The 57,671-nt window shown below is 59.1% G+C and carries 50 protein-coding genes and 3 pseudogenes (2 of these 53 only partly in view); 21 read left to right on the top strand and 32 right to left on the bottom strand.

Annotation, left to right across the window (positions count from 1 at the left end):
• Positions 1 to 900 (bottom strand): annotated as a pseudogene (locus tag SBC1_RS23440) (fibronectin type III domain-containing protein); it reaches 785 nt to the left of the window's first position.
• Between the two features lie 281 nt (positions 901 to 1,181).
• Between SBC1_RS23440 and SBC1_RS23435 the strand changes: the two are divergent.
• Complete coding sequence (locus SBC1_RS23435) at positions 1,182 to 4,670, top strand: response regulator (protein WP_165095240.1); 3,489 nt, start codon at positions 1,182 to 1,184, stop codon at positions 4,668 to 4,670.
• 261 nt (positions 4,671 to 4,931) lie between these two features.
• A complete protein-coding gene (locus SBC1_RS23430; protein WP_165095243.1) occupies positions 4,932 to 5,753 on the top strand; it encodes a S9 family peptidase in 822 nt (273 codons plus the stop codon).
• Between the two features lie 56 nt (positions 5,754 to 5,809).
• Here SBC1_RS23430 and SBC1_RS23425 read toward each other — a convergent pair whose 3' ends face one another.
• The 4 genes from SBC1_RS23425 to SBC1_RS23410 form a co-directional block, all read right to left on the bottom strand.
• A complete protein-coding gene (locus SBC1_RS23425) occupies positions 5,810 to 6,019 on the bottom strand; it encodes a hypothetical protein (protein ID WP_165095247.1) in 210 nt (69 codons plus the stop codon).
• 188 nt (positions 6,020 to 6,207) lie between these two features.
• The gene (locus tag SBC1_RS23420) at positions 6,208 to 7,104 is read right to left on the bottom strand and encodes a patatin-like phospholipase family protein (RefSeq protein WP_165095250.1); all 897 of its coding nucleotides are present in this window, start codon (positions 7,102 to 7,104) and stop codon (positions 6,208 to 6,210) included.
• A 167-nt stretch (positions 7,105 to 7,271) separates the two neighbouring features.
• The gene (locus SBC1_RS23415; RefSeq protein ID WP_165095254.1) at positions 7,272 to 7,565 is read right to left on the bottom strand and encodes a hypothetical protein; all 294 of its coding nucleotides are present in this window, start codon (positions 7,563 to 7,565) and stop codon (positions 7,272 to 7,274) included.
• A gap of 162 nt (positions 7,566 to 7,727) precedes the next feature.
• Complete coding sequence (locus SBC1_RS23410) at positions 7,728 to 7,976, bottom strand: DUF4148 domain-containing protein (RefSeq protein ID WP_165095257.1); 249 nt, start codon at positions 7,974 to 7,976, stop codon at positions 7,728 to 7,730.
• A 692-nt stretch (positions 7,977 to 8,668) separates the two neighbouring features.
• Between SBC1_RS23410 and SBC1_RS23405 the strand changes: the two genes are divergently transcribed.
• Positions 8,669 to 8,878 carry a hypothetical protein gene (locus SBC1_RS23405; RefSeq protein WP_158937921.1) on the top strand — a complete coding sequence of 70 codons (210 nt, stop codon included), beginning with the start codon at positions 8,669 to 8,671 and terminating at the stop codon, positions 8,876 to 8,878.
• Between the two features lie 136 nt (positions 8,879 to 9,014).
• Here SBC1_RS23405 and SBC1_RS40460 read toward each other — a convergent pair whose 3' ends face one another.
• The 6 genes from SBC1_RS40460 to SBC1_RS23375 form a co-directional block, all read right to left on the bottom strand.
• Entirely contained in the window at positions 9,015 to 10,613 is a 1,599-nt protein-coding gene (locus tag SBC1_RS40460; protein WP_165095261.1) for a methyl-accepting chemotaxis protein, read from the bottom strand.
• Between the two features lie 213 nt (positions 10,614 to 10,826).
• Positions 10,827 to 11,678 carry a carbohydrate ABC transporter permease gene (locus SBC1_RS23395; protein ID WP_165095264.1) on the bottom strand — a complete coding sequence of 284 codons (852 nt, stop codon included), beginning with the start codon at positions 11,676 to 11,678 and terminating at the stop codon, positions 10,827 to 10,829.
• 14 nt (positions 11,679 to 11,692) lie between these two features.
• Positions 11,693 to 12,601, bottom strand: coding sequence for a carbohydrate ABC transporter permease (locus SBC1_RS23390; RefSeq protein WP_165095269.1), 909 nt, complete (start codon positions 12,599 to 12,601; stop codon positions 11,693 to 11,695).
• 70 nt (positions 12,602 to 12,671) lie between these two features.
• On the bottom strand, positions 12,672 to 13,916 hold the full coding sequence (locus tag SBC1_RS23385; protein WP_165095273.1) for an ABC transporter substrate-binding protein: 1,245 nt from the start codon (positions 13,914 to 13,916) through the stop codon (positions 12,672 to 12,674).
• Positions 13,917 to 13,951: 35 nt separating this feature from the next.
• Positions 13,952 to 15,892, bottom strand: coding sequence for a beta-galactosidase (locus tag SBC1_RS23380; RefSeq protein ID WP_165095277.1), 1,941 nt, complete (start codon positions 15,890 to 15,892; stop codon positions 13,952 to 13,954).
• Between the two features lie 11 nt (positions 15,893 to 15,903).
• Entirely contained in the window at positions 15,904 to 17,046 is a 1,143-nt protein-coding gene (locus SBC1_RS23375; protein ID WP_165095281.1) for an ABC transporter ATP-binding protein, read from the bottom strand.
• Between the two features lie 290 nt (positions 17,047 to 17,336).
• Here SBC1_RS23375 and SBC1_RS23370 point away from each other — a divergent pair, with 290 nt between their 5' ends.
• Positions 17,337 to 18,353, top strand: a complete 1,017-nt coding sequence (locus SBC1_RS23370) for a LacI family DNA-binding transcriptional regulator (RefSeq protein WP_165095285.1) — start codon at positions 17,337 to 17,339, stop codon at positions 18,351 to 18,353.
• Positions 18,354 to 18,371: 18 nt separating this feature from the next.
• On the opposite strand, the gene SBC1_RS23365 is transcribed toward SBC1_RS23370, so the two are convergent.
• Positions 18,372 to 19,757: an NAD(P)/FAD-dependent oxidoreductase gene (locus tag SBC1_RS23365; protein ID WP_165095289.1), complete on the bottom strand. Its 1,386-nt coding sequence runs from the start codon at positions 19,755 to 19,757 to the stop codon at positions 18,372 to 18,374.
• A gap of 320 nt (positions 19,758 to 20,077) precedes the next feature.
• Here SBC1_RS23365 and SBC1_RS23360 point away from each other — a divergent pair, with 320 nt between their 5' ends.
• Positions 20,078 to 20,995, top strand: coding sequence for an AraC family transcriptional regulator (locus SBC1_RS23360; protein ID WP_165095292.1), 918 nt, complete (start codon positions 20,078 to 20,080; stop codon positions 20,993 to 20,995).
• A gap of 26 nt (positions 20,996 to 21,021) precedes the next feature.
• Here the strand turns inward: SBC1_RS23360 and SBC1_RS40015 are convergent.
• Positions 21,022 to 21,144 (bottom strand): annotated as a pseudogene (locus SBC1_RS40015) (DOPA 4,5-dioxygenase family protein); the annotation flags it as partial.
• Here SBC1_RS40015 and tssI point away from each other — a divergent pair.
• The 8 genes and pseudogenes from tssI to SBC1_RS23320 form a co-directional block, all read left to right on the top strand.
• Positions 21,143 to 22,078 (top strand): annotated as a pseudogene (tssI, locus tag SBC1_RS23355) (type VI secretion system tip protein TssI/VgrG); the annotation flags it as partial. The pseudogenes SBC1_RS40015 and tssI overlap by 2 nt on opposite strands.
• A 133-nt stretch (positions 22,079 to 22,211) precedes the next feature.
• Complete coding sequence (locus SBC1_RS23350) at positions 22,212 to 22,703, top strand: hypothetical protein (RefSeq protein ID WP_165095302.1); 492 nt, start codon at positions 22,212 to 22,214, stop codon at positions 22,701 to 22,703.
• A complete protein-coding gene (locus SBC1_RS23345; protein ID WP_241202216.1) occupies positions 22,696 to 23,604 on the top strand; it encodes an ankyrin repeat domain-containing protein in 909 nt (302 codons plus the stop codon). Before SBC1_RS23350 ends, SBC1_RS23345 begins: the two co-directional genes overlap by 8 nt.
• Positions 23,605 to 23,616: 12 nt before the next feature.
• A complete protein-coding gene (locus SBC1_RS23340; protein ID WP_206366101.1) occupies positions 23,617 to 24,009 on the top strand; it encodes a hypothetical protein in 393 nt (130 codons plus the stop codon).
• Positions 24,010 to 24,109: 100 nt separating this feature from the next.
• A complete protein-coding gene (locus SBC1_RS23335; protein ID WP_165095305.1) occupies positions 24,110 to 24,907 on the top strand; it encodes an ankyrin repeat domain-containing protein in 798 nt (265 codons plus the stop codon).
• A 370-nt stretch (positions 24,908 to 25,277) separates the two neighbouring features.
• A complete protein-coding gene (locus SBC1_RS23330) occupies positions 25,278 to 26,186 on the top strand; it encodes an ankyrin repeat domain-containing protein (RefSeq protein WP_241202217.1) in 909 nt (302 codons plus the stop codon).
• 12 nt (positions 26,187 to 26,198) lie between these two features.
• A complete protein-coding gene (locus SBC1_RS23325; protein WP_165095308.1) occupies positions 26,199 to 27,272 on the top strand; it encodes a polymorphic toxin type 15 domain-containing protein in 1,074 nt (357 codons plus the stop codon).
• Positions 27,269 to 27,913, top strand: a complete 645-nt coding sequence (locus tag SBC1_RS23320) for a GAD-like domain-containing protein (protein ID WP_165095311.1) — start codon at positions 27,269 to 27,271, stop codon at positions 27,911 to 27,913. The genes SBC1_RS23325 and SBC1_RS23320 overlap by 4 nt, the downstream gene beginning before the upstream one ends.
• A gap of 92 nt (positions 27,914 to 28,005) precedes the next feature.
• Here SBC1_RS23320 and tssM read toward each other — a convergent pair whose 3' ends face one another.
• The 6 genes from tssM to SBC1_RS23290 all read right to left on the bottom strand — a co-directional run bounded on the left by tssM (position 28,006) and on the right by SBC1_RS23290 (position 38,238).
• Complete coding sequence (gene tssM / locus SBC1_RS23315; protein WP_165095316.1) at positions 28,006 to 32,205, bottom strand: type VI secretion system membrane subunit TssM; 4,200 nt, start codon at positions 32,203 to 32,205, stop codon at positions 28,006 to 28,008.
• Between the two features lie 37 nt (positions 32,206 to 32,242).
• Positions 32,243 to 33,448, bottom strand: a complete 1,206-nt coding sequence (gene tssL, locus SBC1_RS23310) for a type VI secretion system protein TssL, long form (protein WP_241202218.1) — start codon at positions 33,446 to 33,448, stop codon at positions 32,243 to 32,245.
• Between the two features lie 119 nt (positions 33,449 to 33,567).
• A complete protein-coding gene (locus tag SBC1_RS23305; RefSeq protein ID WP_165095323.1) occupies positions 33,568 to 34,050 on the bottom strand; it encodes a contractile injection system protein, VgrG/Pvc8 family in 483 nt (160 codons plus the stop codon).
• 382 nt (positions 34,051 to 34,432) lie between these two features.
• A complete protein-coding gene (locus SBC1_RS23300; protein WP_241202253.1) occupies positions 34,433 to 35,443 on the bottom strand; it encodes an IS30 family transposase in 1,011 nt (336 codons plus the stop codon).
• Positions 35,444 to 35,585: 142 nt separating this feature from the next.
• Positions 35,586 to 36,002 carry a hypothetical protein gene (locus SBC1_RS23295; protein WP_165095329.1) on the bottom strand — a complete coding sequence of 139 codons (417 nt, stop codon included), beginning with the start codon at positions 36,000 to 36,002 and terminating at the stop codon, positions 35,586 to 35,588.
• 724 nt (positions 36,003 to 36,726) lie between these two features.
• On the bottom strand, positions 36,727 to 38,238 hold the full coding sequence (locus tag SBC1_RS23290; protein ID WP_165095332.1) for a CoA-acylating methylmalonate-semialdehyde dehydrogenase: 1,512 nt from the start codon (positions 38,236 to 38,238) through the stop codon (positions 36,727 to 36,729).
• Positions 38,239 to 38,346: 108 nt separating this feature from the next.
• On the opposite strand from SBC1_RS23290, the gene SBC1_RS23285 reads away from it, so the two are divergent.
• Positions 38,347 to 39,288, top strand: a complete 942-nt coding sequence (locus tag SBC1_RS23285; RefSeq protein WP_165101301.1) for a LysR family transcriptional regulator — start codon at positions 38,347 to 38,349, stop codon at positions 39,286 to 39,288.
• Between the two features lie 45 nt (positions 39,289 to 39,333).
• On the opposite strand, the gene SBC1_RS23280 is transcribed toward SBC1_RS23285, so the two are convergent.
• Positions 39,334 to 39,843: an Rrf2 family transcriptional regulator gene (locus SBC1_RS23280; RefSeq protein WP_165095335.1), complete on the bottom strand. Its 510-nt coding sequence runs from the start codon at positions 39,841 to 39,843 to the stop codon at positions 39,334 to 39,336.
• Positions 39,844 to 40,056: 213 nt separating this feature from the next.
• Here SBC1_RS23280 and SBC1_RS23275 point away from each other — a divergent pair, with 213 nt between their 5' ends.
• Positions 40,057 to 41,277, top strand: a complete 1,221-nt coding sequence (locus SBC1_RS23275) for an NAD(P)/FAD-dependent oxidoreductase (protein WP_165095338.1) — start codon at positions 40,057 to 40,059, stop codon at positions 41,275 to 41,277.
• Here the strand turns inward: SBC1_RS23275 and SBC1_RS23270 are convergent.
• Both SBC1_RS23270 and SBC1_RS23265 read right to left on the bottom strand, forming a co-directional pair.
• A complete protein-coding gene (locus SBC1_RS23270; RefSeq protein ID WP_165095343.1) occupies positions 41,274 to 42,488 on the bottom strand; it encodes a diaminopropionate ammonia-lyase in 1,215 nt (404 codons plus the stop codon). The genes SBC1_RS23275 and SBC1_RS23270 overlap by 4 nt on opposite strands.
• Complete coding sequence (locus SBC1_RS23265) at positions 42,488 to 43,702, bottom strand: M20 aminoacylase family protein (protein ID WP_165095346.1); 1,215 nt, start codon at positions 43,700 to 43,702, stop codon at positions 42,488 to 42,490. Before SBC1_RS23265 ends, SBC1_RS23270 begins: the two co-directional genes overlap by 1 nt.
• A gap of 164 nt (positions 43,703 to 43,866) precedes the next feature.
• Between SBC1_RS23265 and SBC1_RS23260 the strand changes: the two genes are divergently transcribed.
• The gene (locus tag SBC1_RS23260) at positions 43,867 to 44,358 is read left to right on the top strand and encodes an Lrp/AsnC family transcriptional regulator (protein WP_165095349.1); all 492 of its coding nucleotides are present in this window, start codon (positions 43,867 to 43,869) and stop codon (positions 44,356 to 44,358) included.
• Positions 44,359 to 44,423: 65 nt separating this feature from the next.
• Here SBC1_RS23260 and SBC1_RS23255 read toward each other — a convergent pair whose 3' ends face one another.
• A complete protein-coding gene (locus SBC1_RS23255; RefSeq protein ID WP_165095354.1) occupies positions 44,424 to 45,602 on the bottom strand; it encodes a pyridoxal phosphate-dependent aminotransferase in 1,179 nt (392 codons plus the stop codon).
• A 110-nt stretch (positions 45,603 to 45,712) separates the two neighbouring features.
• On the bottom strand, positions 45,713 to 46,648 hold the full coding sequence (locus SBC1_RS23250; RefSeq protein WP_165095357.1) for a LysR family transcriptional regulator: 936 nt from the start codon (positions 46,646 to 46,648) through the stop codon (positions 45,713 to 45,715).
• A gap of 77 nt (positions 46,649 to 46,725) precedes the next feature.
• Between SBC1_RS23250 and SBC1_RS23245 the strand changes: the two genes are divergently transcribed.
• Both SBC1_RS23245 and SBC1_RS23240 read left to right on the top strand, forming a co-directional pair.
• A complete protein-coding gene (locus SBC1_RS23245) occupies positions 46,726 to 47,397 on the top strand; it encodes an HAD-IA family hydrolase (RefSeq protein WP_165095360.1) in 672 nt (223 codons plus the stop codon).
• Positions 47,394 to 48,533, top strand: a complete 1,140-nt coding sequence (locus tag SBC1_RS23240) for a DSD1 family PLP-dependent enzyme (protein ID WP_165095363.1) — start codon at positions 47,394 to 47,396, stop codon at positions 48,531 to 48,533. Before SBC1_RS23245 ends, SBC1_RS23240 begins: the two co-directional genes overlap by 4 nt.
• A 30-nt stretch (positions 48,534 to 48,563) precedes the next feature.
• On the opposite strand, the gene SBC1_RS23235 is transcribed toward SBC1_RS23240, so the two are convergent.
• The 4 genes from SBC1_RS23235 to SBC1_RS23220 all read right to left on the bottom strand — a co-directional run bounded on the left by SBC1_RS23235 (position 48,564) and on the right by SBC1_RS23220 (position 51,990).
• The gene (locus SBC1_RS23235; RefSeq protein ID WP_370469652.1) at positions 48,564 to 49,232 is read right to left on the bottom strand and encodes a YceI family protein; all 669 of its coding nucleotides are present in this window, start codon (positions 49,230 to 49,232) and stop codon (positions 48,564 to 48,566) included.
• A 55-nt stretch (positions 49,233 to 49,287) separates the two neighbouring features.
• A complete protein-coding gene (locus SBC1_RS23230) occupies positions 49,288 to 49,791 on the bottom strand; it encodes a DUF3455 domain-containing protein (protein WP_165095366.1) in 504 nt (167 codons plus the stop codon).
• A 104-nt stretch (positions 49,792 to 49,895) separates the two neighbouring features.
• Positions 49,896 to 50,663: a superoxide dismutase gene (locus SBC1_RS23225; protein ID WP_165095369.1), complete on the bottom strand. Its 768-nt coding sequence runs from the start codon at positions 50,661 to 50,663 to the stop codon at positions 49,896 to 49,898.
• Between the two features lie 310 nt (positions 50,664 to 50,973).
• The gene (locus SBC1_RS23220) at positions 50,974 to 51,990 is read right to left on the bottom strand and encodes a 1-aminocyclopropane-1-carboxylate deaminase (RefSeq protein WP_165095373.1); all 1,017 of its coding nucleotides are present in this window, start codon (positions 51,988 to 51,990) and stop codon (positions 50,974 to 50,976) included.
• Positions 51,991 to 52,150: 160 nt separating this feature from the next.
• Between SBC1_RS23220 and SBC1_RS23215 the strand changes: the two genes are divergently transcribed.
• A complete protein-coding gene (locus SBC1_RS23215) occupies positions 52,151 to 52,660 on the top strand; it encodes an Lrp/AsnC family transcriptional regulator (RefSeq protein WP_165095377.1) in 510 nt (169 codons plus the stop codon).
• Positions 52,661 to 52,852: 192 nt separating this feature from the next.
• Positions 52,853 to 53,173, top strand: a complete 321-nt coding sequence (locus SBC1_RS23210; protein ID WP_031359973.1) for a pyrimidine/purine nucleoside phosphorylase — start codon at positions 52,853 to 52,855, stop codon at positions 53,171 to 53,173.
• A gap of 142 nt (positions 53,174 to 53,315) precedes the next feature.
• Here SBC1_RS23210 and SBC1_RS23205 read toward each other — a convergent pair whose 3' ends face one another.
• From SBC1_RS23205 to SBC1_RS23195, 3 genes are all read right to left on the bottom strand, one after another.
• A complete protein-coding gene (locus SBC1_RS23205) occupies positions 53,316 to 53,672 on the bottom strand; it encodes a hypothetical protein (protein WP_165095381.1) in 357 nt (118 codons plus the stop codon).
• Positions 53,673 to 53,953: 281 nt separating this feature from the next.
• Positions 53,954 to 54,778 (bottom strand): carboxylesterase, encoded by an 825-nt coding sequence (locus tag SBC1_RS23200; protein ID WP_165101307.1) that lies wholly within the window; start codon positions 54,776 to 54,778, stop codon positions 53,954 to 53,956.
• Positions 54,779 to 54,845: 67 nt separating this feature from the next.
• Positions 54,846 to 55,577, bottom strand: a complete 732-nt coding sequence (locus SBC1_RS23195) for a DUF4118 domain-containing protein (protein WP_165095384.1) — start codon at positions 55,575 to 55,577, stop codon at positions 54,846 to 54,848.
• 280 nt (positions 55,578 to 55,857) lie between these two features.
• On the opposite strand from SBC1_RS23195, the gene SBC1_RS23190 reads away from it, so the two are divergent.
• Positions 55,858 to 56,175 carry a DUF4148 domain-containing protein gene (locus tag SBC1_RS23190; RefSeq protein ID WP_165095388.1) on the top strand — a complete coding sequence of 106 codons (318 nt, stop codon included), beginning with the start codon at positions 55,858 to 55,860 and terminating at the stop codon, positions 56,173 to 56,175.
• 87 nt (positions 56,176 to 56,262) lie between these two features.
• Here SBC1_RS23190 and SBC1_RS23185 read toward each other — a convergent pair whose 3' ends face one another.
• Positions 56,263 to 57,671 carry the end of an efflux RND transporter permease subunit gene (locus SBC1_RS23185; RefSeq protein WP_165095391.1) on the bottom strand. Its footprint extends 1,648 nt past the window's final position, so the window shows 1,409 of its 3,057 coding nt (coding positions 1,649–3,057); the start codon falls outside the window, past its right edge — the gene reads right to left on this strand; the stop codon is at positions 56,263 to 56,265.

The raw sequence follows: 57,671 nt of genomic DNA, 5'->3' as shown, positions 1-57,671 counted from the left end.
GCTCGGACCCGCTACGAAAGCGGCCGCGTCCTGGTAGACCACGTCGTCCGCATCGAGCGAGACGAACAGCACGGAACTCACACGAAAGCTATACCAGCGACCGGGAAAACGCGTGCCGTTCTCCGGCAGCGTATAGCGCGCCAGATACGAGTCAAGTCCCTGCCCCCCGTTGTTGAATTCCAGTTCATGATTGCCCGGGCAAGGCATCCAGGGGCGATTGGCCGCCGAGGTCTGCGCGTTGTTGCCGAAGTCGCGCCAAACCTCGGGCTGATGCTCCGGGTTCAGGTTGGCATAGCAAAGATCGCCGTTGAGCAAGTGAAATAGCGGCTGGAACCGCTCCACTGCCTGCACGGCGAAGCGGCTCTGCAGCGACGAGAGCGCCCAGCCGGTATTCGGCGTGGCGAGGTCGCCATAGCTGGTCCAGCGAAACGGGGCCCGGCCGTACGGGGCAGTCTGGAAATTCGCCGTGAAGGGGTGGGCCGCATTGCTGTCGTTGTCGGCGGTGACTTCGTACTCGTAGTTGACCGCGGGTTTCAGGCCACGAAGGCGCGCGTGATACGTGCAGACAATCTCGCCGTTGAGTCCATCGGTATAAGTGCGTTGAACGCCATGCACGGTCGCTCTCGCCTCGCCGGCACGGCCAAAGCGCACTCGCGGATTGACCGCCGGGGCGAGCGAGGCCCACGAGATCACCACCTCGGCCGAAGGCTCCCTGCCCCAGGTCAGGTGGATCTGCTCAGGCGTGCCGTCCGGGCTCGCCGCAGCCGCCCGGCTGGCCGAAGCCAGACCGCCTGCGGCCGTTGCCAGTCCGGAAGCACCAGCAAGCTTGAGGAAACCACGCCGCGAAAACATCGCGCCCTGCTCGGCCGGCGAAAGATCATCGCTGTTCTTGTTCGACATATCTGGTGTTCTACTCCTTAAGAGGATAAACCAGCGCAAGGCACTCACGGCGGCTCAGAAAGCAGACCGGCTCGAAGAGCGTAATTATTGGCAGACGTGTTTACCGGGCCATGACATGGTCGCTGTAATTCGTCTTCGGTGTGAACTCTGTATTATCCCGCCAGCGATTGACCTGCATGTCCGCGCAGATGCGCACCACTGACCGTGGTGTCGGGACATCCCGCTTACGCTCATCATTCGGTCGAACCGCGCTTTTTGCGCATTAAATAACAGGGATACAAATGCCCGAGCATACAGCTGTCGACCAGCTTGGCTTTCGCCGCATAATTCGTCGCAACATAGCGTTGCCGATTGGCGCAGGCTTGACCACCGCCGCGGTGTTCGTCGCCCTTTTGTTCTATCTGTTGTCGGCCATGGACTGGCTAGACCATTCCGAGCGCGTAGTCGCCGACAGCAATGACCTGATCAAGATCGCAGTCGACCGCGAGTCCGGCATGCGGGGCTTCCTGATCACCGGCGACGATTCCTATCTCGCGCCTTATGAGCTCGGTCGCGCCAGTTTCACCGCGAAGCTGGCCACGCTGACCGATCTCGTCAGCGACAACACGCCGCAAATCGAGCGCCTGAAGCATATCGGCGCGCTGGAGGCGCAGTGGGACGGGATTGCTGAACAGCTCATCACCCTGCGGCGCACGAACCAGGATTTTCAAAGCGTCATGCGCACCGGCAAGGGGAAGCTCGAGTTCGACGACATGCGCCGTGAGTTCAACACCTTCATGGACGTCGAGCTGAACTTGCGCTGGGAACGGACGGCGACGGTCAGGCGCGTCACCATCATCGCAGTGGCGCTCTTCCTCGGCATCAGCCTTTCGCTTAGCTTTCTGCTCGCCGTGCTCGGCCGACGCGAGTTGACGAACCTGTCGGCGACTTACGACCGCGCGCTGCGGGCGCAGACCGAACACACTCAAACCCTGCAACAGCAAGCGTGGCTGCGCACCGGGCAAAGTCTGCTGGCGGAAAACGCTGCCGGACAACAGACCCTGCCGCAGCTCAGCCGTGCGATGCTCGAATTTCTCGCCCAGTACCTCGGTGTGGTGGTGGGAGCGCTGTATGTCCGCGATGAAACCGGGACGTTACGGCGGACCGCCGCCTACGGTTTCAGCCGCGAAAACGAAGAGCACCCGCAATCGTTCGAAGGCACTGAGACGCTGGTCGGACAAGCTGCCGCAGAGGGTCGGCTGATCGAAGTCGACAACATCCCGGACAACTATCTCAAGGTCACGTCGGGACTCGGAACCACCGCGCCGAAGAGCGTAGTCATGGCACCGATCGAGAACGGCGGTACGGTCAACGGCGTCGTGGAACTCGGGTTCATGAAGCCGGTATCTGCGCGGGACATCGAGTTCCTGAAGCTGATAGCAGGCAATATGGGAGCGGCGATTGAAGCGGCGCTGTATCGCCAGCGGCTTCAGGACACGCTCGAGGAAACGCAACGCCTCAACGAGGAAATGCAGCTTCAACAAGAAGAACTGCGCACCGCGAACGAGGAACTCGAAGAGCAGACCGCTGCGCTCGAAGAATCGCAAGTGGATCTCGGCAATCAGAAAACAGAACTCGAATCGATCAACGAGCAGCTCACTTTCCAGGCCCTGGCACTCGATCAAAAGAACGAGGAACTCAGCTATGCTCAAGCAGAACTGGAACAGCGCGCCGACGATCTGCAGCGTGCCAGCCAGTACAAGTCAGAATTCCTGGCAAACATGTCGCACGAGTTGCGCACGCCGCTTAATAGTTCGCTGATTCTTGCCAAACTGCTGTCGGAAAACCAGGGCGGAAATCTAAGCGCCGAGCAAGTCAAGTTCGCCAATACGATCTATTCAGCCGGCAACGATCTGCTCAACCTGATCAACGACATCCTCGACATCTCCAAGGTCGAAGCCGGCAAGCTAGAACTCGCGCCGGAAGATGTATCGATGCGCCGCCTGGTTGAATCGTTGAAGCGGACCTTCGAGCCGCTCGCGACCCAAAAGCAATTGAAATTCGTCGTTCATATGGCGTCGGATGTGCCGGCATCGATATTCACCGACTCACGGCGCCTGGAACAGATACTCAAGAACCTGCTGTCGAATGCAGTGAAGTTCACGGACGCGGGGACCATCGAACTCGCCTTGGGTCTCGATAGCGGCAATCGGGTGCGCTTTGCCGTAACAGACTCGGGTATCGGCATTGCACCGGAACACCAGCAGACGATTTTCGAAGCATTCCGTCAAGCCGATGGAACCACCAGCCGGCGCTATGGCGGCACGGGCCTCGGTCTGTCGATCTCACGCAATCTGGCAACGCTGCTTGGCGGCGCGATCCGCGTCAGCAGCACGCTCGGCGCGGGAAGCACGTTCGAGCTGATGCTGCCCACACACTGGACGGGTGCAAGCGAGCCGATTGGAAACGTCTCGGTATTGCGCAAACCGTTACGCGCACCGTTGTCGACTCCGGCCATCGTTGCACCGGCTCAGCCGCTGGCCTCCCGGACGCAAGACGTGGCAGCGTATGACGACGATCGCGCGAACTGGACGCCAGGCCGCCGGTCAGTGCTGGTGATTGAAGACGACCTGTCATTTGCGGGAATTCTGTTCCAGCTTGCGCATGAAATGCAGTACGGCTGCCTGGTCGCACAAACCGCCGCTGAAGCGCTGCAACTTGCCGCGCAGTACTTGCCCGATGCCATTCTCCTCGACATCGGCTTGCCGGACCGGTCAGGCCTCGCGCTGTTGCAGCAGTTGAAAGACGGCCCGCTCACCCGGCACATTCCTGTGCATGTCGTGTCGGCTGTTGATAGCAGCGAGGCCGCGCTGCATCTCGGCGCAATCGGCTATGCAATCAAGCCGACCACGCGCGAGCAACTGAAGGACATCTTCCACAAGCTGGAGGATAAATTCACGCAGAAGGTCAAGCGCGTGCTGCTGGTGGAAGACGACGCACGCCAGCGCGAAAGCATCGTGCAACTCATTGGGGACGGCGATATCGACATCACCGCGGTCGAGCTTGGTGAACAGGCGCTGGCGCTGCTGCGAACGACGATCTTCGACTGCATGATCATCGACCTGAAGCTGCCCGACATGCAGGGCGGCGAGTTGCTGCGGAAGATGTCGAGCGAGAGCATGTGCTCTTTCCCGCCGGTGATCGTTTATACCGGCCGCAACCTGACGCATGCGGAAGAAGCCGAGCTGCTGAAATATTCACGCTCGATCATCATCAAGGGCGCGCGCTCGCCTGAGCGGTTGCTGGATGAAGTAACCCTGTTCCTGCACAAGGTCGAGGCGAACCTGTCGTATGAACGACAAACCATGCTGAAGGCGGTGCGTAGCCGGGATCGTGCCTTCGAGGGGCGGCGCATCCTGCTGGTCGACGACGATATCCGCAACGTCTTCTCGTTAAGCAGCGCGCTCGAACATAAGGGCATGACAGTGGAAATCGCACGCAACGGGTTCGAAGCAATCACCCAGCTGAACGAAACGCCGGACATCGACCTGGTGCTGATGGACGTGATGATGCCCGGCATGGACGGACTCGAGGCCACGCGCCGGATTCGTACCGACCCTCGCTTCGCGAGCCTGCCGATCATCGCGATCACAGCGAAAGCGATGAAGGACGATCAGGAACAGACTCGTCTAGCGGGGATGACGGACTATCTCGCCAAGCCGATCGATCTTGACAGGCTCTATTCGCTGTTGCGGGTGTGGCTGCCGAGCCTCGAACGTATGCGAGGCTGAGGTGCTTGCGTAAGGGACGGGGCATCTATTGTTTTTATTGTGTCCCGGGCGCCTCCGGGTCCGTCTTGCGGGTTGGCCCCTCCGCAGTTGCATCCACGGCCGCGAGCGCGGCGTATATCGCTTCATGCCAGCGCAATCTGGCGCGTAATTTCTCAAGTCAGTGTCGAAGCTGGCTAGCGCCGCTTCATGATACGAATTTACCGTCAACTCATACTCGCGTTGCTTACCGTGCTCCTTTCGTCACGGACGATCGCTGAGCCAATGCGACTTCAGGATTACCTTGCCTTAGCAGGTCCCCCTCCTGACGCGCGTATTGCGTATGGCGCGGCACAGTCGCAATTTGTCGAGCTGTTCCGGCCGACCGGCGCGGGTCCCTACCCCGTGGTCGTATTAATTCACGGTGGATGCTGGGCGCACAAATATGGTGGTCTCACCCAGGTTGCCGCAATGGGCCGCACCTTGGCGAACGAAGGGATCGCCGTGTGGAGCATTGAATACCGAGGCGTGGATGAAGACGGCGGTGGTTTTCCCGGTACCTATGAGGACATCGCGGCCGCGTTGAACAAGCTAAGGGATCAGTCGGCCGCGCTTGATGTCGACTTGACTCGTCTTGTGGCCGTCGGTCATTCGGCAGGCGCACAACTCGCGCAGTGGGCGGCAGCCCGGCAGCGTATCAGCCCGGCAAGTCCTCTCTACACCGCAACACCATTGCCCGTTCCAGCCGTCATAGGCCTGGGCACCTTACCCGATTTGCACGACAGCCGATCTATAGAACGCGCGTGCGGACTCGCCCCCGTTGCGCTTACCGGTACGCCGCAACCCGGCCGGCAAGACGTGCTGGCCGATACGTCCCCCGCCGCAATGCTGCCATCTGAAGCACGCACCGTGCTGATCAACGGTGAGCTGGACACGGTCGCACCGCCTGATCTCGCAGCGCGCTATGCCCTCCTGGCACGTCGCGCGGGCAACGACGTGCAGACAATCGTTATTCCCGATGCAAGTCACTACGACGAAATGTCGACGACGTCGCCGGTGTGGCCAGTGCTACACGCCGAAATACTAAAGGCGCTCAACATCCGATAGCCGTCAGCCGATGCCAGCGCAAACGGAGTAAGGTTTCAGTCCGCAAAAGCGAGTTGTCACGCTTTCGCGTGCGGCGCGAGAGCGCGTCGCGCCCTCGCCAGCAATCGTTCACGGCCAAGGTCCGAAGCCTGGATCTGCGAAAACAGTTGTTCCGCATATCCCAGCTCTCGAAAGCGCTTCAACAGGGCCGCAGGCACCGTAGCATCGCCATTTATTGCTAGCTCAAGAAGCCAGTTAAGCTCGAACTCAGTGAGGTCGTTGCACATTGCTTACTCCCTAGCCGGGCAAAACTTGGCAAAGCACGACCTATCAGCAGTCGCGAGCGGATCTCTCGAGAAGTCAGTGTTTAATTCAAACGCCTCGAACGCCAGAAGATGACATTAGACGAGATACGTAGGACGGTAACGTTCAGATGCAGTGCGGCTGTCGATTTAATATCGCCGCTTTCCATTGGCTAAACCGCCTCGGCATGCGCGTGCTCGTGCAGTTGAGCCGGGATGACCACGCGTTCGAGGCCACCGTCGCTTAGCCACGCACGCGTTTGCACGGCAGCACGCTCGATCAGGCGATCGCACTGCGTATAGTCGTAAGGCGATACATCGAGCGGACACAAGGGTGGTACAACAAAGATCTCCACACGCGACGAATAGAACGCCAGATCACGCACAAGCTGCCGCGCGATGATAAGCGTCAACGCATGAATGGCCTGCGCGATCGCGTTGGCCGGCGGTTTCTGCAGCGCACAGGCGAAACCAGCCGGCAGCACGATGATGCGTGTCGCGCCGAGTCCGACGGCTACCGAGACCGGCGTATTGTTGGCTACGCCGCCATCGACGAGATCGACTCCGTTAACGCGTATTGGCGGAAACACGCCAGGAATTGCGGCGCTCGCAAGGACGGCATCGACCACCGGGCCTGACGAGAGGATGACCTCGTCGCCGCTCAGCATGTTGGTCGCGACAACGTGAAGCGGTATGGTCGCTTGCTCCACTCGCTCATAGGGCAAATTGTTTTCCAGCAGGAAGCGCAGCGCTGTCGCCTCGACGAGGTGAGAACGCCGACTCAGCATCATCTCGAACAGCGCAAACATGCTGAGTGGCATGATGTCCCGTCGTCTGATGCGACACCAAAGCGATTCAAGCTTGGCGACGCCATCGGCATTGGGCCGGCCGGCAAAATACGCCGCGTTGATGGCGCCCGCCGACGCGCCAATCACGCAATCCGGACGCACGCCCCGGTCGAGCAACTCGCGCAGCATGCCGACCTCGATCGCACCGAGGCTGCCGCCACCCGCGAATACGAAGGCGGTCAACCCCGATGAAACGGATAGAGGGGGATGATCAAAGGACATGTCTGCCGCTCCTGCGTGGCAATACCACATGCGATGTTCATGGATCGCCGACAGGCAACCCGGCCAATCAGCGTCGCCCCCGGCGTTGGGGTTACCGAAGCTGCCTCGTGCCGGGACACTGATATATTGCGCCCGAAGCGGCCTCGGTAAACCATTCCTCGACAGGGCTAGTGGCCCTTGAACAGCTCCAGCAGCTGGTTCTGCATCTGCATCATTTCGTGCTCGTGCTTCATTTCCATTTGAGCCATGGCTTCCTTGTGGTCCATCTCCATTTGCATCATTTTCTGCTGAATGGTGATGGCCTGAGTCCGTTGTTCGGGCGTCAGCTTCTCCATCATCATTTGATAGTCCTGTGGCATCAGATACATACCGGCGTGCCCAATTCCCTGAGCATGCGCGAGGCCTGTCGCCAGCGACAGCGGAAGCACTGCGCACAGGATGATTTTCCGAATCGTTTTCATCAGATCTCCAGTTTCATGTTGATAATACAAATATAAGGATGCCTACACAATTGACCTTCATTGATTCAATTTCAAACTGGTGTCATTCATACTGCTGGCCAGTCCTCGCGACCTCCCCTTCGTCTTGTAGTGATTGACCTGTTGCCGCGCCCCGCCCGTCGTTTAATGCCGCGTGAAATTCGGTGTTCCGCCCGGTCCATACGGATCGGGGTTGCCGAAACGTGAGATGGTGCCGTCCATGCGAGCGTGGGCCAATTCTGCACGCACTTGCTCGCGTGTTTTCGGACCTTGATTCGATGTCGCCGCCATTGCGTTTCCGTCCACAGGTTGCACGGATTGCGCGCTCGCCAGCGTCGACACACCAAGCGCCGCCACGGCCATGATCGTCATTAACTTGTTCAGTTTCATCATTGCTCTCCAAAAGGGTCATTTATCGACCGTTGACTTGCCGACGTGCCTGCCGGTCCAGGGGACGCTTGAGTACAGACGTTTCATAGGGTATTTCGCCCAATTGCCAGCAAGGGTTACAGTCCGCCCAAAAAGATGTGTAGTTAGACGTCGTGCGCTTGCGCGCGTTGTTGGCACTCGCGCCATTTCGCGGACGCACAACATTGCGGCCACCGTTGATAAAGTCATCGCCTTTCAGCTCAGCATTCGCTTAATCAGGTAGCTGTAGAAATTGCGCACGACACACATTTGCGCAAATACAAGGCGCATCGCCTGGACCTGGAGTGAACGATCGGACGGCGATAAGCAGGCAACTGAAAGCCCCCGTGCGCTGACGCCGGCGAGCTGATCTGGACGGCTGTAGCGCGCGTTGGCGCTGAACTGAAGAACGACCGCGAAGGCCCATAACAAGAATTTACAGTGTCGCGGTTCGCGGGGTGATATTGTCTTTGACGATGGCGGGCAGACGGCCGTCATCAACGTAAGACATGTCCCTCGTTGCCGTGCACTCCAAATGGGCGTAGGCGTCGACGAGGCTGAAAGAGGAAGAAGTGTCGCCGGTGGGAGATGCCGCTGAAGGTTCCACCCGCGACGTCCTTTGATATGCGTGAACGTGAAATACAGCGCGTTCACGTTCAATATATACGGTGATCGATATGGGATTTCTGGATGAGGTAGGTAAGGTTGCAGGCGCAATCGCGGCAGTGGAAGCAACGGACAAGGTCGATCCGGATGCTTCAATCCTGACGAAAGGGATTGCGGCCGTGGCCGGCTTTAAAGGCGCTGGCGCTCTTGAGTCGCTGGTAGAAAAGAAAGAGGACGAAGCCAGTCCGGATGACGCGGACAGTGCCGGAACACAGGCCTGATTTCCGGTCACGCCAGTCCAGCCGCTGTGAAAGGGGCAGGACTGGCGCCTGGCGTTCACTCGCCGCGCTGCGTCAAGCGGCGCTCAACATCGTGGCCGCCAATTCTTGCCGGCACTGGGCATGCCACGTGTACGCCTTAAAGCCGAAACACCTCCACAGCCTCGCTTAACGTTCTCGCCTGACTCTTGAGGGACTGTGCCGCGGCGGCGGCTTCCTCGACGAGCGCCGCGTTTTGCTGCGTGCTCTGGTCCATGGTTGCGACCGCCAGATTGACCTGCTCGATCCCCTTGCTTTGTTCGCCTGCCGCAGCGGATATCTCCGTCACGATCTGGCAGACGCGTTCGACCGCGCTCACCACACTGCCGATGGTCGTCCCTGCGCTTTCCACGAGCGTCGATCCAGCGTCGATATGCGCACTCGAATCCTGAATGAGCATCTTGATCTCCTGAGCTGCCGATGCGCTGCGCTGCGCGAGACTGCGTACCTCACCGGCCACGACCGCAAAACCCCGGCCCTGTTCGCCGGCACGCGCCGCTTCGACTGCCGCGTTGAGCGCCAGGATGTTCGTCTGGAAAGCGATGCCGTCAATCACACTTGTGATCTCCGAAATTTTCTTCGAATGAGCGGCAATGCCTTGCATCGTGGTCACTACATTGCTGACGACTGCGCCTCCCTTGACCGCCATTTCCGATGCTTGTGTCGCCATCTCTCTCGCTTGCCGGGCGCTCTCGAAGCTCGCTTTCGCTGTCGCCGTGATTTGCTCCATGCTGCTTGCCGTGGTTTCCAGCGACACCGCCTGTTGCTCAGTTCGAATGGAAAGGTCATTGTTGCCGCTGGCGATTTCCGTTGCGCCAACGTTGATCGATTCGGTGCTGGCGCGCACAGTCGTCACGGTCTCGACCAGCGATTGCTGCATCTGCTCGAGCGCGCGCAATAGCGCGCCCATCTCGTTGTCGCGGCCGATATCGACGGGATTCGTCAGGTCGCCCGCAGCGATCCGCTGAAACTGGCGAATCGCTCGCGCGACCGGTTTGACGATTGCGTTGAGCAATGCATGACGAGCAAATGTACCGATGACCACCGACGCGAACGCCGCCGCGGCGAGAAGCCAGAGCATCATGTGGAAGCGGTCTTGAGCGCTGGTATAGCGTGCCTTCTGGCGCTCGGTGAGAACCCGTTCCAGTGCAGCCACTTGCGCGCCGAAGGTATTAGCCAGCGCTTCCGTTTCAGCGCCCTGCAGCGACTTGTAGGCCGAGAAATCACTTTTACCGAGTGCGTCGAAAGAGGCTTCGAGACCGTCATGCAGATACTTCTGGCGCGCGGCGACAAAGCGACCGCGTAGGGCCGTTTCGGTATCGTCCGCCGATGCGGTTGCAAGGTATGCGCGCACTTCCTCGTCCGATTGACGCAGGTCGCTATGTGCACCTTCAAGCAACGCCGGCTGAACATCGCCTAGTCCATAGAGCGCTGCAAAGCTGCCCAGCGCGAGACGTGCATGCATCACGTGTTCATAGCTACTTTTGATTTGAAGAAGCGAGCGCGTGTCTTCCGTGTACATCTTTTCAATCGCGGCGTTACTGGTTTGAAGCGCGACGCCAGCCAATGCGCTGACCGCAATCAACAGCGCGGCAAAAACCGCCAAGACAAGCGTGATGCTGGTACGCAAGCTGATGTGACTAAATAGGCTTGCATATCCCGAAAGTTGGGATACGGTGGGTGCTTTTGATATTTTCATCCGATTGTCTCCGACTGGTCGTGTACCTTCTATCGAAGGTATATCGGCGGGTCGGAGGCAGGACTGGAGGGGTCTTTGATTAATAAATCAAAGCTGCCCAATTAGCGGGATTTAGCTTGATTTATGGGTCTTTCTTTAGCACCCGAATAGCCTTCAAGGACAGACTATGTCGTTGTCCAGATCGAAAATCGGTTATACGAATAGCCGATGCCCCTAACCCTTCGTTGCCCCAAACGTCAGCCCGGCAACGAAGTGCCGCTGCATCGCGAAGAACATCATGACCGACGGCAACGCGGCCAGTATCGATCCCGCCGAGACCAGGTTCCACGACGTCACCCACTGGCCCTTGAGCGCGGCAACGCCCACGGTAATGGGTGCAGCTTCGTCTCCCGTGGTGAGGCACAACGCCCAGAAATAGTCGTTCCATACGAACGTAAAGACCAGGATTGCCAATGCGGCTAGCGCCGGACGAATCAATGGCAAGACGATGCGAAAGAACACGGTCCACTCATTCGCGCCTTCAATGCGCGCGGCTTCGACCAATTCGAACGGCAACTGCTTGATGAAATTGCGCAGGAACAACGCGCAAAAACCGGTCTGAAACGAAACGTGAAACAGGATCAGCGCGCCGACAGTATTAAAGATGCCCATCTGCAACGACAGGTCTCGCACCGGGATCATCAGGATCTGGATAGGCACAAAGTTTCCCGCGACAAACGTGGCGAACAACGTGGTGTTACCCCGAAACGAATAGATCGCCAATGCAAAACCGGCCATGGAAGCCAGCACGATAGAGCCGACTACGGCCGGTACCGTAATCAGCACGCTGTTCCACAAGTAATGGAGCATAGGTGAAGTCGTCAGCGCATCGCTATAGTTGGCGATCAGCGAAAAGTGCCGTGGCCAACCCCAGTAATTGCCTTCGACGAGTTCATCGGAGGAACGAATGGACGTCACCATCACTGCTATCAGCGGCAGCAACCAGATCACGAGCGCGACCGGTAACGACAACTTGTAAAGCGCCCGGTTGACGGGCTTCCACTTGGCGACAGGCATTGGAAACATGGCGAGCTCCTGGCTTATTGCTCGGTGCGCAACATTCGGCGCAAGTGATAAACGATGTACACCATCATGATCGCGAACAGCACCACGGCGATCGCTGCGGAATAGCCGATGCGGTAATACTTGATCGCTTGGTCGTACATGTAATAAGCGAGCACGGTCGAGCTTTCGAACGGACCGCCGCCACTCATGACGGAGATCAGGTCGAAGCTGCGCAATGCACCGATGATAGTCACAACAATCGCCATGAAGGTAGTTGGACGAAGCTGCGGCAGGACGACGTGCCAAAGCATGGTCCAGCCCTTCGCGCCTTCCATGCGGGCGGCTTCTATCTGCTCGGAATTAAGCGATGTCAGTCCGGTCAGGTACAGGATCATGCAGTAGGCAGTCTGGGGCCAAAGCGCGGCGAAGATGATCCCGAAGGTCACGTAATGCGGATCTCCCAGCACCGGCACGCCGTGTCCGAGAATCAACTTCAGCAAGCCGAAGGTCGGGTCGTAGAACCAGCTGAACATCAAGCCGACCACCACGCCGGACAACACGAACGGCGCGAAGAACAGCGACTTCACCATGCGAATGCCTCTTACCGCCTGGTTCAGGTACAACGCGACGGCGAGACCCATCGGGGGGGCCAGCAAGAACAGGATCAGCCACAAGACATTGTTCTTCAGCGCGGTATAGAAGGTGGGCGCGTGGAAGAGTTCGACGTAGTTATCGAAGCCTATGAAGGTCTTCTCCGTCATCCCGTCCCAGTTGTAAAAGCTGAGCCGAAGGCTGGAGAAGATCGGCCAGATCACGTAGATCGCGACCATGATGCAGGCCGGCGCGAGGAACAGGAACGCCGCCAGCCGCTGCTGGCGTGCAGTGGCCGACATCCTTCTGCGGCGCTTTGTTTTTATCGCCGGAACGCTGAGGGTTTCGGACATGACGTGCTCTCCTGATCCTTGTGCTCATTACCAGGGCGGCGCGCGATGGTCGCAAGCCGCCCTCGTCACACTACTTCTTGTAGATACGCTTGCGTGTAGCTTCGAGCTGCGCCAGGATCGAGTCCAGCTGGGTCGGATCGGACACGAACTGCTGCATGCCCTTCATGCCTTCGTCAGCCATCTCCTTCGTCATGTCGCGGTCGTAGAACTGAGCAATGCCACCCTTCGTCTGCGAGAGGATCTGGAAGCCGATCTTCGAAATGGGATCATCCGGTTCCGGCGACTTGCTGTTGGCCGGCAACGACCCCAATCCCTTCGCCAGTTGCGCGCTGATATCCGGCGTTTCCGCGAAGGCCAGGAACGTGTGTGCGTCCGCCTTGTTCTTCGCCTTCGACGGAATATGCAACGACTCCACCGGACCATCTTCAGCTGTCGGCACATTGCTGTCGATGATCGGGAACTGGAAGAAGCCCATCTGCGGCTTGATGTTCTCCGGGAATCCGCCGGTAATGAACGTGCCCATCAGCATCATGGCCGCCTTGCCCTGGAACAAGAACGGCTGCACTGCATCAAGGTCGTAGGACAGCGAGTTGTCGATGAACACCTTGTCGTCGATCAAGCCCTTCCACGTTGTATAAACCTTCTTCACGCGCGGGTCCGTGTAGGCGATGTCGCCCGCCATCAGCTTCTGATGAAACGCGTTGCCGTTGATGCGCAGGTCGAGGTAATCGAACCAGCCGGCAAGTGTCCACGCATCCCGTCCTGCCACTGCAACCGGCGCAATGCCCGCGGCTTTCAGTTTCTTGCAGTCTTCCAGGAATTCAGGCCATGTCTTCGGCTCCGCGGTAATGCCCACCTTCTGGAACAGGTCCTTCCGGTAGAACATGCCCCACGCGTAATACACGGTCGGTGCCGAATATTGCTTGCCGTTGTACGTGGATGATTCTTTCGTCGACGCGTACATCGCGTTCCAGCCGTTCTTGTTCCAGTCAGGCGTCAGGTCTTCGAACAGGCCGCGCTTCGCGTAGTACGCCATGCGCTCGCCGTTGTGCCAGTTGACAATATCGGGCGCGACGGTTGTGAGCCAGCCGGGCAATTGCACCTTGTAGGCTTCTTCATCGACGAAGGTCACCTTCACGTCAATATCCGGATGCGCTTTCTTAAAGGCATCGAAGGTCTGTTGCCAGACCGCGCGCTGGCTTGCCCCTTTGAACGCGATATTCGCGGTCAAGGTCCCCGCCTGCGCAATGCTGGTCGTGGCCAAAACGACGGCCAGCGCCGCACCGGTCAGTCCGTGGCGAATCAAGGTTTTCATGCGTGTCTCCTCATCGATGAGTGTTGTCTGCTTAGCTATGCTCTATAAATTGCGACGCCCTGCGGTTCTACTTCCTCCTGCCCCACTATGAAGCTGGCGGCCGCCGGAATCTTGTACGGCGTCGCGTTGTAGTTGAAGACGTAAGTCAAGCCACCGCGTCGGCTGATCCGTATGCCGTCGGGCAGTGGTGCGGCTTCGATACCGGCTGCTTTCGCCACGTTCAGGAAGATGTCCTGTGTCAGCGTTTCATCGAAGAGACTGGCGAGATAGAGTACGGAACCGCTGCGTACGATAGCAGGGTGCCCATCGGCGAACGTCGCTTCAATCTGCGCACCATCGCTCGTCTCGATGAAGTCGCGCCAGTGCCGCGCCTCACCGCGTTGGTCCACTTTTTCGGTCACGTTCGGCCGCATTGATTCAACGCGCCACACGCGGATGGGGATCAGTTTGGCGATGTCCTCGCCCGGCGGCAACGCCGCGGGAATCGTCAGGTTGACCGTCTTCGACCCCGTACGCGGTCCAAGCACCACTTGTGCACGGCTTGCCGCGAGCCTGTCGGCAAAATCGGCGGGTACCACCGGCAGCGGCGGCACGACGATCATCTTGTATCCATCCAGCGGAGCATCCACCGGAATCACATCGACATCCAGCCCAAGGCTGCGCAATGCACTGTAGTACTCGAACGCAAAACGCGGATAGTGAAAATCAGCACCTTGCGGATGAATCTCGAACAACCATTTTGCTTCGTAATCCCAAACAAGCGCGACTTTGGTGGATACCTTAGATTCACCATCTGCCTCCAGCACCTGCTCAATTTCTTTCGCCACGACCGACGCTTCCGCGCCGCCCATATCGAGCCGGTTATCCGGCGTGTTCAAACCCGCGTGCATCTGTTCCTGTGCGAACGGCGCCTGCCGCCAGCGAAAATACGATACGCATCCAGCGCCATGCGCAAACGCTTCCCAACTCCAGAGACGCACCATGCCCGGCAGCGGCGCGGGATTCCAATGCGCCCAGTTCACCGGACCCGGCTGCTGCTCCATGACCCAGAACGGCAACTTCGACATACCGCGATACACATCGTGATTAAACGATGCGAAGTCGGGATGACCCGTACGCAGCCACTTCGACTTGATCGATGGATCAAACCACTGCTCCTCCAGCGCGCCGAGCGGATAACTGTCCCATGTCGCGATATCCAGGTCGGCCGCGACCTTGTAGTGATCGAACTCGGTGAATAGCTGCATGAAGTTGTGCGCGACTGGCCGCTGCGGCGAATGCGCGCGAATGATCTCGGTCTGCATGCGGTTGTAGCGCACGACTTCATCCGAGGCGAAACGGCGGTAGTCCAGGCGATGCGTCGGATGGGCTTCCGTCACGGTGCCAACGGGCAGGTCGATTTCGTCGAAGCTACGGAACTCCATGCTCCAGAAGACCGTGCCCCACGCAGTATTAAGCGCGTCGATGGTGCCATAGCGATGCTCCAGCCATCCTCGAAAACGCTGCAACGCGGCGGGCGAATAGCTGACCACGGTGTTATGGCAGCCAAACTCATTGTCTGTTTGCCAGAACGCGACGGCGGGATGTTTGCCATAACGCTCGGCCACAGCCGTGCAAATCTTCTGCGATGCCTCGAAGTACGAAGGCGATGAAAAATCGTAATGGCGGCGCGAGCCGAACGCACGCGGGCGGCCATCGGCGCCAATAGGCAGGATGTCTGGATGACGATCGATCAGCCACTTCGGCGGTGTCGCGGTCGGTGTGCACATGACGACCTTCAGGCCCGCGTTAGCGAGCACATCGATTGCGCGATCCAGCCAGTCCCAGTTGTATTCGCCTGGCGACGGTTCGATCCGGCTCCACGCGAACTCCGCAATCCGGACGCGGTCAATACCCAGCGCCTTCATGCGCGCCGCATCGTCTTTCCACATCGATTCGGGCCAGTGTTCCGGGTAATAGCAGACTCCAAGACGCATACGGTGCGCTCCTACGCAAATTGTTGAATGGCAGCCGATGTGACGGCGAAACCGTCCTCGGTAAACAGATGACAGGACGCAGGCGGTACGTTAAAGGCCACGCTCTCGCCTTGCCGTGGTGTCTTGTCGCCCGGCGCCTTGGCTATAAGCACCGCGCCACCCGGTTGATCGAGATGCAGATAACTGTGCTCGCCGAGTTGCTCGACCAGCGACACGGTGCGGCTGATTTGCTGAGTCGATCCATCGTTTGCGGCCGGCTCAAGATGCTCGGGACGAATGCCCAGCGTGACGGCCTGATCGGGCCGCAAGGCCTCACCGTTAGCGTGAACCTGCACTCGCTCGTTCGTTCCATCAAGGACGATCGACACGCTTTCCGCGCTGCCCAATACCACTCGCGCGGGCAGGAAGTTCATTCTCGGCGAGCCGATAAACCCCGCGACAAAGCGGCTCCTCGGCCGGTGATATAACTCGAGCGGTGCACCCACCTGCGCAATGCTGCCGTACTTGGTCGTGTCCGCGCCGGCATGCAGCAGGACAATCTTGTCCGCGAGCGTCATGGCTTCAATCTGGTCGTGAGTCACGTAGACAACACTGGCGGTATTGAACTGCTTATGCAGACGCGCGATCTCGACCCGCGTTTGACCGCGCAAGGTTGCGTCGAGATTGGAGAGCGGTTCGTCGAAGAGAAACACGCTCGGACTCCGAACGATTGCCCGGCCGATCGCCACACGTTGCCGTTGGCCACCGGACAACTCCTTCGGCCTGCGTTCGAGCAACGCTTCGAGTTGGAGCACGCGCGCGGCCTCCTTCACTTTCTGGTCGATCACGTCCTTAGGTGTCTTCGCGAGCGTCAGGCCGAACGCCATGTTCTGATAGACGGTCATGTGCGGAAAGAGCGCGTAGCTCTGGAACACCATCGCGACGCCGCGCTGGGCAGCTGGCACTTCGTTGACGAGTTTGCCGTCGATATACAGGTCGCCGTCCGTGATGTCTTCCAGACCCGCGATCATGCGCAGCAAGGTGGATTTACCACATCCGGAAGGGCCGAGGAATACGCAGAATTCGTGCTCGCCGATCTCCAGATCGACATCGCGAATCACGAGTGCGTGATCGCCGTACGCTTTTTGAACCGATCGTAACGAGATGCTCGCCATGCCAACGTCTCCGTGTTTTACCGGGGAGACAACGATAGGTTAAGCGCTTAACCTTCTGCCTGTGAAAAACGATCCGCGTTCGGGATCGCTTCGACTGGCTGTCTCCGTCCTATGTTTTTTAACTGCCTTGGGTCTCAAATCTAGCGGTGCCAGCCGATTTATACAAATGCCGGGAAGCCATCCCAAAATATGGACAGTCACAGACATAGTTGGACGAAGGCACCACCCTAGCGACAGTTCACCGAACTTAGCCGATGTTGAACCCGCGTTAACCCTTGCTTCGAGATTCGATGACTACTTTAGCCGAGGTCGCCTTACGCGCCGGAGTCACGTCGGCGACTGTTTCCAATGTGCTGCGCAATCGCGGCAAGGTGGGCGCCGCGACACGCCAGCGGGTACTCGATGCGGTGGAGGCGCTGGGCTACCGGCCGCACTTGACAGCGCGGGCTCTGGCGGAAGGCAGCGCACCGACCCTTGCGCTGATGGTGACCAGTATCGCGAACCCGTTTTATCCGGAGTTCGCGCTGGCGGCAGAACGGGCTGCACGCAAGAACGGGCGTTTTTTGATCGTATGCAATACTAACGAAGATCCAGTGATCAGCCGCGCGTACCTGGACCAGATTGCGGGAACCTTGTCGGAAGGCGTGCTGGTGATGAACTCCCGAATCGCGTTCGACGATCTCCACACCACACGCGCACGCGGCACGCCGGTCGTGTTGTGCATGTGGGAACGCCCGGAGGTCTCGCCGGGATTGCCTTGTGTAGCGGTCGATTTCTTTGCAGCGGGTGCACTGGCCGCGCAGCATCTTCTGGACCTCGGACATACGCGGATTGGCGCAATCATCGGGAGTCAGCCGGACGGTGTGCAGGCAGCGCGATACGCCGGCTTTTGTCACACACTGAAGGCTGCGGGCGTGGCGCATCCGGCGCAGGAGGCACGTTTTACCCGTGACGCCGTCCAGGGAGGCTACGAGGCCGCGTGCGAATTGCTGACGGAACACGACGACCTGACCGCCATCTTCGCGACCAACGACTTACCTGCGTTAGGCGCGATGCATGCGGCCGCGGATCGGGGCATGCGCATTCCCGACGACTTGTCAGTGATTGGGATTACTGATATTCAACTGGCACGCGAATCGCGACCGGGGTTATCGACGGTCGCGGTCCCTACCGATGCCGCCGCTGCCATGGCCGTGGAGTTGTTGGAGGCGTTGATCGAAAGCGGTGGCCACTGCGAGACACCCATGCGCGTAGCGCCCCCGCCCGTGCTGGTGCAAAGAGCATCGACGGGACGGGTGCGTGGTTGAAGCGTTATTGAAGCGCTATCACGCTCTCTCGGGGATCTTCGCGAACAGCATGTTCAGCCCTTCCGCGATGGTCGGATGCGAGAGAATCGCGTCCCGGATAGCGGTGTACGGGAGATTGCCGAGCATCGCCATCTGCACCGTCGCGACCACTTCGCCCGCGTTCGAACCGAGCATTGTGAAGCCGAGGATGCGATCCGTTTGCGTATCCACAATCGCTTTCATGAAGCCGTGCGTGTCGCCGGTCGTGCGGGCGCGGGGAACAGACGCCATCGGCAGCTTCGCCACGCGGACAGCGATGCCTTGCCGTTGCGCATCGCTTTCGTTGATACCCACGCGCCCAAGCTCCGGTTCAATAAACATGGCGTACGGAATGACGCGATCGCGCGTGGTTAGGTTGCCGCCAGCAAGCTGCGACTTGAGCACGCGATAGTCATCGAACGACGCATGCGTGAACATGGGTGTTCCAGCCACTTCACCGATCGCCCACGTGTTCGGCGCGGACGTCGCCAGGCGCTCATCTACTTTAATAAACCCGCGTTCATCCAGCGCTACGCCCGCCACATCTAGTCCGATGCCTGCCGTACGCGGCACCCTGCCCGTCGCCACCAGCAGGTGCGTGCCGGTTACGCGCGTGCCGTCGCTGAGCTCAATAGTCACGGATTGCCCTGAGCGTCCGCTGACCTGCAAGGGCTTGACCGACACCCTCACGTCGATTCCTTCGCTCGCCAAGATCGATTCGATGGCATCTGTAACGTCAGCGTCCTCGCGCATGGCGACGCGCGGCGCCTCTTGCACGACAGTTACGTTGCTGCCCAGACGCCGAAACGCCTGCGCCATTTCCAGGCCAATGTAACCACCGCCGATCACGATCAGATGTTCCGGCAGCGAGTCGAGTTCGAGTGCGTCAACGTGCGTCATGGGTGCGGCGTCGCGCAAGCCGGGAACATCTGGAATTGCGGCGAACGTTCCCGTGTTGATAAACACATGAACGCCCTCGACCACGCGTTCGCGCCCGTCGTTCATCGCCACCTGAATGCGGCGCGGTCCCACAAAGCGTCCGCTGCCGAGGATCAGGTCGAAGCCAGACGCTTCGAACGCTTTTGCGTTGATATCGACCATACCGTCCACCACCTCGCGCACGCGGCGGTGAACTTGCGTCATGTCGACCTTGGCGTCGCGAGTGCCGCCCTTCAATATGTCTGCGGATTGCACGGCGTGCATCATGCGCGCGGTTTGAATCAGCGCCTTGCTTGGAATACATGCCACGTTGATACACGAGCCACCGATCATTCCCTCCTCGACTACCGCCACGCGCTTGCCTGATTTGGCGAGTTCCATCGCCAGCGTCTTGCCGCCCTTTCCGCCCCCCAGAAACACATATTCGAATTGCTCGACCGTCGACATTTTCAGCTCCCTTTCAAAGGTTTGCGCATAGCCTAACCGAGCCCTGTGGGGGGATCCGCGCCATGCCGAGAGAGCGGGTTTGCTTCGATACAACCCTGCCCCCGCCATGACGTAAATGTAGACGCCGGAGCGCCGAACCGCCATGCCGGACCGGCTTGAATGGATGCGCGTTCGTCTCATTGCCCGGGCTTAATTGCAAACGAATTGCTTACTGGTGATCACGCACGCGCAAGCTCAGGCCGATGATTGCGGGTTGCGTTCTCCGGTAAGATCACTACGCCGCCTTTCATTCCTTGCCACTTGCGCTTCTCAACTCAACCATGGATGCACTCGACCGACTGATCCAGCTATCCCGCCTGCAAGGCGTGCTCGACCTGCGCTGCCTTCTCAGCGGGCAGTGGGAACTGGACCATCCGGCCGCCCCGCCGAGCGAAGCGGTGTACCACGTGGTGCTCGCCGGGTGCTGTCTCCTCAAATTCCGCGGGAAGGCCGACGTGCTGCTGGAAACCGGCGATATTGTCATGTTGCCGCGCGGCAACGCCCACGTGTTGCAGGGACTGGAATCGGCTAACGGCAGCGAACACGCTGAGATGCTGAGCCGCGATAACGGCGTGGTGACGATCCGCACGAATTGCGGACCAAATGCGGCGAGCCTCGATTTGTTATGCGGCCGCTTTAACTACGCGGCGAATGCTTTGCTTATCGACGTGCTGCCGGACCTCGTGAAAATGTCCTTTGCCCGCGCCGATGTCCCCGATCTCACGCGCATGGTCGGCATGATGCGCAAGGAGGCGAGCGAGGCCGCACCGGGCGCGTATTCCATTGTGTCGGCGCTTTCCACTGCACTGTTTACCCTGTTGCTGCGGGCGCATCTTGAACAGCAACCATCCACCACCGATGTACTCGCGCTGCTCGCGCATCCGCGGCTTGGGACATCGGTCATTGCCATGCTGGAACGGCCCGCTGAACGATGGACGATCGAGATGCTGGCGCAGCAATCCGCGATGTCACGCGCCACCTACATGCGCACGTTCAGCGCGCTCACCGAAGACTCACCGATGACCCTGCTCACGCGCATTCGCATGCAGCTTGCGGGAACCTTGCTGACGCGTACATCGAAGAGCATTGCCGAGATTGCAGACAATGTTGGTTACCAGTCGGAATCGGCGTTCAGCAAGAAGTTTAAAGACACGTATGGGGTGGGGCCAGGCGGGTTCAGGCAAGCGCGGGGTTCGTGAGTCTGGCGGACCGCTTTACGCTTTAATCAGGCCATGAAGTTGTCGAGCACCAGCTTGTGCGAGTTGCCGATCCACACTGCCGCGTCCCGATGGTCGCGCAACGGATCGCCGGTATTGGGATGGAGGAAAACGTCCAGCGCGCCGTGGTTACGTATGGAGGAACTACGTGCTCAAGGCGAGCGGGCATCGGGTAGCGGTAATGTGCGCGACGTGGTGTGCGGCACGACATTCACGCTCGCTGGTTATCCACAGGATCATGCGAATCAGGAATACCTGGTGCTCAGCGCCCAGTTCTCGGCAACCGAAACCAGTGAAACGAGTGGTTTAGGCGAATACCAGATCAGCACCTCGTTTGTCGTGCAGCCGGCGACCACGGTGTTCCGGTCGCCGCGCACGGTGCTCAAGCCGCGCACCAGGGGGCCACAGCCTGCGGTGGTAACAGGGCCGCAAGGCAGCGAGCTGTGGACGGACCAGTACGGGCGGGTGAAGCTGAAGTTTCTCTGGGACCGCTCGCCGGTACGCGACCAGAATTCCTCGTGCTGGGTACGAGTGTCGTATGCGTGGGCGGGCAACAACTACGGTGGGATCAATATTCCTCGGGTGGGCAGCGAGGTGATCGTCGATTTCGAGAACGGTGATCCGGACCGGCCGATCGTGATAGGACGCGTCTACAACGCACTGAACATGCCGCCGTGGTCGCTGCCGGGCAATGCGACCCAAAGCGGCACGCTGTCGAGATCGACCAAGGGTGGCGGCTACGGCACGGCCAACGCGATCCGCTTCGAGGATAAGAAGGGGCACGAGGAGGTCTGGATTCATGCCGAAAAGGACATGCGCACCGAGGTCGAGAATGACGCTTTGGTTCATGTTGGGCACAACCGAGGCGAGGTGATTGACGGGATGCAGGTCATGCAGGTTGGCAAAACGTTTCAGCTCACCGCGGGCGATCGCATTTCAATGCGAACCGGTCTGTCAGAGATGGTCATGGAGAGTAACGGAGACATCACGATCAACGGCGTGAACATCAATATTTTGGGTAGCAGTTCCGTGCGGGTGGACGGCAAGATCATCGACTTGAACTAGGGGCCGGTTACATGGAATTTCGGAACCTTACGCCCCTTGATGCGATCGCGTTTAAGGCAGTCGATGGAGCAAAAAACGAGTTCAACGTCGTAACACTCAAGGCGGCTTCGGCCAGGACATTTCCCCGAACGTCGTGTTTCAAGGCACTAACCCATTAAGCGAGTCAGATTGGCTCAACAATATTCAGCAGGGAAAGAATGATCCGTCCGAGTACTATCAGAGGGCCGTCAAGATCGGTCAGAAGCTGAGGTCAGCAAACGGAGACGTCACGATAGTCGGGCATTCGCTTGGTGGGGGCCTGGGGTCTGCAGCATCGACTGAGAGCGGGCTGCCAGCAACGACATTTAATGCGGCAGGTTTGAACGTCAGCACTGTTGCTCGTTACGGTGGCACACCTGTGGCATCTGATATACAAGCCTTCCACGTAGACGGCGAAGTTCTGACGTCCGTGCAACAAAGCGCTTTTCTAAAGGGCAAAATGCCCGCCGCAATTGGTACCCCGTACAGGCTGCCCGGGCGCGGTAACACGTTGAGTCGGCATAGCATGAGTCAAGTGATCGATGGCATCGAAGCGCAGAAGCAACAGGACAACGCGACGCTGGAAGGTGCACTAAACAATGGGTGAGAACCAATTAACTAGCCACAATACATGGTCTGCGTTGCGTTTCGTCCCAGCTATGTTGGCGCTCGCACTCGCTTTGGCCCTTACTTTGACGGGATGCAAGATGGTAGACAAATTCGCGTGGCGCTATTTCAGCGGGCAGTTTCTAACGGCCGCGGAGGCGATTGATCGCGGGTCCATTGCTGAACTAACGACCGCGGTCGTGGGACTAGAAATCGATAAGCCGGGTCGCGACAACATGACGCTCATGTGGTACGCGATCATGAAAAATCAGTATCCGGCGGTGACATTGCTAACCCGGCTCGGGTCAAATCCCGACAAGCAGGACGTGGATGGAATGGGAACGCCACTTTCTATCGCGCTCAAAAGAACAGATCCCACGCTGCTCGGTGCGCTTCTCGACGGAGGCCTCTCGCCAGATTATCAAAATCGGGATGGAACTTCGCTTATGCAACAGGCGCTGTTGGACAGTGAGAAGCCATTCCCGGCAATACAGCTTTTGGTTGATCGTGGCGCTAACGTCAGGCATAGAGACAGCATCGGAGGCACTGCTTTAAGCGATTCAGCGACGTATGATTTTCCCGACATTGCGATCTACCTGATTGAGCATGGAGCAGAGGTCAACACCCACGCAAGTAACGGTTCAAGCCCGGCCTACGCAGTGCAAGTAACGATTGATCGTTTGCAGCCGAACGTCAAGCAAGCAACAGTGTCCGACTACACTCTCGATAAGGACGGCAAGCCGGTCGTAACCGTGACAACACCTCTGCCTCAAGGCGCAACGCCAAAGGGACAAGCGCTTCTCCGGGAATACGAACACCTTCGCGCCCTGATGATCGAAAAAGGCGCGAAGTTTCCGCCCGACACACCCGCGCAGGTGCGCGAGCAGATGAAAACTAAATAGAGCGCCCTTTCGATGAGTGATCAGACGCTTTTTCATTTAGTAATGGGCATTGAAATCGCGAGATGTCAGTTCAGTGGTGGTATGGGATCAGCGGCGTCACGCGCTAGTGGGCTGCCGGCAACTACGTATAACGCCGCAGGATTAAACCCGGCCACGGTGGCTCGCTATGGCGGCACACCGGTCGCTTCCGCTATTAACGCAATTCACGTCGACAAAGAGGTTCTGACCTCGGTGCAGGAAAGCAGTCTGAAGGGCAAGATGCCCACGGCCGTTGGCACTTCGTACACCGTGCCCGGTCACGGCAACGCGCTTAGCCGTCACAGTATGGACCAAGTGATCGACGGCATCGAGGCGCAGAAGAAGCAGGACGAGGCGATCTTAACAACGGCATTAACACATGGCTGACAACCTATCGTGCGAATACGGCGTAAGTGCTGCGCCAAGAGCTCTCCGGTTTTTGCTGACCCTAGCACTCGCGTTGGCCCTAACACTCACAGGATGCAAGATGGCAGATAAACACGCGTGGCGATACTTTAGCGGTCCGTATCTGACGGCAGCGGAGGCCATTGATCGTGGCGACACGGCTGAGCTGAAGGCTACAGCAAGAAATCTGGACATCGACGCACCTGGCCGTGATCACATGACGTTGCTGTGGTACGCGATTGTGAAGAATCAGTATGGTGCAGTGACCGCTTTAATCCAACTCGGCTCAAATCCGAAGGCACAGGGTGCAGAAGGTCTAGGGACACCTTTTTACGTCGCGCTGACAAGAAAAGATCCGCGACTGTTAGCCGCCATGCTCGACGGCGGGCTGTCGCCGAATCCCGAGGGTTCAGAAGACACCACTCCCTTGCAGTGGGCGATGCGGGGGGAAGAACCGCTGGCTGTGGTGCAAGTGTTGGTCGCGCGAGGAGCCAATGTGAATCTTCGCGACAGCATCGGCGCAACAGCGCTCGATGCGGCGATCACCAGCGACAATCCTGACGTCGGCATATTTTTGGTAGAGCACGGCGCAGATGTTAACGCGCGCGCAACGAATGGTTCCAGCTCCGCTTTCGGCGTGCAGATGTCGATTGACGGCCTACAACCCAAAGCAAACCAGGCCACGGTGTCCGACTACACCCTCGATAAGAACGGCCATCCGGTGGTATCCGAGACGACACCTCCGCCTCAAGGCGCAACGCCAGAAGGGCAAGCGCTCCTTCGCAAGTACGAAGAGCTTCGCGCCCTGATGATTGCAAAAGGCGCGCAGTTTCCGCCCGACTCACCCGCGCAAGTGCGCGAGCAGATGAAAATTAAATAGGGCGGCCGTTCGATGAGTGATCGGGCACGTTTTCATTCGGGTATGAGCATTGAAATCGCGAGATCTCGGTTCAGTGGTCGTATGGGATCGGCGGCGTCACGCTCTAGCGGGCTGCCGGCAACTACGTATAACGCAGCAGGATTGAACGCGGCCACGACAGCTCGTTATGGCAACACACCTGCCACTTCCGTTATTAGGGCCATTCACGCTGATAAAGAGGTACTGACCTCGGTGCCTAGGGCGGTAGGCACTTCCTACACCGTGCCCGGTCACGGCAACACGCCGAACCGTCATGGCATGGACCAGGTGATCGACGGCATTGAGGCGCAAACAAGGCACGCTGACACGAAGTTGACAGAGGCATTGACTCATGGCTAGCGACCATTTCTGCGGACAGGATGCGAGATCTGCGCCGCATCACCTCTCAATTTTGATCGCGCTCGCACTCGCTTTGACCTTTACTTTGACGGGATGCAAGATGGTAGACAAATACGCGTGGCGCTATTTCAGCGGGCAGTATCTGACGGCGGCGGCGGCGATCGATCGCGGAGACATTGCTGAACTGAGGGCTGCGGTTGGAGGACTGGAAATCGACAAGCCGGGTCGCGACCACATGACGCTCATGTGGTACGCGATTATGAAAAACCAGTATCCGGCAGTGACGGTGCTAACCCGGCTCGGGTCAAATCCCGACAAGCAGGATGTGGATGGAATGGGAACGCCGCTTACTGTCGCGCTCAAAAGAACAGATCCGACGTTGCTTGCTGCGTTGCTCGACGGAGGCCTCTCGCCAGATTATCAAAATCGAGATGGAACCTCGCTCATGCAACAGGCGGTTGGTAGCGGCGAAGAACCGTTCCCCGTGGTACGTCTGCTGGTTGATCGGGGCGCTGATGTGAATCACCGAGATAGCATTCACGCCACCGCATTGGGAGACTCCATAGTCAGCAACCACCCAGACATCGCGATTTACCTCATACAGCACGGAGCAGACGTTACGGCATTCACGATGAACGGCGCAAGTGTGGCTTATGGCGTGCAGGTGTCAATTGACGATCTGCAAGCTAACGCAAAGCAAGCAATAGTGTCCAACTACACCCTCGACAACGATGGAAAACCCGTCGTAACCGAGACAACACCTCCTCCTCAGGGCGCAGCGCCAGAAGGGCAAGCGCTCCTTCGCAAGTACGAAGAGCTTCGCGCCCTGATGATGGAAAAAGGCGCGAAGTTTCCGCCCGACTCGCCCGCGCAAGTGCGCGAGCAGATGAAAATTAAATAGGGCGGCCGTTCAATGAGCGATCAGGGTAATACGATTGGGCGGCTTCAAGGAGCGGTCGCCAAGTCCACGGCGTCGGCAGTGGCCGCTAATTCTGCGGCTTCCGCCGAGGCGGTAGCAGAGACGAGTTGGTGGAGTGCTGCGAGCGGTTGGGTGCATGGCGGATTAGATGCGTTGGGGGCAATTCCGGAACTTGGCGCGGTCTTTGACGGTGCCAATGCGATCGTGTACACCGCAGAAGGCGATCTCTCGCAGGCGGCGATTTCAGGAGGCGCGGCTGCGCTCGACCTAGTGCCCGGGGTGGGAACTGTCGGGAAAGTGACAGAGTTCGGTGTCAAGGGTGCGGCGAAGCTCGCGGCAAGAGAAGCTGCGGAGCTGGATGCGAAAGGCGTTGCAAAGCAGGAAACCAAGCAACTGACCAGGTTGGAAGCGAAACAGGTTGTAGAACAGGAGGCCAAGCAGGCGGAACATGCGGCGGAGAAGGAGGCGACCGAAGGTGCGAAGGTATTAGGGCCGAAAAAATTACCCAAGCAGAAGGTACCGTGCTTTCATCCATACAATAAGACTGGCTTCAAGGGTCTGTCGTCCTCCGAACAGCGCTCGTATCTAAGAGAATATGCAAAGCAACTGCGCGGTCAAGAAGAGGCGATCAACAGGTTGACCGCAAACGAATTCACAGCTGCGCGCGACGCATATAGTGCAGTCGGGAGAAATCCTGTTGCCAACGAGATGCAGGAGGCATTCCGAGATCGCTTCGCAGGACAACTCCGACGAAGCATCTTCCGCGGCCTAGTACAGAACGGAACCCAAGCGGCTCAAGCGTTGCCGCTCGCTATCGAAAAGACAGGAATCTTGATGGATAAGATGGCGGCGCTTCACGAACCCGATATGGTGGCAGGTGGCTGGGCAAACCCGAACCCGACCAAGATGGGCGATACTGGGATAAATTCCTCCATTGGGGCAAGCTGGAACCAGAAAGGCCGATTGGACTCCATAGAGAAAGTTGCAAAAAATGCCATCACCAACGGTAAGGGAGATGCTCCTCTGAATGTGAAACTCGAACTATGCCGCGGCAAAGGAATACGATGAAAGATTCGTTTTTTGAGATGTTCGAAGAGCAGTTTGGTACAGCCACATCCTCGGTGCCCGTGCCGGAGGAGAGTCTTCGGAAGTTCAAAGGTGTTCTCCCGGATAAGCTTCTCGATCACTGGCGCAACTTTGGTTGGAGCTGCTATGCGGAGGGTCTGTTTTGGACCGTTGATCCGGACAGCTATGAGGACCTGGCAGATATTTGGCTTGAAGATACCCCTTTCGAGGAAATTGATAGGTACCACGTCATTGCAAGGACGGGATTCGGTGATCTCTTTCTATGGGGCGAACGGACTGGCCCGAAGGTGACCATCGCGTGTGCGGTGCATGCAATTGTCGCGATGGAACAAGACGTCCGTAGCAAGCTTGATGATCCAGAACAAGAGATTGGTATTTTCTTTGCTGGCCTTCAACGTACGGAATGCGATCTAAAGGATCAAGGCAGAAAGTCGTTGTTTGCGCAGGCTATCAAGACCTTGGGTTCTTTGAACTCTACTGAAGTTTACGGCTTCGAGCCAGCGCTGATAGCTGGAGGAAGAATGACGGTGAATCACCTCAAGAAAGTAAACCTTGATGTTCATCTGCGGCTCCTTCGTCAACTTGCTCCACCGAAAATTCCTTTCACGCAAACGCAACTTTAGTTTGCACTTTTGGGGAACCGCAATCTGATGCTTGGTTACTCCCGCACCGAGGCCTTTCTCAACTTGGCCTCGGCCTTCGCTTCGGCAGCGGCCTAACTAGCTCGTGCCCAGTCGTCATGCGATGGCGCTTCCTTTGCCTTTGGTTTCGCCGGTTGCGGTGCACTCTGCTGTGGTGCTTGCTCGACTAATTCTGGCGCTCTGTCGATGCGTGGTGCCTTTGGCGCGGGTTCCGCTTGCGTTTGCATTGCAGGCAGCGCCGAGGGCAACCCGACGGGTGGTCCACTATCAGGCAAGTTGAACGTTGGCATCGAGCTTGGGCATTGAAACGATGTCAGCACTTTGCTCGTAAGCGGATTGGCCACGCTGCCCGAGCCTGCGATATCAAGCACCGCCTTGCGGCCATCGAAGTCGAACTCGGCGCGCGTACGCCCTGGCGTCGCCGTTTCGATCAACCGTCCCTTCTTCAGCAGACGCATCAGTGCCCATGGTCCATCAGTCGAGAGGGTGGATGTGTCAGGACGGATTCGCGGGTTCGCCGTGATCTCCACGTGGGCGCCACCTCGCGGCCCCGGCCACGTCACCGCGAAAGGTCGGTCCGGTCCATGCTGGTATTGCTCGCTCTGACCGTCGATATCGAGCACGAGTCCAGTAATCGTCGGATCTAGCTCGGGAATCTTGATCTCCGCTTTCCATGCAAGCTTCTTCTGACCTACATCGGTGAAGAACACATCGCGGATCGCTTTTGCCCGCTCGAACGAGTCTAGATTTGGTCCCTGCACCGGTTCAGTTGCACCGGGCAAGGTTTTGTAGCGCCAGGGTCGCGCGGCCGTATCGACAAACGGCGCGAGCGTCTTGACGAAGAAATCGTCGATCACACCGCCTTGTGCAAACACCCGCGTGAAGTCGTCGATGCTCACGTCCTGCCTGCTGTCGGGCGAAAATGGATAATTGCCGTCAACGGCGAGCCGGCACGCATCGCCGATTGTCGCCACCATCTGGCGTGACAACAATTGTCCGATTCCCTGATTCACCTCTTGCGAACCCTGAATCGCGAGATTGCGGAGCACCTCACGAAACGGTGCGGGCAGCGTGTCGGCCGTCAGCTTGAGCTTCACAGCGGCATCGCTCGCAGGCGGCATGCTGTTGTTCGTCAGGGCGTTGTCAGCAACGGTCAATACTGTGTAGTAATCGTTCAGTTGGCTCGTGAGTGTGCTTAGTTGCGGCGCACCGGCCGACACCGCCGGTTGGGCGGTCGCCTGTGTCTCTGCGGTGCCTGTCGTCACCTCCCGCAACGCAGCGAAATGGCTGTCGACGAGTTCACGTTCCAGGCGTTCTTCTGCGCGGATGCCGAGCCCCTGATCCGTCTTCTGGCCGAGTTGACCGGCGGTCTTTTCGAGAAACGACTTGTCGTCGACGACCGCCGTGCGCGTGAGGGTGGTTTCCCTCACTGTTGCCTGTGCCAGCCTCGATAGCGGCGAGTCGGGTGCGGCGAACCGGCGCAAGATCTGCAGGTTAAACGCAAGGCTCGTGCCGGTGACCGTGCGGATGTCGCCAAGGAACAGGTCCCAGCGTTGCGCGTACTCCATCAGATATTGGCGGCGGATTTCTTCGGTCAGCGGATCGTTACCTATGCCGGCACGGCTCCCAATCTCAGCCGTTTTTTTTTGAGGGTCGCCGAGCAGGCTGTGACCCATTACCCATGCGTCGTCGTCGCGAGCAAGCTGGACGAATTCAGGAAGGCGTTTGTCGAAGAGATTGCGATAGCCGTCATAGGTGAACAAGCCCGGCACGCCGTGCGAGAGTGGTTCACCACTCGCACGTGTGAACACTGTCCCGGCTTGTGGACCCACAGCACGCAGGAGTGTGAACTCTTCCGGCGCTTCCTTTTGCATCGCGGTTTTCGCGCGCTCGTAAAGCCGCTGGGTCGCGTTATTCGCTTCGAGGAAGGCCCGAGCCTGCTGGATCAGTGCATCGTTTCTTACAAATGGTGACTGCACGACACGAGCACCCGAAAACAGGGCGTTGACATGCTCAATCATGGAGGCGCGGCCACCGAATACAGCCGCGCTGTCCGTGTGAGCCCAGTCTGAAAGCACCCATCCTTTCACGTCGTCGGCGCTATATTTGGACTTGTCCTGCAGCATCAAATACACACGCAATGCAGAGTAGGCGGTTTCCGAGTCCTTGCGGGCGATGGCGTCGGACAAAACCGCTTCCATGCGGTGTACGATCTGCGGCAGCAACAGGTTGTCTTCGAGCGCGTCGTAGGTGCGGCGGCTTTCGACGACTACGTCCGAGGCGACGTAGAGCCCGTAGCGATATGTGCTGTCTGGGGACGACAGATCGAGTCCAGGATAGGTCGGTAGATATTGGGCGTCAGACAGCGTGTCCGGCACAGCCTCTGGTTTCGGGGCCTTGTACAGCTGCGTGACCTTGGCTAACAGTGCGTGCGTCTTGCGTTCGATTGCATCGAGGTAGGTGCGGTTGTTTCCAAGGCTTGCCCATATACCACTCAATAGCCACGCAAACAGTAAGATCGCCAGCGCGTGACCGATCATCCGCACCAATCGAAAACGGAACTCCCAACGCAGGTTCGGGCGAACTAGATGCGCTTCAGGGAATACGACCTTCGTCAGCAAATCCTGCAGAAAGTAGCTTTTGTGGCGGCGTGGTGTGGACTTTAGCTTACCAGGCACGCTCTTGAACGTGCTGCGCACGCGCTGCACGATCGTTTGACGCTCCGCAACTACTATGCTTTCCGTCTGCGCGGCGCTCGTAAAATACACGCCGCGCAGCGTCGCGTGGAGTTGCGTCGCGTCGTAGCGCGAATCGAGGAACACATTCTCGATCAGGGCAGCAAGCGGCCCGATCAGCGCCGCGAACTCCTGATCCAGCGCTGAAAGCTTCCTGCGGTTCCGGGTATCGTATTCGTCTTGCAGGCGCGTGTTTACGCCTGTGGCCAAACGCGTCGAGAGCAAACCCAACTCCGACCGGCAGTGAGCGCGCAAACTTTCTCTGGCAACCGTTTCACGGCCATAGGGCAATGTGAATCCCCACGTCTGCGAGCGGCCTTCCGACGTCAGCGAGCCGAAATACTCGTTGAAACCGGTGAGACAATCCATCTTGGTAATCATCAGATAAACCGGGAAGCGGATCCCCAACTCCGTACGCAATTCGGCGAGACGGGTACGCAGAACGGCTGCTTCGCTCAGACGCGTGGACCCGTCCTCGTTGGTAAGCGTGGCCAGATCGACCGACACGAGCGCACCGTTGATCGGCGCACGCGGGCGGTGCTTGCGCAGCAGCGCCAGAAAGCCGCGCCATTCGGCGGCGTCAATATCAGTGGGGCCGTGGGCGGTATCAGCATTGTCCTCAGGCTTTGACGCGTCTGTTTGTTGTGCTGACGCAATGGGCTGCCCCGAATCCCCAAGTTTCGGTGGTTGCGTAGCGGTTTCACTTTTGGTCTTACCTGCGGCAGCAACACCCGGTTTCGCCGCGAGCGGTTGGTCGATCTTGCTGATGCCGCATGTCAGCCCGTGCCGAGCGTAACGTCCCGCTGTGTCGATCAGTACCGCTTCGTTGGTCAGCCACCAGTCGACACGAGCGGTGCCAGTGCCTGCGGCTAGCTGGTCAACGGCCTGCTGCATCTGCTCGGCCACAGGGAACGCCAGACCGGCGTTGAGCATCGCGGTGGTTTTTCCCGCGCCCTTCGAGCCGAGCGCGATATACCACGGCAACTCATATAGGTAGCGCTTGCCCTGGAACAGACGGCTGAGACCTCGTGCGCCCGTGCGCATCGACTTCAGTTTCTCCAGCGCGGCGTTGACGATTCCGCTCACCTCCTCCAACTGCTCCGCTGCTGGCGACGTTTCGTGCTTGCTGCCGAATTCCAGCAGCTGCTTTAGCAGCGGTGCATCCCCGCGCAGCCGTTCCTTGAGCCTGAAGAGCCCGTAGATCGCGAATACGCCGAGTACTGCCGCAATCATCATCGCCCGCGTGGATTGGCCCTCGAAAGGATGCGCGTGTCCAAACGATAGCAACGGCGCGGCGAACCATATCAGCAGGCACAGCAAGGCGACGAAGACGATGCTGATCGACTGGCCAGCCAGCCACAGCAGCAGTCCAGCCAGCAGCAAGGCAATCGTGAGAACCCGCATCCCAACACTGGCGAGCGGCGTAAGGCCGCCGAACGCAACCAGGGGGCCAAGAAACCAGATGACCAGACCAACAACGACCAGCACCGTGAGCGCCAAAACTTGCCGCGATACTAGAAACAATAAAAACTTCTTCATTCTCAAATCCCGAAGTACGACGAATGCGCTGCGCCGCTCACTCTGCGACGTTGATTTCGACGCGCCGGTTTTGCGCACGCCCTTGGAACGTCTTGTCGTCTGCGATTGGCGCCGTATCACCCTTGCCAATCGCTTCAAGGCGGCTCGCTGGCACTCCTGCGTTCTGCAGCAACTGCATGACCTGAGTGGCACGCTCTTCCGACAGTGCCTGGTTCGACGTGAACGCGCGACCACGAATAGGCGTGTTGTCGGTGTGACCGATCACGGTGACCTTGCCCGGCACCTTGATGATTTCGGCTGCGATCTTGGCGACGAGTGGTTGCATTGATGGGTTGATCGATGCGTTACCCGCCACAAACATATCGTCGCCGTGGAATGTCACCGCACTGTGATGTTCATCTTCATCGACGCTGACCTTGCCGGCGGCAATTTCGTTCTTGAGCAGTTCCGTTAGGTGCAGCGTAGGCGGAGCGGGCGGGGGCGTCATGTGGCCGATCTCGGCGATCTTTCTCTCAATCGCGGCGCTGCGCGTCATCAGTTCGTATTTCGCATAGCCATAAAACCCAAGCAGGATCACCGAAAGCACGACCACTGAGATCCACACGGGAAAGTCGTAGAACGGTCGACTGTGACCACTTGTGTCGCCTTGCCAGTGCGGCGAGAGCGGCACCGGCACGGGGCCGCGCTGAGACATGATTTCTGTGTAGAGCCGCTGACGCACGGCGTCGTGCTGGCGGCGCCCGTCGGTAATGTGACGATAACGCCCCTCAAAGCCAAGGCTCAGAACCCGGTAGATCACTTCGAGCAAGTCGAGGTGCTCCTTCGGCTCGGTCATCAAGCGGCCAATTAAGTAATAGACTTTGTCGCCACCGTTGCGGTCTTCGTGGAAGGTGGTTGCCAATCCATCCGTGTTCCACTTGCCGAGGCTGCTTTTGCCGTCGCTTGCCCAAGTCGTTTGCATCGCCGCCTCGTCGAGCGCGGTGCACAAGCAATAACGTGCGCCAAGCATGTGGTCGCGCCGGATGTTGGCCTGTTCGCACAAACTCTGGAAGATGCGTACTTCCTGTTCAAGCGCGACTCGCAGCGCCTCGACGGCACTCTGAGACTCAAGCGTGTCCGGCATATCGGCAAGCGCGCGCAACAGTACACGCGACGCTTCGAGAAGCGGATTCTGGGCCACACGGATCGCAACGAGGCGTTGTGCAGGGTTTTCCGGCGCGGGCAGTTCCAATGACTCGCTCAAAGCTTCCCCGGTTTCATGCTCTGCGACCTTGTCATCGTTTTTTGCTAACTCGGCTGTAGGCACACCTTTGCGAGCATCCCGGGGCTCTGTACTATTCCAATCCGGCGACGTTGCCATGCCTAATCTCCAATGTTTGCGAACGTGCTGCCGACCGAGGCTTTTTTCTGAAAAATCCGGGAGTCAGATTTCTGGGCGGCCAGAAAACTCCAAGGCAGCATCTTCAGCTTGTACCGGCACTGCCGGGTAAACTGCCCTTCAAAGCTTGCCTCGTTCACAACGTCGCTTATCTCGCCAGTGCCTTGGCCGATGTTGGCCGCACCGGACATGCCCGACGCGGCCGCCACAAACGAGCTCATTCCGTCGAACTGCACCGCGACGGTTAGCTCTTTGCCGGACATCGCCTTGATGTCTAGATTGGTCGCCCACTGATCAAGCATCTGCAGAGTCAGCGGCGTCAGACAATCCAGCGCATACGTATAGATTTCCGACAGGTTCTCCCGGGCGTCGATAGCGCTTAGCTGCAACACCGGCTCGTCTGTCGGCGACACCGGTAGAGCGGGAACACTAACCGTGACGGTGCGATGGTTGGAAAAAGTCAGCATGCAGAAGTCCTTCAAGAAAACGGTACCGATCGTTAAACGGCAAACTTGTGTTTACGCCCATGCACAGGCACTACGCCGGTATTTCAGCCGTAGTCCTCTATAATTGCTGCCGGTAGTCAGCGAATTTGCGTTTCGGCGACGCGCAACTTGCGCCGCGTGCAGGATCTCACTGGGGCTGGCCTAGCGCTCGGAAACCTCTATGTCACGGGGCTGAGCGCTGGTTCGTCGGTGCATGGCAATTATTCACATGCGAGGGGCATGCCTCCTTGCGTGTCTCATTAATAGCAAAGACGATTTTCCGATTAGAGTCAATCGTTGTCCGTCGATCGTCATCATCCTAGTTTTAACCCGGCGGTTTCAAACCGAAGCGCAACAGGAGGGGCTAGTGTTTAGAGCCTTGAGGTTGGCTTGCTGAGGCAAGTGTCGCAGCGAAGACCTCGAATGGCGAATGGAACGCGTGAGTGGCGCGCGGGCGGCTGTTCAGACTGTCGGCGATCGCGTCGAGTTCTTCCTGACTGTAGACCGATAGGTCCGTGCCTTTAGGCAGATACTGGCGCAGCAACCCGTTGGTGTTCTCGCAGGTTCCACGTTGCCAGGGGCTATGTGGGTCACAGAAGTAGACATTCACGCCGGTGGCGGCGGCCAGCTCCTTATGCCGCGACATTTCTTTGCCCTGGTCGTAAGTAAAGCTTTGCCGTAAGGGCGCCACAATCGAATTGAGTTTGGCGGAGAAGCCCGCTAGCGCTGAAGCGGCGGTGGCGTCCTCCATCTTGGCAAGCAGCACCAGGCGGCTGGTGCGCTCGACCAGAACGCCTACAGAGGATTGGTTGTTCGCACCCTTGATGAAGTCGCCTTCCCAGTGACCTGGCAGCAGTCGGTCTTCAATTTCGGGCGGGCGCACGTGGATACTGACCATGTCGGGAATCTGTCCGCGCCGGTCGGTGCCCCGCGTGCGTGGCATGCGCGTGCTGTGGCCATGGCGCAGGCAGGCAATGAGTTGGCGGCGCAGTTCACCGCGCGGCTGAGCATAGATAGCCGTGTAGATGGTTTCGTGCGAGACGTGCTGGGTCGAGTCGGTTGGATACATGCGCTTCAGTGTGCCCGATATCTGCTGAGGCGACCATTTCCACTCAAGCAGGGTGAGAACGATGCGCCAGCAGACACTTTGCGGGCAAAGCTTGGCCCGAGGGCGTGACGCACTGCGGCGCGCGCTGCAAAGCGCTGCAGCAGGCACTGATGCATAGCCAACAGGAGAGCTGTTTCGCGTTAACTCGCGGCTGATAGTTCCCGGCGAGCGCCCAAGTATGCGAGCCATGGCTCGCATACTTGAACCCTGCAGATGCAAGCTTGCAATGATCAGGCGTTCTTCAGGCTGAAGTTGTTGGTAAGAAATTTTTTCGGGCATTGCGACACCTTATACGAGATAGGTGTTGCACTTCGCTTTTGAGGCCGCCCCCAATTATATGCGGCTCTAATTTTGAGATAATTTAAATGTGGATTTTTTTGAGGCGGCTTAATCTGTTTGGTCTCCACCGCTAGATGAAAGGGCAGTTTAAAAAGGTCAAATTCCTATACGTCTTGCCAGCCGAGGAGTTCAGCGAGATAGCGGTTGTTCGCGCACGCTTTTTCAGACGGCGAATCTTCAGCTCTACTTTGGATGTCGTATCGCGTTTACGCAGGCTCATCACGATGCGTCGAAAGGACAGTGAAGTTCCGTGCGGCGTTGTCCACCCGTGCACGGCACCGATCTTTGCTGAAGGCCACGTCGAGTGCCCAATGCATCGATTATCTGCGTGCCAGTGGGAACGTACGGCCTGAGAGATCGTAAGTGCGTTAGGCGGGAGGCTGCTGATGTAATACCCGCGCTCGGTTGAAACCGCACCGTTGATCTCGCGCGTGACCTCGACCATCGCCAGCGAGCGCAGCTTCGGCCAGCGAGACAAGGCGTCCATTGCGCACGTGTGCGACAGCGCCGCATTTCGATGCGCCCGTAGTTCTTCATGTTCGTCGCTCTCGTAGCTACGTGGTCAACGCTCCAGTGCTGCACTGGCTCTATGACTATAGCCGCGAGCATGGCTATGGTACTGATCGAATCGAAGACCCCGACCCGTTTGGACCTATTTTGCGTTTGACAGGCCCGGGCAGATTCCCGGACCCGCACTACGACTGGTGATTCCCTTGATGGCCGCCTTGCTGTCCCTAAACCATGCCTTTGACCTCTGCGGCGACGAACTCGTCCAGAGATTCTTCTAGTACGTCATCTGGCAATGTCTTAGTAGTGACCTGTACTACAAACTACGACTGCCCGTTGATATTATCCAGACCGTACGGTTTCGTGGCGTCAACGTCGAAGCGCAGATTGAGGAGTTACGCGAGCAGATCAATGAGAGGCATTGACAGCAAATGCAGTGCGTCAAGTGACTTCAATGGGAAGATTTTCGACACGACGTTGTAGGAGCGGCCGATAGTCATCCCGTCAGTAGCCGACTGCTGGGGATTGCCCAGCATAAGCTCGTGCAGGACGCCAAGCACGCTGGCATCGCGGTCAAGCAGGGCGAAAAACCGCGCTGCAAAGCAGGCGGTTATGCCTACGCCGTACAAATCCGGCCTCATGGATAAAAATAGCAAAGCGGCGGCCCGTTTCCCCAAACCCGAGAAACGGGCCGCCGCCGTAAATCACTTCGCCGTAGGCATCGCGAACTCAGCGCCTTTCTCCGTGCTTTCCGGCCAGCGCTGCATGATCGACTTCTGCCGCGTATAGAACCGCACGCCTTCCTCACCGTACGCGTGCATGTCACCAAACAAGCTACGCTTCCACCCGCCGAACCCGTGCCATGCCATCGGCACGGGAATGGGCACATTGATCCCCACCATGCCCACTTCAATCCGCCGGCCGAACTCGCGCGCAATGTGTCCATCACGCGTATAGCAGGCAACCCCATTACCGAACTCATGCGCATTGATCAGATCAACCGCTTCAGTAAAGTCCTTCACCCGCACACACGCCAGCACCGGTCCGAAAATCTCTTCCTTGTAAATCCGCATCTCAGGCGTCACGTGATCGAACAACGTACCGCCCGTAAAGAAGCCTTCTTCGTGCCCCGGCACCTTCAAACCACGTCCATCGACGACCAGCGAAGCACCCTCTTCCACACCCAGCGCGATGTAACCTTCAATGCGCTCCAATGCCTGACGCGTGACGATCGGGCCCATTTCGGCATCCGCTTCCATACCGTTCTTCACGATCAACGTGCGTGCCCGTTCCGCCAGTCGCGGAATCAGTTTGTCGGCGACATCACCGACCAGCACGGCCACCGAAATCGCCATGCAACGCTCGCCTGCCGAACCATAACCGGCACCAACCAGTGCATCAATAGCCTGATCAATATCCGCATCCGGCATCACGACCATGTGATTCTTCGCGCCGCCAAGCGCCTGCACACGCTTACCGTGCTGCGCGCCAGTCTGATAAATGTAATTCGCGATCGGCGTTGAACCCACAAAGCTGATGGCCTTCACATCGGGATGCACGAGCAGCGCATCGACCACGACCTTGTCGCCTTGCACCACGCTGAACACGCCATCGGGCAGACCCGCTTCCTGCAACAACCCGGCCATGAACAACGACGCCGACGGATCACGCTCACTCGGCTTCAACACGAACGCATTACCCGCCGCAATAGCAACTGGGAACATCCAGCACGGCACCATGCACGGGAAGTTGAACGGCGTAATGCCTGCTACCACGCCAAGCGCCTGACGCGTCGTCCAGTTGTCGATACCTGTAGATACCTGCTCGGTGTAGTCGCCCTTCAAAAGCTGCGGAATGCCGCAAGCGAATTCGATTACATCGATACCCCGTGACACCTCGCCCTGCGCGTCGCTGAACACCTTGCCGTGCTCGGCGGTGATGATCGCAGCGAGCTCGTCACGGTGCTTGTTCATCAGCTCCAGAAAACGCAGCATGACGCGCGCGCGCCGGATGGGCGGTGTCTCACTCCAGGCCACAAATGCTTTCTTCGCGCCAGCAACGGCGGCATCCACATCGGCGACATCGCCCAGACGCAGCGTGCGTGCTGCCTGGCCGGTCGCGGGATTGAAAATCGGCTGGGTGCGCGTGCCCGTACCGGGAACACGGCGGCCCTGAATAAAGTGGCCGACGTCCGCGCGATCGCTGAAGCTTTGCATGATGTGACACCTGAATGAAATGGGAGTCTTCAGAGTGTAAGAACGTCAGACGCGTCTGCAAAGGCGCTATGATTGAAATGATTGTTTTCTATGGTGAACAATGAAGATATGGAAACGCAACGCGTCGAGGCGCTCTGGACTCATCTCTATTGGCTGACCATTCTCGCGCAGCAAGGCAGCTATACGCGCGCCGCCACGCGACTCGGCGTGAGCAAGGCAGCCATGAGCCAGCGGATTGCCGAGCTGGAGCGCGCAGCGGGAGTGTCACTGGTGCAGCGCACAACGCGCAGCGTGCGGCTGACGGAGGCGGGGCAACGTCTGGTCGATCAAACCCGCGGTCAATATGAAGGTATTGCACAAAGTTTCGCGGGCGTCCGCGATTCGGCGGGTATCGCTCGCGGCGAACTGCGCGTCACCGCCCCGGTAGCGTTCGCACGACAGCAACTCGTGCCGCATCTGTCGGCCTTTCTGCGGGCGAATCCGGAAGTACGCGTGCAGCTCGAAGTGTCGGACCGCATTAGTTCGCTTGCCAGCGAGGGCTTCGATCTCGCGATCCGCCATAGCGCCGCCGCGCCGGAAACGCACGTGGCCTGGACTCTGTGCGCGACTCACTCGGTGATCGTGGCAACGCGAGCGTACTTGCGCCGGCGCGGCACACCCGCCTCGCCACAAGACCTGGCCGCGCATGACTGCCTGTTCTATCCGCGTGCGCAAGACGTGCCCGCCTGGACATTCGAACGTGCGACGGGACGCAAGACCGCTGCCGAGCGAGTGACCGTGCCTATCAACGGTCCGTTTTCCGCGAACAATAGCGAGGCCCTGCGCGACGCCGCACTCGACGATCTCGGCATTGCGCTGCTGCCCGATTTCAGCGCGCAAGCAGCGCTGCGCGCCGGGCAGTTGATCAGGCTACTGCCAGAGTGGCAGCCCAAAGGCGGGTTCGCAGAACAACTTTATGTGGTCCGGCCTTACGCATCGCACGTGCCGCGTGCAGTGACCGCATTTGTCTCTTATCTGCGCAAGACCTTCGAAAACGGTTTCGCGGATTAACCTCCGCGCCCGAAGAGCCGTCGCACTCGCTCATCGCGCACCGGGTTAGCGGCTGATCGCCCGATTGTCGATCCATTTGACGATATCGGTATGGTAAGTGCGCGGCGCTTTCGCAACCATTCGCACCGCCAGACTCGCCAGTGTCTGTGCTTCAAGCACTTCGTTCATGCGCTTCTCGGCGTCCAGCATCACAGCGTGAATAGCGCACGTGCCGCTGGTCGCCCATTTGGGCGCGGTGTCCCCGAAGATGGCGCAGCGCGCGCGAATTTCGCGGCAATCAAAAAGCGGCTTCGGACCATCGACAGCCAGCACAACGTCAAGCACGGTGATCCGGTCAGCGGGTCGCGCGAGCGTGAATCCCCCGCGCGCGCCCTCTGTGGCGACGGTCAATCCAGCCTTATGAAGCTTCGTGAAAAGCTTGGCAACGTAATCCACCGATAACCCTTGCAGCTCGGCCAGGTCACGCACGCTCGCCTCGCCCACGCCAGCGGGCGCGTCGGTCAAATACAAAAGACAGTGCAGAGCGTATTCGACGCCCGAACTGATGTGGCTCATCTTATCTCCGACTCGATATATCCTAGTTGTGACATTCTATATATCCATCCAGTGGCGAGCAACGACAATCTATGCTCTATTCCCCTGAAAATAGATCGTCGAAGTAGGCACTTGCAAAATTCAACTACGACACATATAGTCGTAGTTAAGCGAATGACACGACTTCTCGAGTTTCGAGCATGCGCCCAACTGATCAATGAATGGAATTGAAAAATGACTGATAGCGGCAAGAGAATATTGGTAGTCGGCGCCGGTTTCGCCGGCATGTGGAGCGCGCTTGGTGCTGCTCGTCTGCTGGATATCGCAAACCAGTCTGGAGAGCGAATCGAAGTGGTCTTGGTTGCGCCCGAGCCCATGCTGCATGTCCGGCCGCGTCTTCACGAATCCAATCCGCTCGGAATGAAAGCGCCCTTGCTGCCGCTCTTTGAGGCAACCGGAATTCGTTTTATCCAGGGCAGCGTGAGCGAAATTCGTGCAGCGGCCCGCGAAGTTGAAGCCATCGGCGAGGATGGAAAAACATTCACGGTCCGATATGACAAGCTTGTGCTGGCTAGCGGAAGTTCGCTGTTTCGTCCTCCGGTGCCCGGCCTCGCTACAGCCGCGTTCAGCATCGACCAGATCGATGACGCTGCGCTTCTCGAAGCGCATCTTCACCAGCTCGCCGATCAACCCGATACGCCGGCGCGCAACACGGTGGTCGTGGTGGGCGGCGGATTTACGGGCATCGAGATAGCGACTGAGCTTCCAGCGCGCTTGCGGTCCATGTTGGGAAGCACTACGGCCGTCAATGTGATCGTGATAGAACAAGCCGATGCCGTAGGCCCGGATCTTGGCCTCGGTCCCCGGCCTCTGATTGAGCAGGCATTGACCGAACTCGGCATAACGGTGCGTCTGGGCACCGCGGTGAGCGCCATCGATTCCGATGGGATTGTTATATCGAGCGGTGAACGCATCGATGCAAAGACGGTGATCTGGACAGCGGGCATGCGCGCCAACGCGCTCACGAAAAAGCTTGACGCCGAGCGCGACCGGCTCGGGCGCTTGCATGTGGATGCGAACCTGCGTGTGTTGGGGATGCAAGACATCTTCGCCGCCGGCGATGTCGCCTTCGCCGCTACCGACGACGCCGGAAATCATGCGCTCATGTCATGCCAGCACGCGATGAACATGGGCCGGTTCGCGGGCCACAACGTGGCGGCTGATCTAGTCGGCGCAGAGCTTTTGCCTTACCGGCAGCCTGTCTATGTGACGTGTCTCGATCTTGGATCGTGGGGAGCGCTTTTTACCGAAGGCTGGGATCGTCAGATCAAGCTCGTCGGCACGGAGGCGAAGGTGCTCAAGCGGCAGATTTGCACCGAGTGGATCTATCCGCCTGCTGCCGATCGCGAAGCGGCATTCGCCGCAGCCGATCCCGCGGTCACGGTAGTTGCCTAAACCGGCAGCCAGCGTTGCTGCGCCTTTAGCACCTCATCGGCACGCAATCCCATCAACTGCTCATACAACGCTGGCGCAGTAGCGCCCTCTGTGTTCAGCAGCAGCACGTTCGACCGTTCGTCAAGCCCGAGCGCAGCGCGATCTTCCGCGCTGCTGCTCGCCTGGATAAGCCCCGCAAGACCCGCCGCGCCCGACTCCCCCGCCACAACAGGCACATCACGCTCTGCACCTGCAGCGAAGATTCGCATTGCATTGACGGCGGCATCGTCGGGAATAGTCATGAAGACATCGGCGAGAACCTGCAGGAAACGCCACGCCAGCGGCGACGCCTCTCCACACGCAAGCCCTGCCATGACCGAGTCGACAGAGCCCGTCGCGAGCGCCGCCTGTCCTTTGATCGCGCTTTGAAACAGGCAATCCGCCTGGTCCGGCTCGACAATCACGCAGCACGGCCGCCGCTCGCCGAAGTGCTCGGCGAAATAACTGACGACACCGGCCGCCAAGCCACCGACACCGCCCTGAATGAACACGTGCGTAAAAGTATGAGGACCGCCATTGTGTTGCTCGATTGCTTCGGCCGCGATCGTCCCGTATCCCTGCATCACATCGCGCGGGATGGCTTCGTAGCCCTCGTATGAAGTATCAGAGACAACACGCCAGCCATACTCTTCCGCGAGGCGCGCAGCCTCCTTCACCGACTCGTCATAGTTGCCGTCGATCTGCACGATCTGCGCGCCCAACTGTTCTATGGCGAGTCGCCGTTCATCGTTCACGTGACGATGCAGCACGATCACGCATCGGCAGCCAATACTGCGCGCAGCCGCTGCCAAGGCGCGGCCGTGGTTGCCATCGGTCGCGCTGATGACCGTGAAATCCTGCAGCAGCGCCTTGTAATGCCCGGCAGTTAGCTTCGCCGGAACGAAGTCATGCTCAGGCCAAAGGCGTCGAATCAAACGGATCAACGCAATCGGTGCACCGAGCGCCTTGAAGCTGCCAAGCGGGGAACGATGGCCTTCGTCCTTCACGCTGATCGATCCAACCCCTAGCCGGGCAGCGAGATCCGGCAGATCCCACAACGGTGTGGGGCCGGCGTTCAATCCATCCCACGTCGATAACCACGCGCGGCTTTCATCGGCGGCTTGAATGTTCAGGATCTCGCGAAGCGATTCGTCGTAACGACCCCGGCGCGCACTGGCGTTATGTTGCAGCATCAAATTTTCCTCTGGTTCTGGTTATCGTTATGGCTATGGACGAGCGGCAGTTTCGTGCGCACGATCTCGGCTAGATAACGCGCGCCAATCGGCAAGACAGCGTCGTTGAAATCGTATCGGGCGTTGTGAAGTGGCGTCGCACCCGGCTCGCCATCAGCGCCGTTACCGATGAACGCGAAGTTGCCGGGCACCACTTGGAGGAACGCGCCAAAGTCTTCCGAAATCATCATCGGGGCCACGTTGCCGTCCACGTTCGCCACTCCTACAGTTACTGTCGCGGCCGTAATCGCCGTTGGAACGCACTCTGGCGTGTTCACGGTGGGCACAAACTCATGCGTGTATTCGAACGAACATTCAGCGCCGTGCGCCGCGCAAATACCCTCGCTGATGCTGCGCATCCGGCTCTCGAGCAACCGCTGCACGTCAGGCGTATAGCTGCGTGTATCGCCTTTGATGATTACCTGTCCGGGAATTGCGTTGCGAATGCCATCGGTAAACAGTTCCGTGCAGGAGATCACCGCGGGCACACCGGGATCGACACTCCTCGATACAACCGTCTGCAAAGCCAGCACAACCTCTGCAGCAATCACAATGGGATCAATGGTCATATGCGGTCGCGCCGCGTGGCCGCCACGTCCATTGATACGGATAACGAAGTTATCCTCACTCGCCATGATGCCACCGGCCCGCGTTGCAATGGCTCCGGCTCGCAAGCCTGGAATGTTGTGAACACCGTAGATTTCATCGACGGGGAACCGCTCGAACAGTTTGTCGGCGATCATCGCCTTCGCGCCCTTGCCGTGTTCCTCGGCGGGCTGGAAGATGAAACGCACGGTCCCGTTGAAATCGCGCCGCTCGCATAACAGCTTTGCCGCGCCGAGCACCATGCTCATGTGCCCATCGTGGCCGCACGCGTGGGACTTGCCGGTGCGGACGGACGCGTGGCTACGCTCCGGTGCTTGCTCATGAATGTTGAGCGCATCCATCTCCGCGCGCAAACCAATCACACCGTGACCATCGCCACAGGACAGGCTCGCGACAAATCCCGTTCCGCCGATACCCCGCGTCACCTCAAGCCCGAAGCCCTCAAGCACCTCCGCCGCGAAGGCGCTCGTCTCATGTTCCTCAAAACCGGTCTCGGGCGCGCGATGAAAACGGTGTCGCCACTGCGTCAATTGACGATCGAAGTCCAACGCCGCGCTGCTTGTGTCCATCGTGTTTCTCCCGGTGTCCGTTCGATTCCTGCTGTGCTCAAGTATAGGAACCGTCGGCTGAGAAAAAATCTCATTTAGATGCCAATGACCGATAATTCCGTTCTATTTCCAGCCCTTTCTGGCTCTTAAGCTCAACGAACGCCGCATTCATCCCAGGACACCCCATGGCACTCGACCGGCTGGACGTTCGAATCCTCAACCTCCTGCAAGAAAACGCGGCTACGCCGCTTCGCGTGCTCGCCACCGAGGCCAATGCGTCGGTCGCGACCTGTCAGCGCCGGATCGCGCAGTTGCGAGCCGACGGCGTGTTGCTAAAGGAGGTTGCAATTGTCGATCGCATGCGGGTCGGCAAGCCGCTGACCGTGTTTGTATCGGTGGAACTGGACAAGCAGAACGACTCGCTATTACGCGCGTTCGAGCGCCGCATGATGGCGGAAGGCGATGTGATGGCCTGCTACGAAGTATCGGGAGAGTTCGACTTTCTGTTGATCGTGAACTCGGCGTCCATGGAGCGGTATCACGCGTTCACGCGCCGGTTGTTTTCGTCGAACAACAACGTGCGCAACTTCAAGAGCAACTTCGCGATGAACTGCTCGAAGTTCGAGACGAAGATTCAGATCGATGAGCCGGAAGAGCCGGACAGCGGATCGGCTTGAGCGTTGCTTCGCCGACGCCGCCGGTCATCAAGTCTTAAGCGTAGTTCAACCCTTCGCCGTTCGCGTCAAGGCTGCGACAAGCCCTGGACAAACGCCGCGATGCGATCGCAAGCCTGCGCGAGCCGCGTTTCATCGACCACAAAACCCAGCCTCACGTAACCGTTCGCCGTCTCGCCGAACGCGCTGGCATCGAGTAGCGAAACGCCTTGCGCGCGGAATAACTGCCAACTGAAATCATAGGCATCCAGGCCCGTTCCGGTCACGTCCACCATCATGAACATGCCCGCTTCGGGCAACAGGCAATGCAAGCCTGGCACACTACGAAGACGATTGAACACAACGTCGCGCCGCCGCCGGTAGATCTCACGCATGTCCGCCACGATCTGCGCCCGGTTCTCGAGTGCAGTCAACGCTGCTTCCTGAATGAAGCCCGGCAGGCCGTAGAGCATGCAAAGCGCAAGCCGTCCGAGATGTTCGATCAGCGTCTTCGGTCCGATCACCCAGCCCACGCGCCAACCGGGCATGGCATGCGACTTGGACAAGCTGCCGAGCGTAACAGTGCGCTCGGCCATACCGTCCAGCGAAGCAATACTCACGTGCTCGCGCTCAAAGGTCAGGTCCGCATAAACCTCGTCGGAGACGATCCAGAGATCATACTTGCGAGCCAGTTCGGCGATGCGTTCAAGATCTTCACGGGGCATTACCACGCCGGTCGGGTTGCATGGCGTGGCGAAGAAGATTGCCTTGGTGCGAGGGGTGATGGCTGCCTCGAGCGCCGCGCAGTCCAGATGAAATGCTCTCGCGGGATCAACGGCCACGGGCACCAGCGTGGCGCCCGACGCCCGGACGCTGGCCTCGTAGGTCAGGTACATCGGCTCGGGCACGATGATCTCGTCGCCCGCTTCGCAGAGGCACAAGGACGTTGCGAAGAGCCCGTTCTGCGCGCCCGCGACCACGATCACATTGCTCGCATCAACGCTCGTGCCAGTCTGGCGCGAGTGATCCCGCGCAATAGCTGAGCGCAACGGCTCGCGGCCGATCACTTCCGCGTAATGCGTGTCGCCGGCCCGAAGCGCTGCCACCGCACGATCGACGATTACTTCAGGTGTAGCGAAGTCGGGATCGCCAACGCTCAGGACGATGACGTCCTCGCCTTTCTGCAAAGCCTGCTGCGCAGCGTGATGGATTTCCCATGCAGCCGTGCGCTTGCCTTGCAGGCGCTCGACGAGGTTCGAATACTTCATGCGGCCACTCCTTCAAGCGTGACGAACGATCCGGCACGCGATGATTTTTGTTTCGATCGCTTCGATTATAAAGTCCGCCGGAACGCGAACGTCAAGCGCCTGCGTTAGCGTCAGCGCCCTTTCGCCCTCTCACCAGCAGCCTGCGCGCCAAGATTCGCCGCGAGATAACTCAGCAATGCCTGGATCCGCAGTGAACGCCCCTTGCGCGTAGGCACGAGTGCGATGACCGGCGCGCTGCCGAAATCCCAATCGCTCAGGAGCCTCACCAGCTTGCCCGCCGCGACCGCATCCGCCACATCCCATTGCGAGCGCAGCACGAGCCCCAGCCCTTCTTCCGCCCAACGGCGTGCGACGCTGCCGTCGTTCGTGGTGAAGGCCGGGGTAACGCGCAGCGTGGTTGGCGACGACGGTTTCCTGCCCGCGTCCGACTTTCGCCGGCGCACCCGCCAGAGCGTCACATCCTCATCGTTTTCGCGGATGCAGATGCAGTCGTGTTCGAGAATCTCACGTGGTTCGCGCGGATAACCACGGGCTGCGATATAACCCGGACTCGCGCACAACCAGCGCTCGTTCGCGAGCAACGGCCGGGCGCTCCAGGACGAGTCGCGGACGGTGCCAATCTGGATCACGATATCGGCGGCATGGCTGTGGGGCCAGGGCGTTTCGAGCAGGTCGAGTTGCAGGCGAATGCCCGGGTTCGCGCGGGCAAACCGCGCCAGCAACGGCGCAATATGCACGCGGCCAAAACCGAACGGCGCGGCAACCCGAATATGCCCGGCGAGTTGCGCGGTCTGTTCGCGGAACGTGTCAGGCAGTGCCTCGATAGCGCTCAGCAACCCTTGCGCTTCGCGCGCCAGTCTTGCGCCGTCCGCCGTCAACGACATATGCCGTGCATCGCGGGTAGCGAGCGTTACGCCCAGCGCCTTTTCGAGTTTCTTGAGCCGCATGGAGAGCGCGGACGGCGTGACGTTCAGGACGCGCGCCGCCGCGCTCAAGGATTCCGAGCGCGCGAGCATTGTTACAAGCCGCAGGTCAGCGAGTTCCATCGTTCAATTTTGCTTAATGATAGATGTCACTGAATTTAAACACAGCTTAGGGTTTCGTCAGTAAAGTTGCTTCCATCATGCCAAATCAATCTACCTCAACTTATCCGAAAGCGGTGCTGTTCGACCTGCTGACCGCCCTCCTCGATTCATGGAGCCTTTGGAATCGTGCAGCCGGCAGTGAAGCCGCTGGCCGCGCGTGGCGCGCGGAATACTTGCGCCTGACCTACGGCTGCGGCGCTTACGTTCCCTATGAAGAACTCGTACGCCAGGCCGCAGTGCAGGTGGGCTTGCGTGAGTCAGCCGCACGCGTGCTGGAAGCGCAATGGCTGCAACTCGCGCCCTGGAGCGGCACGCAAGAGGTGCTGCGCAGGCTCGCACCGCATTGCCGGCTGGCGATCGTGACAAATTGCTCAGAGCGTCTCGGCGAGCAGGCCGCCGGCTTGTTCGATATCGACTGGGACGTGATCGTGACCGCCGAAAGCGCAGGCTTTTACAAACCCGACCCTCGGCCGTATCAGATGGCGCTCGACCGTCTGAAGGTTGACGCGAAAGACGCAGCGTTCGTCGCCGGTTCGAGCTACGACATGTTTGGCACGGCCGTGACCGGTTTGCGCACTTACTGGCATAACCGCGTGGGACTCGAGCTCGTGGAAGGCGCGCAAGCGCCCGAACTCGAAGCACCCACGCTCGACGCGTTGCTGCCTTGGCTGCGCGGCTTTAATTTATTGAAGGGAACGTCCACGTCATGACTCTCGATCAGATCGAAACCCCTGCCGCGTTGATCGACCGGCCGCGCATGGAGCGCAACATCGCTCGCATGCAGAGCCGGATGAACACGCTCGGTGTCGCGTTCCGTCCGCATGTGAAGACGGCGAAGTGTGTGGAAGTCGCGCGGGCGCAGCGCGATGCGGGTGCGCGAGGCATTACGGTGTCGACGCTCAAGGAAGCCGAGCAGTTCTTCGCGGCGGGCTTCAGCGACATCCTGTACGCGGTGGGTATTGTTGCATCGAAGCTGCCTCGCGCGCTGGCGTTACGGCGCGCGGGATGCGATCTCAAACTGATTGTCGACAACCTGGAGGCAGCGCTTGCTGTTGCCGAGTTCGGCCGCGCTCATGGCGAAACTTTTGAGGTGTGGATCGAAATAGATACCGACGGTCATCGTTCCGGTGTCCAGCCCGATGAACCTCGATTGCTCGATATCGGGCGGACGCTGCACGGCGATGGAGCACATGGCGCGCGTCTTGGTGGTGTGATGACCCATGCCGGGTCAAGCTACGATCTCAACACGCCCGACGCGCTTGCTGCGCTGGCGGAACAGGAACGCGCGGGTTGCGTGCGCGCCGCCGGGCGCTTGCGCGATGCCGGTCTGCCGTGCGACGAGGTGAGCGTTGGCTCCACGCCGACCGCGCTGGCGGCGCAGCATCTTGAAGGCGTCACGGAAGTGCGCGCTGGCGTGTATGTGTTCTTCGATCTCGTCATGCGCAATGTTGGCGTTTGCACGACAGGCGATCTGGCGCTCAGCGTATTGACGACGGTCATCGGTCATCAGGTGGACAAGGGCTGGGCTATCCTCGATGCCGGCTGGATGGCGATGAGCCGCGATCGCGGCACCGCGAAGCAGACGCATGACTATGGTTACGGGCAGGCTTGCACACTCGATGGCAAACCGCTGGAGGGTTATATGCTCACGGGCGCGAACCAGGAGCATGGCATTCTCGCGAACGTGGATCATCCCGATAGGGACATCTCGGTCCATCTGCCGGTTGGTACGCGGTTGTTGATCTTGCCGAATCATGCATGCGCGACCGGTGCGCAATTTCCCGCTTATCACGCGCGCTCGGAGGATGGCGAGGTGGTCGTGTGGGAGCGGTTTTATGGGTGGTAGGTCCGCGGTGCTAACCGGAAGAACCTCGGCTCACTGTGAAACCTCCCCCGGCGCACTCCCTACAAACTCGGCCTGAATCGCCACATGCACGTCGTCGCCCACGGCCGGATACCACGTCGATAAACCGAACTGCGCGCGGCTGAAATGCCCATCGGCGGAAAAGCCCAGCGTCTGTTGTTTGGTCAGCGGATTCGGCGCATGCCCGTTAAAAGTGACCGCAAGCATAACCGGCCGAGTCGTGCCGCGAATGGTCAGGTCGCCAGTGAGTTCGCCCTGGTTGTCTGCCGTGCGCTTGAACGCCGTGCTCACAAAATGGATAGTCGGCGAACGCTCGACATCCAGCATATCCGGACCCTTGACCATCTTGTCTAGGATCGGGACGTTGGTGTCGAGACTCGTTGCATCGATATCCACCGCCACTGTGCTGCGATCCATGCCACCCGTCTCCCAGTTCAACTGCGCTGTGGTCTTGTCGAAGCGCATGACGAAGCGCGAATACTTGAAGTGATCGACATCGAAACTGACGTTCCAGTGATGCGGGTCAAGTTGATATCGGCCTACAGGAACACTTGCTTCGTCAGGCGACACCGAATGCGTCACCACGCTCAGCGCCGTGCAAGCCGATATCGACAAGGCGAACACAGTCAGCAAACCCGCACGAAGCATGCGAAAGCGGGACAGAAATCTGGAGTCGTGCATGATTGTCCTTTGAAAAGGTCGACGCCTGTGGCGAAAGCCATCCCGCCCGCATGTGCTACTTGTAGAAAATGTAATTAGCGATGTAAGGCGAGCTGCCAATCTCATGTTCGGTCGAACACGGCGCGGCCGGCATCACGCCGCCCACGGTGTTCACGCGCTGAACATAACGAATAGCAGACAGCATGCCGCTCCCCGCAGTGCTGCGCGTTTCGAGCAATAACTGCGGCACGCTCGCAGCCGTTTCGCTCGGCGTTTGCGCAATCACGTGACCGACAATCCGGCTGCCGTCGTCCGCCTCCCACGATGGCCCCGCAGAGTGCCGGATCAACGCCTGGCCGCTTGTATCGTAGAGCGTTGCCTGCGGGTTCTTGAACACCCAACCCAAGTGGTGCTGCGCATCGTATTCGCATGAATACACTTGCACACCGGAAGCGGTCGTCGTCACGACGCGTTCCGCCTGAGGAGGATCAATAGAGGACGCTGCGGACGCGGCAGTGCTTGCAACGCAGACGGCTATCGCAGCCGTCACCCGGCTCGCGCGGTCGAAAGAATTGAACATGAAACTCCTGCTTGAATGGAATGGCTGACGATAGAGTGAGCGCCCGGATTATCCTCTCGCGGCCACGCCGCGTGCATAACGCCCCCGTCCTGCTCAGACGCGGCTCAGACCCGGTCCAGATTAGCCGACGCAAACGCCCAGTTCAAATGCTGCGACACGGTAGCAACAAGATAGTCGGGACGCCGGTTCTGATAGTCCAGATAATACGCATGCTCCCACACATCGACCGTCAACAACGGCGCGAGGCCCCGCGTGAACGGCGTTTCCGCGTTGCTCGTCTTGACGACCGCGAGCTCACCCTGGTCGAGTACCAGCCAGCCCCAGCCGCCGCCGAACTGCGATGCTGAAGTGGTCACCAATGCCTTCGTCAACGCCTCGGTCGAACCAAACTTGCGCACAATCGCCGCCTGGAGTTTTTCACTCGGCTGGGTGGTAGCCGGGCTCAGCGAGTTCCAGTAAAAGTTGTGATTCCAGGCTTGCGCGGCGTTGTTGAAGACATCGGCAAGAGCGGGTTGATCGTGCGACCGCATGATCACTTGTTCAAGCGATGCCTGCGCCAGCGGCGTACCGGCCAGCAGCTTGTGCAGGTTATCGAAATACGCGCGGTGGTGCTTGCCGTAATGGAACCCGATGGTGCGCGCCGAGATCACCGGCTCAAGCGCGTTTTCCGCATAAGGCAGCGGCGGCAGCGTTTGCGGCGATGAACCCAGGTAAGCGGGCACAATGCTGAGTGTCGCTTTGGCATCGGCGGGAGATTGAGCCGATGTGTCTTGTATTGAGGCACCGAATGCGAACTTCGAGAGCGCGACGCCAGCCGACGCCAATGTTCCGCTTGCAATCAGGCGACGACGGGAAATGAGCGAGTTGAGCATGATGAAACCCGTAAGTGTGGAGTGATTGCAGCCATTACCGGTTCTCCGGTCTGTCTCGGCTGCACTTTCACAACACCTCACCTTCGGTGTCTATTCCATCGACTGCTCACGTTATTGACGCCCTCCCGGAACAAGCTGAAGAGCGGGACAGCGTTTGGGTCCAGCGGGTGCTTCCGGGGTCGGTGCAGATTTCTTGGTCATCAATGAATGGCCTGATCGGCACGTACCGAACGGGCCGTTATGTCCCCACGACAGTAGCCGCGAACGAAACGCTCCGCATCAGAGGCGTCCCGTCCACGCATTCACCCGTTCAACCCTCGCGAAACAGGAAGCTATAAGCGTTCAACGCCGGCACGCCGCCAAGATGCGCATACAGCACCTTCGAGCCTTCCGGGAACTCACCGCGCTTCACCTTATCGATCATGCCGTGCATCGACTTGCCTTCGTACACGGGATCGGTCAACACGCCTTCCAGTTTCGCGCACAGGCGGATAGCCTCAAGCGTGCCTTCGTTCGGCAAGCCGTATTCGGGACCGCCATACCGTTCATCGAGCACGATATCGCTCAACGTGATGTCACGTCCCAGCTCTACTTGCTCAGCCGTTTGCCGCGCGATCCGGTGGATCTGCTCACGGGTTTTTTCAGGCTTGGCCGATGCATCAATACCTATCACCCGATCCGCGCGTCCATCTGCTGCGAAGCCTACGACCATGCCCGCCTGCGTGCTGCCCGTGACCGAACACACCACCACGTAGTCGAACTTGAAACCAAGCTCCGCTTCCTGCTGGCGCACTTCTTCCGCAAAACCCACGAAGCCCAGGCCACCTAGCGGATGGTCCGAACAACCGGCGGGAATCGCGTAAGGCTTGCCGCCCGCCTTCCGGACATCTTCCAATGCATCTTCCCAGCTCTTGCGAAAGCCGATGTCGAAACCGTCCGCAACCAGGCGCACGTCCGCGCCCATGATCCGCGACATCTGGATATTGCCAACGCGGTCATACACCGCGTCCGAGTAGTTCACCCAGTTTTCCTGCACCAGCACGCATTTCATGCCGAGGTGAGCCGCAACGGCCGCAACCTGACGCGTCTGGTTCGACTGAATCCCACCGATGGAGACCAGCGTGTCGCAGCCTTGTGCGATCGCTTCGGGGATCAGGTATTCGAGCTTGCGGGTTTTATTGCCGCCGAATGCGAGGCCGCTGTTGCAGTCTTCGCGCTTGGCATAGAGCTCGACCTTGCCGCCAAGATGTTCAGACAGCCGTGCGAGCGGCTGGATCGGTGTCGGTCCGAAAGTGAGCGCGTGACGGGGAAATTTCTTGAGGTTCATGTGTCGCTCCGATGATCAGCCAAGTCGTCGCATTAATTTGCGTCGATGAGAAGTATGGTAAAAAACTTTGGCTGAAGCAGGGTTGCGAATAAATTGTCATTTATTTAATTCCTAATGATTGAATGGCCAACCGGCGTAATTAACGTGTGGAGGAATAGCTATGAGCGCAACAAAAGTTCGTGCTGGATCGCGAGAAAGCGATCAGTCGGGCACCGAGCTGGACCGCGTCGACCGCGCAATCCTCAGGCTGCTTCAGCGCGACGCCTCTATTTCCAATGTTGCGCTTGCGGCCAAGGTGAACCTGAGCGCGCCAGCGTGTTTACGTCGCGTAGAACGGCTTAAACAAGCGGGCCTGATTCGGGGGACGGTCGCATTGCTGGACCCGAAGAAGCTCAACGCGGGCATGCTGATGATCATCGGCGTGGTGCTGGATCGCTCCACGCCCGAGTCTTTCGCCGCGTTCGAGAAAGCCGCGCAAAAGGTCTCGGGATGCATGGAGTGCCACATTGTGACGGGTGAGTTCGACTGCTTCATGCTGGTACGCACGCGCGACAGCGAGAGCTTCAACCGCCTGCATGCCGAGCAGTTGTTGTACTTGCCCGGTGTGCGCCAGGTCAGGACCTTCATGGTCCTGAAGGAAATCCTGTCAACAACCAGTTTCCCTATCTAGTGTTTCCGCGCCGGCCGGCCGGGCGCACGGCGCACGCACGGAACCATTGCCAAGCTGCAGAATAATGACTATGTTTTGCGGGGCAACAAACCACGCTTCAAGGTTCGGCCATGCCGATCCGACAGATCATCGTGCCAACGGCCTGAGCCCCATGCCGTTGGCCAACAAACCGGACCATAGGAATTTCCACGCATGACAACGACCGCACAATTCGACAACGTCTCGATCATCAAGCACGCGAACATTTACTTCGATGGCAAATGTGTCTCGCATACCATCCTGCTTGCCGATGGCACGCGCAAGACGCTAGGCGTCATTTTCCCGGCCCTGCTGACGTTCTCGACGCAAGCGCCGGAACAGATCGACGTCAATGCCGGACGATGCCGCGTGCGTAATCCGGGAGAAGAAGCGTGGCGTGAATACGGCGCTGGCGAGTCCATCACCGTGCCGGGCAACACCAGCTTCGAGATCGAAGTGATTGAAACCGTCGACTACGTCTGCCACTATTTTTGAGCGCAGGCTGGGCCGCCGTGGTGTGTGTCCACCACCCCTGCCTTGAACAAAATGACGGTCGATTGGCGAAGGGTTTGTAACGCCGTCAGTCAACCGTCTTCGGGCAATGCACGTCGCATGCGCAGTATGTGCACTACGCGCATTACCTGGACGTGATCTGTCGACGCGCCGCCGCCGGACAGAGCTCCGCGTACATCTGAACAAGCCACGCGTCCGGGCAGTCGTCGCTGATAGAAATACCGTTCGCGTTGACGTCGCTTAACCGGATCTGGCGTTTCTGTAGGGCGGCCCTGAACGCACAGCGTGCCTTATGCCGCAAAAACAGCACACCGAGCACTGCTATGCTGAACACCGTCGCCCTGAGTCCGAACGTGCCCGGATCGTCCAACGGCAGGTGCAGCAACAAGACGATGCAAAGGCATGCCGCCGTCAGCGCCGCCACCGACGCCGACAAGAGCACGGCATGGGCCCGCAATGCGATTGACAGGGTGGTTTGCATAAACAGTCTCTCCGGGCTCGCGCCAAGCGGATTTTGGTTTCAATCTCGAACAGGGCTCCGCGTCCATCCGATGCGGCGTCCATGTCGTTCGGCAACGCGGAATGCGGTCATGAGGCGCTGCCGTTATCCAGCGAAAACCGGCCACCGCACGTCCGACCGAGCCAACGCTGCGCATAGAGTGCGCGGGACATGCTTAAGCGACGCTTATCCGCGCGCGGAGCGTTCAGTTACCAAAAATTGTTTTGAAAGCTTCGGCGCCGCTGTGGGCTGTCGCCCAGGCTTTATTTGCCGATAGCCGCCATCTGCCGGAGGCGACGGGCCAGCGCCTTGGATACCACGGGCTTCGCGCCACCTTCGGCGCTACTGGCAGCTTCGCTTTCCTTGAGGAACACGGCTGTCTCGCGGGCAACGATTTCCCGCTCGTTGTCGGAGGTGATCATGTGGTACGAATCGTCGAGATAGATGGTGCGCAGAACCGTCGAACCCATGTTCGACGCAACGAATTGCGCGTTGCGCGGGCTGGACGTCTCGTCGTCGATCGCATGGATCAGCAGGCAATCGTTCTTGAGCGCGGCCAGCGACTTTTTCACGCTCGCGGCAAGACGGCTGGCCTCGTGCAGCGCGGGAAGCGAGATGCTCGACGGGCCGACTTCGCTCAAGTCGTTGCGCTGCATTGCGCGGCCGACCTTCGCACGCAACGCCTCGTTGCGCAGCCCGAACGGCGCTTCCTCGCGATACCGCCAGCGATTGCGCAACGGCGTGTAATAGGCCCAGCCGAGCAGGAAGCGATACCACGGCATGGCCCAGCCGTCGTAGTCGAGCGTGACGGACAGCAGCACGATAGCCTGCGCGCTGGGCCGCTCACGCAGGAGCGCCAGTGCGAGCGTTGCGCCCATGGAAAGGCCGCACACGGATACACGCGGGTAACGGGCGCTCAGCGCGTCGAATTCCCGAACCGCGGCCGCAACCCACGCTTCCATGCGTAATTCCGGCGTGCCCGCGCTGTAACCGTGGAGGTTGGGTGCGCACGTGGTGAGCCCTTCGCTATTCAAGTAGCGCGCGAGATGGCGCATTTCGAGCGGTGAGCTGGACAGGCCGTGCAGCATCAGGACTGCATGGTCGCTGCCGGAGTAGAAGGTCGACGCGTTCAACGCGGGCGTTTCCTTTGTCACGCTAATCAACCCTGCGCAAGATCAGAAACTCACCGGCGTGCGTGGTAAAGCGCTCGCAAATGCATTCCACGAGTTTATGCATGCCGTCGCCCGAACCCAGGCGCACGCGATGCCGTCCCGGTTGCAAACCGCGCTGAAGCCGTTCGATATCGTCGGGATGCGCACTGGCAAAAAGCCGCCCCGGCGCCATTTCCTTAGCGCCTTGCGCCGCATTGCGATCGACCGCCTGCAGCAAGATGATGGCGTCGTGGTAATGCGGAAGATGCCGCACCAGCCGATGCGTTTCGTCCACCGCCCGGCGCGACAGCGCACGTTCATTATCGGCGCGCAGCAGCATTTCATAGCGTGAAAGCGCCACTGCCGCGATCATTTCCGTGCGGAATTGCGCGCGCCGCAGCCGCTCGATAAGGGTGATGGTCGACAGCGTGACGAGCGGGTACGAAATCGCCAGCATGACGTCTGCACGATTGACGACTGCAATCTCACCGTAAGGTGGCACGAACAGGAAATCGGCAATGCCCAGTCCAAGCAGCATTACCGTCAGCGAAGGGATGAGCCCAAAGAAGTATTCGACCATTGCCGCCGCTATGCAGAAGGCGACACCCGGCATGACCGGCCCCAGGAATGGGTGCAAGGCGAGCCTGACCCCGCTTGCGACACAAAGCGCAAGCGCGCTCATCAGCCACACTCGCTTGCCTCGAGGCGCCCAGCGGCGGGCGTTTTGAATATTCATTAATGCGGTTTGTGTCAGGGAAATAGCCAGGACGGGGATGGATTATTACACACAGTTACAGACAGTGTGACATGCACAAGCTTAAGCGATGCTTAAAGACTTTACGACGCTGGTCACATTGCTAAAACTGTCAGCTTCCAGATAAGGATATGTTAAGGATAACTGCGTAATCTGGAAGCATGCATTGCGGTTGACGAGGCGTTGATTTTAACACCTTTCGCGATGTAGCCATCCCATGTCCGGATATGACGGACGACCTCTTATTCCAGGAGAACACATCATGAAATCGCTCGTATTGAAGTTGCTCGCCGCCTCGGCGCTGACGCTTCCGCTCGCTTCGTTCGCGCAGACCGCGAACGAAGCGGTCACCCGCGCACAAGTCCGCGCCGATCTGATTAACGCTGAACAACAAGGAACGGTTCCCCCGTCGAAAACGCACTACCCGGCGAGTCAGGACGCCGCTTCGAATACGACGCTCCGCGCAGATCAACAAGGCAGCGACACAAACAACGCATACGGTTCCTCGACCTACGGATCGAGCCAGTCAAGCAACGTCATTCCGCTGGTGCCGCGAGAATCCCTTTTCTCGCATCACTGAGCAAAGTCTTGTGCCAAGCGGGATGAAAGTCCCGCGGCTGACGTTTGTCAAAACCTGACAAGGGGCGCTGGTCCAGCGCCCCTTGTTTTATTGCTTTCCGCGCCGCGGTCGCATCAACAACTGCAGCAATACCGGCAACAGCAGCAGCACCAGCGGCAACTGCACGATCAAGCCGGAAATGATCGCTACCGCCAGTGGCTGCTGCATGGCCGATCCCTGGCCCAGTGCAAACGCCAGCGGCAGCAAAGCAAGAATGGCCGCAATGGTCGTCATGGCAATCGGCCGCAAGCGATTTCGGCCCGCTTCTATCAACGCCCGGTCAAGCGGCATCCCTTCATCCCGCATCAACCCTTGCAACTCCGATACATAGAAGATCGCGACCTCCGTGACAATGCCGATGATCATCGTCATGCCCATCATCGCGGAAATGTTGAGCTCTATGCCGGTGACCCACAGGCCGACAAACACCGCTCCGGTCGCCAGCAAGGGCATGGCAAGCACGGCTAGCGCAATGCGAAAACGTTCGTAGAGAAACAACAGCAAGCCAAATACCAGCGCGACGGCCGCGCCGAACACGGTCATCAAACCCTTGAAGGCAATCTGCTGCTGTTTAAACAAGCCGCCTAGTTCGTAATACACGCCCGTGGGCAGCAGATTGGTCGTAGCGAGCACCTTCTGCACGTCGGCGATGGTCGAACCCAGATCGCGCCCATCAATACGCGCCGTCACCGCCACCATACGCTTCAGGTTGTCCCGGCTCACTTCCGGCTGGCCCGTCACGGTCACACGCGAATCCACGCGATCCAGCGCGAACAGATGGCCGTCCGGCGCGCGGATCAGCAACTGGCCGAGCTGGGTATCGGTGAGTGCGAGCGCGCCGGCCACCCGAACCCGAATGCCAACCGTCTTCGGACCATTCTGGAACTGCGTGGCAATATTGCCTTGCACCATGTCGGAGACGGCCTGCGCAATGCTCTGCGGGTCCATGCCTTCGGCCGCCGCCGCATCGGGCCGGATGTGCAGTTCAAGCGCGTCGCCGGCGGGATTGATGCCGTCGTTCACGTCCACCACGCCCTGGACCTTGCCGATCGCCTCAGCCACCTTCCGCGCGGTCGAGTTGAGAGTGGTCTGGTCGTCGGAGTAGATCTTGATCTGCACAGGTTGCGGCACGGAGGTCAGATCGCCGATCAGGTCTTCCATCAACTGTGCAAGTTCGATACTGACCCCGGGCACGTCCGTTTCCACCTTCGAGCGAATCTCCTCCATCACGGTTTCGATAGGCTCGCGCTTGCCGGACTTCAGGCGCACGAAAAAGTCTCCCCGGTTCGGCTCGTTCAGATCGCCGCCCAAGCCTGCGCCGGTTCGCCGCGAGTAAGTGGCAACATTCGGATTCGCGCTGACAATCGCCTCGACCTGCTTCATCAGCCGGTCGGTTTCGCTGATCGATGTACCCGGCTCGGTGTGATAGTCGAGTACAAAACCACCTTCGTCCATGG

This window comes from Caballeronia sp. SBC1 (genome assembly GCF_011493005.1).
In the GTDB taxonomy this organism is placed as follows: Bacteria; Pseudomonadota; Gammaproteobacteria; order Burkholderiales; family Burkholderiaceae; genus Caballeronia.
The sequence above is the reverse complement of the archived record's forward strand: the minus strand, read 5'-3'. Positions and strand labels throughout refer to the sequence as shown.

Coding starts and splice junctions, on each gene's coding strand:
- SBC1_RS23280 (WP_165095335.1), bottom strand. CDS start 39,843: ATGAGCCACATCAGTTCGGGCGTCGAATACGCTCTGCACTGTCTTTTG.
- SBC1_RS23245 (WP_165095360.1), top strand. CDS start 46,726: ATGCCAAATCAATCTACCTCAACTTATCCGAAAGCGGTGCTGTTCGAC.
- tssM (WP_165095316.1), bottom strand. CDS start 32,205: ATGAAGAAGTTTTTATTGTTTCTAGTATCGCGGCAAGTTTTGGCGCTC.
- SBC1_RS23225 (WP_165095369.1), bottom strand. CDS start 50,663: ATGCTCAACTCGCTCATTTCCCGTCGTCGCCTGATTGCAAGCGGAACA.
- SBC1_RS23190 (WP_165095388.1), top strand. CDS start 55,858: ATGAAATCGCTCGTATTGAAGTTGCTCGCCGCCTCGGCGCTGACGCTT.
- SBC1_RS23405 (WP_158937921.1), top strand. CDS start 8,669: ATGGGATTTCTGGATGAGGTAGGTAAGGTTGCAGGCGCAATCGCGGCA.
- SBC1_RS23255 (WP_165095354.1), bottom strand. CDS start 45,602: ATGAAGTATTCGAACCTCGTCGAGCGCCTGCAAGGCAAGCGCACGGCT.
- SBC1_RS23320 (WP_165095311.1), top strand. CDS start 27,269: ATGAAAGATTCGTTTTTTGAGATGTTCGAAGAGCAGTTTGGTACAGCC.
- SBC1_RS23415 (WP_165095254.1), bottom strand. CDS start 7,565: ATGAAAACGATTCGGAAAATCATCCTGTGCGCAGTGCTTCCGCTGTCG.
- SBC1_RS23290 (WP_165095332.1), bottom strand. CDS start 38,238: ATGCAAAGCTTCAGCGATCGCGCGGACGTCGGCCACTTTATTCAGGGC.
- SBC1_RS23435 (WP_165095240.1), top strand. CDS start 1,182: ATGCCCGAGCATACAGCTGTCGACCAGCTTGGCTTTCGCCGCATAATT.
- SBC1_RS23210 (WP_031359973.1), top strand. CDS start 52,853: ATGACAACGACCGCACAATTCGACAACGTCTCGATCATCAAGCACGCG.
- SBC1_RS23420 (WP_165095250.1), bottom strand. CDS start 7,104: ATGTCCTTTGATCATCCCCCTCTATCCGTTTCATCGGGGTTGACCGCC.
- SBC1_RS23285 (WP_165101301.1), top strand. CDS start 38,347: ATGGAAACGCAACGCGTCGAGGCGCTCTGGACTCATCTCTATTGGCTG.
- SBC1_RS23275 (WP_165095338.1), top strand. CDS start 40,057: ATGACTGATAGCGGCAAGAGAATATTGGTAGTCGGCGCCGGTTTCGCC.
- SBC1_RS23265 (WP_165095346.1), bottom strand. CDS start 43,702: ATGGACACAAGCAGCGCGGCGTTGGACTTCGATCGTCAATTGACGCAG.
- SBC1_RS23360 (WP_165095292.1), top strand. CDS start 20,078: ATGGATGCACTCGACCGACTGATCCAGCTATCCCGCCTGCAAGGCGTG.
- SBC1_RS23345 (WP_241202216.1), top strand. CDS start 22,696: ATGGGTGAGAACCAATTAACTAGCCACAATACATGGTCTGCGTTGCGT.
- SBC1_RS23340 (WP_206366101.1), top strand. CDS start 23,617: ATGAGTGATCAGACGCTTTTTCATTTAGTAATGGGCATTGAAATCGCG.
- SBC1_RS23325 (WP_165095308.1), top strand. CDS start 26,199: ATGAGCGATCAGGGTAATACGATTGGGCGGCTTCAAGGAGCGGTCGCC.
- SBC1_RS23200 (WP_165101307.1), bottom strand. CDS start 54,778: ATGCTGCACGGCCTGTCCAGCTCACCGCTCGAAATGCGCCATCTCGCG.
- SBC1_RS23370 (WP_165095285.1), top strand. CDS start 17,337: ATGACTACTTTAGCCGAGGTCGCCTTACGCGCCGGAGTCACGTCGGCG.
- SBC1_RS23390 (WP_165095269.1), bottom strand. CDS start 12,601: ATGTCCGAAACCCTCAGCGTTCCGGCGATAAAAACAAAGCGCCGCAGA.
- SBC1_RS23260 (WP_165095349.1), top strand. CDS start 43,867: ATGGCACTCGACCGGCTGGACGTTCGAATCCTCAACCTCCTGCAAGAA.
- SBC1_RS23365 (WP_165095289.1), bottom strand. CDS start 19,757: ATGTCGACGGTCGAGCAATTCGAATATGTGTTTCTGGGGGGCGGAAAG.
- SBC1_RS23270 (WP_165095343.1), bottom strand. CDS start 42,488: ATGCTGCAACATAACGCCAGTGCGCGCCGGGGTCGTTACGACGAATCG.
- SBC1_RS23425 (WP_165095247.1), bottom strand. CDS start 6,019: ATGTGCAACGACCTCACTGAGTTCGAGCTTAACTGGCTTCTTGAGCTA.
- SBC1_RS23195 (WP_165095384.1), bottom strand. CDS start 55,577: ATGAATATTCAAAACGCCCGCCGCTGGGCGCCTCGAGGCAAGCGAGTG.
- SBC1_RS40460 (WP_165095261.1), bottom strand. CDS start 10,613: ATGAAAATATCAAAAGCACCCACCGTATCCCAACTTTCGGGATATGCA.
- SBC1_RS23375 (WP_165095281.1), bottom strand. CDS start 17,046: ATGGCGAGCATCTCGTTACGATCGGTTCAAAAAGCGTACGGCGATCAC.
- SBC1_RS23335 (WP_165095305.1), top strand. CDS start 24,110: ATGGCAGATAAACACGCGTGGCGATACTTTAGCGGTCCGTATCTGACG.
- SBC1_RS23235 (WP_370469652.1), bottom strand. CDS start 49,232: ATGCACGACTCCAGATTTCTGTCCCGCTTTCGCATGCTTCGTGCGGGT.
- SBC1_RS23215 (WP_165095377.1), top strand. CDS start 52,151: ATGAGCGCAACAAAAGTTCGTGCTGGATCGCGAGAAAGCGATCAGTCG.
- SBC1_RS23220 (WP_165095373.1), bottom strand. CDS start 51,990: ATGAACCTCAAGAAATTTCCCCGTCACGCGCTCACTTTCGGACCGACA.
- SBC1_RS23250 (WP_165095357.1), bottom strand. CDS start 46,648: ATGGAACTCGCTGACCTGCGGCTTGTAACAATGCTCGCGCGCTCGGAA.
- SBC1_RS23230 (WP_165095366.1), bottom strand. CDS start 49,791: ATGTTCAATTCTTTCGACCGCGCGAGCCGGGTGACGGCTGCGATAGCC.
- SBC1_RS23205 (WP_165095381.1), bottom strand. CDS start 53,672: ATGCAAACCACCCTGTCAATCGCATTGCGGGCCCATGCCGTGCTCTTG.
- SBC1_RS23305 (WP_165095323.1), bottom strand. CDS start 34,050: ATGCTGACTTTTTCCAACCATCGCACCGTCACGGTTAGTGTTCCCGCT.
- SBC1_RS23380 (WP_165095277.1), bottom strand. CDS start 15,892: ATGCGTCTTGGAGTCTGCTATTACCCGGAACACTGGCCCGAATCGATG.
- SBC1_RS23410 (WP_165095257.1), bottom strand. CDS start 7,976: ATGATGAAACTGAACAAGTTAATGACGATCATGGCCGTGGCGGCGCTT.
- SBC1_RS23240 (WP_165095363.1), top strand. CDS start 47,394: ATGACTCTCGATCAGATCGAAACCCCTGCCGCGTTGATCGACCGGCCG.
- SBC1_RS23430 (WP_165095243.1), top strand. CDS start 4,932: ATGCGACTTCAGGATTACCTTGCCTTAGCAGGTCCCCCTCCTGACGCG.
- SBC1_RS23395 (WP_165095264.1), bottom strand. CDS start 11,678: ATGTTTCCAATGCCTGTCGCCAAGTGGAAGCCCGTCAACCGGGCGCTT.
- SBC1_RS23385 (WP_165095273.1), bottom strand. CDS start 13,916: ATGAAAACCTTGATTCGCCACGGACTGACCGGTGCGGCGCTGGCCGTC.
- SBC1_RS23330 (WP_241202217.1), top strand. CDS start 25,278: ATGGCTAGCGACCATTTCTGCGGACAGGATGCGAGATCTGCGCCGCAT.
- SBC1_RS23295 (WP_165095329.1), bottom strand. CDS start 36,002: ATGGACGCCTTGTCTCGCTGGCCGAAGCTGCGCTCGCTGGCGATGGTC.